Below are 56,624 nucleotides of genomic sequence, written 5' to 3'. Positions count from 1 at the left end.
TTGCTCGAGCGCTTCCAGCAAGAACCCGCAGTACTCGCCGAAGCGCCGTTGGCCAAACTGCGCGAGAAATTCGCCAGCCATAGCGTTGATGACGCCACCATCCTCGAGGTGATTCGCGAAGCGCATGGGCGTACCAAGGAGTTGCTCGATCCGCATACCGCGACGGGCTATCGCGCCGCCGAGCGTGTGCGTACGGATGCCGCGACGCCGATGATCACCCTGGCGACCGCGCATCCGGCCAAGTTCGCCGACGCGGTGCTCCAGGCAGGCTTCGAGGGCGTGCCGCTGCCTGAGCACATGGCCGACTTGCTCGAGCGCGAAGAGCGCTACAGCGTGCTGCCGGCCGAGCTCGAGGCGGTGCAAGCCTTCGTCGCCGAACAGCGCCGCTGATGTTTCAGGGCGTCGTGGTGATCCGCGACGCCCCGGTTTGCCATCCCGCCGTCTCCCGAGGAGTCATCCTTGTCAGTAGCCGAGCATGATCCGCAACGCCTGCTGAATCGCCGTATCCTGTCTCGCCCGCGCGATGAGGATGTCTATCGCCGCGCGCAGTCGGCCGGGCTCAGCGAACTGCAGGCGCGGATACTCGCCGGGCGTCTGCACGACTACACGGACGATATCGCGTCGCTGATCGACCCCAGCCTGCGCTATCTGGCGCATCCCGAGCGTCTGCAGGACGCGCGCCGTGCCGCCGAGCGGATCGCCCTGGCGGTGGCCGAGGGCGAGCATATCGGCATCTTGACCGATTACGACGTCGACGGTATCACCTCGCACGTCGTCATTCTGCGGACCCTGAATGAGTTGTTCGGCGTACCGATGCACAAGCTGCATAGCTTGATCGGGCATCGTATCTTCGATGGCTACGGCATCAGTCTGCCGCTGGTGGAGCGCACCCTGGCGTTGTCGCCACGACCCAGTCTGGTGATCACCGCCGACTGCGGCAGCTCCGACGAGCCGCGTATCGCGCGCCTGCGTGAGGCGGGGCTCGATGTCGTGGTCACCGACCATCACGCCTTGCCGACGGCGGGACCGCCGGCGTCGGCGTATGCCACCGTCAATCCCACGCGCAGCGATTGCGATTACCCGGATCCCACCATCGCCGGTTGTATGGTGGCGTGGCTGACCATGTCACTGACGCGCTCAGTGCTCATCGAGCAGGGCGTGGCTTCGCCCTCGATTCCGAAGCTATCGCCGTGGCTGTCCTACGTGGCACTGGGCACCGTGGCGGATTGCGTCTCGTTGGGCGCGAGCCCCGCCAACCGCGCCGTGGTCAGCCATGGGCTGACGCTGATCAACCGCATGGGCGCTGCCTGCTGGCGGGTCATGGCCGAGCGACTGGGGGACGACAGCGTACCCTTCGATGCTGAGACCCTGGCCTTTCAGATGGGGCCGCGCATCAACGCGCGCTCGCGCCTCGACGATCCCTACGCGGCGCTGCATTTCATGCTCGCCGCCGACGACGCCTCGGCGCGGCGTCATCTCGAAGTGCTGGATACCGATAACCAGTCGCGCAAGGCGATCGAGGCGGACATGGTCGAGAGCGCCCGGGCATTGGCGCTCGACGCGCTGGCCGAGGGGGCGTCGGCCATCGTGGTCTTCCTCGAGGACGGCCATGCCGGCGTGCAGGGCATCGTCGCCTCGCGCCTGGTGCAGGCCTTCGGGCGTCCCACGCTGGTGCTTACACCGGCCGCCGCGCCGGGGATGTTGACCGGGTCGGGACGCTCCATCGAGGGGTTGCATCTGCGCGATGCACTGCAGCGTGCGCATGAACTGGCCCCCGAGGCATTGCCGCGTTTCGGTGGGCATCGGGGCGCGGCGGGTATCGGCGTACCGCGCGAGCGTCTGGCGCAATTTCGCGATGCCTTTCTCGTGGCGGTCGAGGAACAACTCGGTGGCCGCGCACTTTTCCCCTATGTGCTGACCGACGGCGCCTTGACGCCCGAGCAGCTATCGCTGGCGGCGGTGGACGAGCTGGCGCGCCTGGCGCCCTACGGTCGCGAGTTCGACGCGCCGCTGTTCGACGGCGAGTTTCGCATCGAGCAGCTACGCCCGGTGGGCGCCGAGGGCAACCATCTGATGCTCGAGCTCTCGTGCGGCACGGTGAGCCTCAAGGCGATCTGGTTTCGCGCCCTGACACCCGGCGAACTGCCGCCGTTCGGGCTCGGTGACCGACTGCGCTGTGCCTATAAGCTATCGCGCAATCGCTGGCGGGGGCGTGAATCCTTGCAGTTGATGGTCGAGCATGCCGAGCCTGTTTAAGAGGGAAGAGGGAAGAGGGAAGAGGGAAGAGGGAAGAGGCGGGAGCGATTCTGTTTCCCTGGGGTTTCTTCCAGCCGCGTAGCGGCGTTCTTCCTTCTTCAAGACGCGTAGCGTCGTACTGACGTCTTCCCTCTCAGTAATTCGGCCAGACGCCGGGCGTGGCCAGTTCCAGCAAATGGCCGTCGGGGTCGCGGAAGTAGAGGCTTTCACCGCCCTTCGGCCAGTGGGTGCGACCTTCGATGGGAACGTCGTGTGCGGCGAGTTGGTCCTCCCACTCGGCTAGTGCCTCTGGGGTAATGGCCAGCGCCAGATGCACACGCCCGGTGCCGTCGTGGGGCGGTATGGTGCCCATGCCGTGCGGCAGGGTCACGGTTTCCTGGGTACTGCCTTGTTGAAACAGCAGCAACACGCTGCTCGGCCCGGCCTCGTACGCGGTGAAGCGATGATCGGCAGTGAAGGCCGTCAGCTCCATCACGTTCTCGAAGAAGGCCCGGGCACGGGCCATGTCGGTGACGTAGAGGGCGGTTTCGAGAACGCCTTGAATGCGTGGCATATCACTCCCCGTTTACCGCGACGCAATGCCCCCAGCATAGCCATCACACGGCAATGATCTCAACGTGGCGATAGCCAGAACCACCAGACGATGCCGGCGATCAATGCCAGCCCGATCAGGTTGATGAGGAACGTCATGCGGCCTCCTCAGACGTTTTGGCACTGTGTGCCGTGGATTTGAATAGCCTCAAGCGGTTGGCGTTGCTGACCACGGTGACCGAGGACAGCGACATGGCCACGGCGGCGACGATGGGCGAGAGCAGTATTCCCGTCAGCGGATAGAACACCCCGGCGGCGATGGGAATCCCCAGGCCGTTGTAGCCGAAGGCGCCCCACAGGTTCTGTTTGATGTTGCGCAACGTGGCGCGGCTGATCTCGATGGCATCGGCCACGCCGTGTAGCGAGTTGCGCATCAGCGTGATGCCGGCCGATTCGATCGCCACGTCGGTGCCCTGACCGATGGCGAAGCCCACGTCGGCCTGTGCCAGGGCCGGGGCGTCGTTGATGCCGTCGCCGGTCATGCCGACGAGATGCCCGTCGCGTTGCAACTGCGCGACGATCTCGCGCTTGTCCTCCGGCAAAAGTTCGGCTTCGACGCGCGCGATACCCAGCGCCTTCGCCACGGCCTGGGCGGTATGCGCATTATCGCCGGTCAGCATGACCACCTCGATGCCGTCCGCCTGCAAGCGCGCCACGGCGTCGCGGCTATCCTCACGTAGCGGGTCGCTGATGCCGAAGACGCCCAATACCTGTCCATCGGCGGCCAGGTACAGCGGTGTCTGTGCCTTGTCTTCGAGCTCGGCGCCCCAGGCCTGGGCCTGGCCCAGTTCGACATCGCCGTCGCGCATCAACGCGGCATTGCCCAGGCGCAACGACTGGTTGGTGTCGGTGACGGCGGTGACGCCACGCCCGCTGAGCGCCTGAAACTCGTGGAGTTCGGGAAGCGCGGTCTGCGTGGCGCCCTGCTGCTCGGCGTAGTCGCCGAGTGCCTCGGCGAGCGGGTGCTCGGAGCCACGTTCGAGGGCCGCTACCCAGCTCAATGCTGTTTGGGTATCCTCGGTGGCCCACTGGGCGGCGGTCACGCGCGGGCGCCCCTCGGTCAGCGTGCCGGTCTTGTCGACCACCAAGGTCGTCAGCTTGCTGGCGGTCTGCAGCGCATCGCCGTCGCGTACCAGGATGCCGTGCTCGGCGGCCTTGCCGACACCGATCATGGTCGACATCGGTGTCGCCAGCCCCAGGGCACATGGGCAGGCGATGATCAGTACGGTAGTGGCGGTAACCAGCATGTGGACCAACTGCGGCGCGGGGCCGAAGTTGAACCAGACCAAGGCCGTGAGGACGGCGATGATCAACACGCTGGGCACGAAGATGGCAGAAATCCGGTCGGCCAGGGCGCCGATGGGCGGGCGCGAGTTCTGGGCGCTGGCCACTTGCTCGACGATGCGCCCCAGGCGGCTGTCGGCGCCGATACGGGTGGCGATATAGACCAGCGTGCCACGGCCGTTGACCGTGCCCGCACTGACCTCGTCGCCGGGATGCTTGGCGACGGGCTGAGGCTCGCCGGTCAACATCGCTTCGTCGACATGACTGTCGCCTTCCTCGACACGGCCATCCACGGCCAGGCGCTCGCCGGGACGCACGCGAATGCGGTCATCGACGGCGACGTCGTCGAGCGGCACGTCGCGCTCGTCGCCGTCGCGAATCACTCGAGCGGTGGGTGCCTGCAGGTCGAGCAGGCGATTGAGCGCCCGTGAGGTGCGCCCTCGGGCGCGCAACTCCATGGCATTGCCGAGGCTGATCAGGCCGATGATCATCACCGAGGCTTCGAAATAGAGACCGCGCGCGGCGACTGGAATCGCCTCGGGGATCAGCACCACCGTCATCGAATAGAGCCAAGCGGTGCCGGTGCCGACGGCGATCAGGGTATCCATGTTGGCCTGGTGATGACGGAAGGTTTTCCAGGCATTGATGAAGAAGCGACGCCCCGCCGTAGCCATGATGCCCAGCGTGAGCAAACCGATCAGCAGCCAGACCCAGCGCTCCATACCGCTCAGATGTGGATGATGAAACAGCATGCTGCCCATCAGCAGCACCCCGGGAATGAGCCCCAGTGCTGTGTCGCGAAGCCGCTGGCGGTACTCGCGCGCTTCGTTGTGCTCGCGGGTGCGCGACGCCTGGCCGAGATCCTCGATGGGCTCGGCGCCGTAGCCGACCGCTTCGACGGCTTCGACCAATTGCTGGGGACGCGCGTCACCGACGACCTCGGCGGTATGCGAGCCGAAGTTGACGCTGGCCGAGCGCACGCCGGGCGTGGCGTTCAGGGCCTGGGTAACGGTATTGACGCAGCCGGCGCAGGTCATGCCGGACAACGATAGACGAATCGGCGCCCCGTCGGGTCTTGTCTCGGCGTCTTGCCGGTCGCCACTCGAGGCCGTCGAAGGCGTCGTTGACGCGCTGTCGTCGGCGATATTCGTCGTTGTCGGCGGATAGCCGGCCTGCTCGAGCAATGCGCTCAGACGCGCCGCGTCCAGAGATGACTCGACGTCGAGACGCTTATCGGCGGGCTCGCCGGTGACCTCGGCCTGGGCGTCTTCAGCTCGGATCGCCTCGCGCATGCGTTTGACGCAACCCTGGCAGTTCATGCCGGGCACGCTGAAAGAATGGGGAGCCATCGTGCTCATCTTGCGTTCTCCGTTGGCTGCGCTCATGGCGCCTGGCGTGAGAAATCGTCGTCACCCTCCATGGGCAAGCTCTCGATCAGCCGACACAGGCTATGGCCGTCGGGCGTGCCATCCGGCATGTCCCGCCAGGAGGACAAGGCGTGTTCCATGCGCGTTGCCAGGGCCTGCAACTCGCGGATGCGCGCCTGAATCTCCGGCAAGCGTTCGGCCAGCAGGTCGCGCACCATGGGGCACGGGGAGTCGCCGTGATCGGCGTGCTCGAGGATCTCGCGTACCTCGCGAAGGCTGAATCCCAGCGTGCGTGCGCGCTGAATGAAGCGCAGGCGATTGAGGTCGTCGGCATCGTAGAGCTGATAGCCGTTGTCGGGATCGCGCTGCGGATGCAGTAGCCCCTCACGCGTGTAATGGCGCACCGTTTCGCCGGTGACGTCGGTGGCTCGGGCCAGATCGCTGACTTTCATGGCGCCCTCCTGAGTAGTATGGGAAGTCTAAAACCTTTGGGTAACACAAAGGTCAAGATGATCTTGGACTCTTCCTGTGATCTCCAGGCAACAGACTGAAATGCATGAATAAATGAGACTACTCCCCGGAGAGAGGCTAGGTGAGAGACGACTGATAAGACTAAAGGATGAGCGTTTTAAAGATTAAAACAAACGTTCGCTCTTGACTTGCAAACGGCCATCAGCCAAAACGAAGAGGCACGCCATTATTCGGGCAAGGGTAAAAATCTAGACGATTTTCGCCTCCACGTCTCCGCAGAAGAGGACGTTTTCATGCATAACAACATTAACAAGCTCACGCTTGCCGTGACTCTGGCATCCGCCGTGATAGCGTCTGGACAGGCCGCAGCCTCGGGATTTCAGGTTCGTGAACAGAGCGCCAAGGTACTGGGCAACGCCATGGCAGGTGCTGCGGCTGGTGCCGAGGACGTCAGCTACATGACCTACAATCCGGCGGCTATCGGGAATGTCGAGGGCACCCAAGTGGCTGGCGGTATTTCCTATATCGATGCCAGCTTCGAATTGACCGATGCGTCGGCTAGCCCAGCCGGGTCACCTTTGAGCTATGATCGTGGCGGCTCGCGCAAAGGCGGTGAGGAAGCCTGGGTGCCCAGCTTTGCCTTCAAGACGCGCCTGGATGAACGCTTCGACTTGGGGCTTGCGATCTCCGCGCCGTATGGCCTCTCGACGAAGTATGACAAGGAGTGGATCGGCCGCTATCACGCCGTTGAAACCGAGCTCGAGACCATCGATATCCAGCCGACGCTGAACTATCGCGCCACCGATCGTCTCAACTTGGCGGTGGGTCTGCGTGCTCAGTATGCTGACGCTACTCTGTCTAATGCCATCGATCTCGGTGGCAGTTCTGGCAATCCCGCCTTGGTTGGCAATGCCGATGGCATGGCCGAGGTGACCGGCGATGATTGGGGCTACGGCTACACGCTGGGTGCGCTTTTTCAGGCCACCGAGCGGACACGCCTGGGCATCAGCTATCGTTCAGAGGTCGAGCTGACGCTGGACGGTAACGTTGACTACAGCTCCGACAACGCGTTCGGGCAACAAATTCTGGCGAGGGCCCAGCGCATGGGACGCTTTCAGGATGCTGGAGGCAAGGCGGATTTGACCACGCCGGCCAACCTCAACCTTGGTATCTACCACCAATTGACCGACCGGCTCGCCTTGATGGCCAATGCCGAATGGACGGAATGGAGCAGCTTCAAGGAGCTGACCGTCGAATCTGGTGGCCGCGAATTGAGCACTACGACCGAAAACTGGGACGATACCTGGGCCTTCTCGGTCGGGGCCAACTATCAGCTCAATCCGCAGTGGTTGCTGCGCGCTGGCTTAGGAGTCGACGAATCCCCGGTGCCGGACAGCGAGCATCGTACGCCGCGCGTGCCAGATGCCGACCGCCGTTGGGCGACTCTTGGTGCGACTTGGATGCCGACGTCGGAGTTTGGCGTGACGGCGGGATACATGCGCGTGTTCGGTGATGACGGCGATATGGACCAGAACGCAACGCCGACCAACGAGAATGCCAGCCGTGGCGATCTTTCCGGGACCTATGAAGTGGATGCCAACGTCTTCGCGCTCTCGATGGATTATCGTTTTTGAGAGAGAGGTCTTGTACAGCGTCTATAACGACGAACCCCGGCAAATGCCGGGGTTCGTCGTTTCAGGTCCAGCCTAAGGCCATGTCAGTGACAAAGGTGGTGCACGGCCTTCTTTGAACCTCTCACTTGAGAGGTTTCAAGGGGCTCCAGTCCTTGCGGTTGGCCAGAAACTCGGGCCGCGGGCGGTTACCGCAGTACGGGTCGTGCAGCGTGTTCTCGACACTGTTGTAGACGAAGAACAGGTTGCTGCGTGGCCAGCACGACATGTTGAGGTTCGAGCCATGCATGGTATTGCACTCGAACATCACCAACGAGCCGACAGGCCCCTTGGGTGCCTCGATATCGCCCTGGAGCATCAGCTCGCGCAGGCTGGCGTTGTCCGGTACGCCGATTTCCTGACTCTTCAGCGACTCCTTGTAGTTGTTCTCCGGCGTGCGGCCCACGCAGGGAACGAAGTAATTGTGCGAGCCGGGTACCAGCATCAGCGGGCCGTTGAATTCACCGTTTTCGGTGAGAATGATCGAACAGCTCACCGAGCGCATGCGGGGCATGCCGTCTTCGCTGTGCCAGGTTTCGAAATCGGAATGCCAGTCGAAGCCCTTGCCCTTGAAGCCGGGCTTGTAGTTGATCCGCGACTGGTGGATATAGGCATCACCGCCGAGGATCTGCTGGACCATCGCCAGCAGGCGCGGGTCACGGGTCAGGCGGCTGAAACGCTCGGATACCTCGTGGATGCCGAAGATCGAACGAATTTCCTGCTTGCTTGGCTCGAGGATGGTGCCTTCCGAGAGCTTGAGGTCATCGTCGTTCTCGTAGTCGGCCAACTCGTCCAGGAACGCGGCCATCTCGTCTTCGTTGAAGAATCCTTCGAAGGAAAGGAAGCCCTTGCGTTCGAATTCGTCGAGCTCGGCTTCGCTGAGCGGCCCCTTGCGTTGCTCGCCTTCGCTATGCACTACCGGGTCGATGCGCTCGAACATCCCCAGTTTGCGTTCCAGGCGCGTCGGGAACAGATCTTGAGTCTCTTTCATTGCAAACTCCTCCATTAGTCTGCTTTGAAACGGTGTCGCTACCGTTCGCATATAACCGTAGCTGGGCAAGCTAACGTCGACAACACCGTCATATATCCACGCTAGCCATCCTGGCTAGCGTGGATGCCGAGGCTAAGCTCCAATCCTGCGCTTGTATTTAGCATGTGTTAAGGCACGCTCGATTCGACTCACAATCAGAAAATCCGACCGCATGGCCGGATTTTGCTTGGCATCATATTCGCGACTTACTTTTCTCGGACATGTTTTTCGAAAGAGTAAGAGCGTCACGCCGGGAACAACGCTGCTCCCGGCGTGTAGACCAACGTTGGTCAGAAGTTATAGCGCACCAGTAGATCAGTCTCGTCGTTTCCGAGATTGCTGCTGCCATCGGCTTCCACCGAGTCGTCGAACTTGCGCTCCAAGGCGATAATCAGGTTGTCGTCGAGGGTTAGCCAAGCGGCGCCGGCCAGGTAGAAGGCATCACGCGCGTCGGAGTTGGAGTCCTCGAGACGATTGAACCCCGTATAGAGTTGCACTGTTCCTGGCACTTGGTGCTTGACGTTGTACAGTGCCACGCCCTCGTAACCACGTGCTTCGTCGATGATGCCGTCGGCTTCGTCGGTGCCGGTGAAGCTACTGCCACGAACCAGGTTATGGTATTCACCGCCGCTCAGTGCGAAGTACCAATTGCCGGGTGTCCAGCGGGCTGCAAGCAAGCCGGCATCGACATTCTCAGAGGTCTTGCCGTCGCCAGCGGTTTTGCCGTCGATAGCGCTATGGGTATAGGTGGCGCCGAACGACCAGTCATCGCTGGGCTTGTAAACCACTGCACCTTGGCCGGTATAGTCACGTTCGTAGCCCTCCAGGTTGCCTGTGTAGCCGGCGTTGGTGGGCACGTCGTCGCGTGATGTCTGATAAAGCACGCCTACCGTCCAGTCACCGAAGGTGTTCTTGTAGGTGGCGGCATTGTCGGGGCGACCGTTACCCTCGAAGCCGCCATCGCCGGCCGCGCCGTTGAAGCTTCCCTGGGCAGTGGCGCCGTTGTACCAGAACCAGTCGGTCCAGTAGGCGACCATGTCATACCATAGTGAGTATTGCTTGCCGACCAACAGCGTTCCGTAGTCATCGTGGCTGACCCCTGCGTAGAGCATGCGCTTGTAATGGGCGTCGGTGCCATCCTCGAAGAACGGATCGAAGCCCCATTCGGCGCGGGCGACGGATGACCAGCCACCCTGGAAGTTGTGTTCGTGGATCAGTCGGACCCGCGAGCCTGCATTGACCGGATCGTGGTCGTCGTCGACCTCGTCGACAAAGCTACTACCGGCGGCGATACGTCCGCTGAGGGTGAGTTTGTCGCGGGTGGTTTCATACAGGGTGGCGGCAATGGCCTGTTGGGTCGTAAGGGCGGCGGCGATTGCAATGGCCAAACCGGTCAGTTTGCGATTGTTATTCATGAAAAAACCTTGTGAGTCATTGTGTTTCTTGTTGTCCGCAGATAGCGGTTTCATGGCTTTGGCTTACTGGCCGTCGAGATATTCCTCGAGCGACAGTTGCCGATCGCTGTCCTTATCGAGAGTGCCGAAAGTGGACAGTAGGTCGGTATCGGTACGTGCTTCGCTGGGATCGATGGTGCCGTTACCATCGGTATCGAGTTCGTTGAAATGCGCGATCTGCTCAGGTGGTGCGCTCATCTCGAGCTTGCCGCGCTCGAAGCTACCTTCACCATCGCCGGGCGGGGCATAGCCCTGACAACCGGCCAGCACCAGCAGGCTTGCAGTGATCAAACATCCAGTTTTCTTGTGCATCTAAAAGCTCCTTGACGGAGTGTGTTTTGGGGCAAGTGCCCCACCAAACGGCCGCAGGTGCCCTAGGCAGGCGCCGTTAGCGCCTGCAGCCGAAGTCGTTTGTTCTTGGAGTTAATGCGTGCGGTTCAGGCGGCGTCGTCGACGAAGGCGGCCCTCATCAGTTCTTGTGTATAACGCTCGCGCGGCTGGGCGAAAATCTCCTCGGTGGTGCCTTGCTCGACCACCTGACCTTCCTTCATCACCAGCACCGTGTCGGCCAAGGCGCGTACCACCGAGAGATCGTGGCTGATGAACAGGTAGGTCAGGTCATGCTTTTGCTGCAGGTTGCGCAGCAGGTCGATCACCGTGACCTGCACCGAGCGGTCCAGCGCCGAGGTGGGTTCGTCGAGCAGCAGGAATTCCGGCTTGAGCACCAGCGCCCGGGCGATGGCGATACGCTGACGCTGGCCGCCGGAGAACTCGTGGGGATAGCGGTTGCGCATCGCCGGGTCGAGCGCGACTTCCTCGAGCGCCTCGATGACCTGCGCTTCGCGTTGGCGGCGGTTGAATTCCGGATGATGTACGCGCAGCCCCTCGCTGATCACCTCGCCGACGGTCATGCGTGGCGACAGCGAGCCGAAGGGGTCCTGGAAGACCACCTGCATGCGTGAACGCAGCGGGCGCATGCTGCCGGTATCGAGGGCGGCGATATCGCTGCCGTCGAAGCGAATCTCGCCGCGACTCTTGAGGAGTCGCAACAGCGCCCGGCCGAGCGTCGACTTTCCCGAGCCGGACTCGCCGACGATGCCCACGGTCTGGCCGCGACGAATGCTCAGGTCGATGCCGCGTACCGCCTCGAAGTATTCGCTGGCGCGGAACAAGCGCTTCTTGAGCGCGAAGCGCACACGCAGGTCTTTCGCTTCCAGCAGCATCGGCATCGTCGTGTCGACGGGAGCCTTGCGGCCATGCGGGTCGGCATCGATCAGCATGCGTGTGTAAGCGTGTCGGGGATTGCCGAACACTTCGCCGGTGGTGCCTGATTCGACGAGTTCGCCGTGGCGCATCACGCACACCCGGTCGGCGAAGTGGCGGACGATTCCCAGGTCGTGGGTGATGAACAAAATCGCCATGCCGTAGCGCGCCTGCAGGTCCTTGAGAAGCGCCAGGATCTGCGCCTGCACAGTGACGTCGAGCGCGGTGGTCGGTTCGTCGGCGATCAACAGCTCGGGCTCACAGGCCAGCGCCATGGCGATCATCACCCGCTGGCGTTGGCCACCGGAGAGCTCGTAGGGATAGCTGTCGATGCGCCGTGAAGGTTCGGGAATGCCGACTTGCTCGAGCAGTTCGATGACCTTGGGGCGCGCTTGGCGTCCATTGAGGCCGAGGTGCTTTTCCAGCACCTCGGCGATCTGCCGACCGATGCGCTGCAAGGGGTTGAGCGAGGTCATCGGCTCCTGGAAGATCATCGAAATGGCGTTGCCGCGGATGCGGCGCATGCGCTTGGGCGTGGCGCTCAACAGGTCCTCGCCCTTGAAGCGAATGGCACCAGACGTTCGCGCCAGCTCGGGCAACAGCCGCATCGCGGCGGTGGATGACACCGACTTGCCGGAGCCGGACTCGCCGACCAGCGCCAGCGTCTCGCCAGGCTGGATGGAGAAACTGACGTCCTTGACCGCCGAGACGGTGCCGTTGGGCAGTTGGAAGTCGACGCTCAAGTTGTCGATTTCAAGCAGATTGTCAGCCACGGTCACCTCAGCGTGTTTTCGGGTCGAGGGCATCGCGCAGCCCATCGCCCAGGAAGTTGAGACAGAACAGCGTCACGGCGAGAAATAGCGACGGCACCAGCAGCAGCCACGGTGCGCTCTGCATCATGTCGGTCCCTGCGGAGATCAACACGCCCCAACTGGTCAGCGGCTCCTGCACGCCGAGGCCGAGAAACGACAGGAAGCTCTCGAGCAGGATGACCTTGGGCACGGTGAGCGTGACGTAGATGATCACCGGGCCGATGGCGTTGGGGATCAGGTGGCGGGTGACGATCTTGCGATCGCGGACCCCCAGTGCATGGGCGGCTTCGATGAACTCGCGCTGCTTGAGCGCCAGCGTCTGGCCGCGCACGATGCGCGCCATGTCGAGCCACTCGACCGCGCCGATGGCGGCGTAGATCAGGAAGATGTTGCGCCCGAACACCACCATCAACAGGATCACCAGGAACATGAACGGCAGCGAGTACATGATGTCGACGAAGCGCATCATGAGGTTGTCCACACGCCCGCCGACATAGCCGGAAATGGCCCCGTAGAGCACCCCGATCACCAAGCTGACGAAGGTGGCCACCAAGGCCACCGACAGCGATACGCGGCCGCCATAGAGCGTGCGGGTGAGCAGGTCGCGACCGTTGGCGTCGGTACCCAGGAAGTGGCCGTTCTCCAGGGTCGGGGCGACACTGAAGGCATTCCAGTCAACCTCGGCGAGTCCCCAAGGGAGCAGGTAAGGTCCTGCCACGCATACTGCGCTGATGAGGACCAGCAATATCAGGCTGACCATCGCCGCCTTGTTCTGCTTGAGCCGTCGCCAGGCATCTTGTCCGAGACTTTCGCCCGCCACGGGATCGGGTTCGGCCGGCGGGTTGGGACTGCCGGGCGGCAGTTTGTGCCCGCTGTAGGACGTGGTGTCCGTCGTCATGGTCGTTTCTCGCCGGTCAGTCGTCATAACGGATTTGCGGATCGAGTGCGGAATAAAGCAGGTCGACGAGCAGGTTCATCAGCACGATCAGTGCGCCGTAGAACACCACCGTGCCCATCACCAGGGTGTAATCGCGGTTGAGCGCGGCCTGCACGAAGTAGCGGCCGATGCCGGGAATGCCGAAGATCTGCTCGATCACCACCGAGCCGGTGATGATGCCGGCGATTGCCGGACCCAGGTAGGACGTCACGGGGAGCAGCGCCGGGCGGATGGCGTGGCGCCAGATCACCTGGCGCTCGGAAAGCCCCTTGGCACGCGCCGTGCGAATGTAGTGACTGCCCAACACCTCGATCATGCTGGCGCGCATCATGCGTGCGATATAGGCGATCTGCTGGATCGACAGCGCGATCACCGGCAGCACGAGATTGGGCAGGGCGCCGCCGTTCCAGCCGCCGGCGGGGAGCCAGGCAAGCAGGACGCCGAATACCAGCGCCAGGATCGGCGCGATCACGAAGTTGGGCACTGCGATACCTGCCAATGCCGTGCCCATGACCGTGTAATCTACACCTGAGTTGCGCCGCAGGGCCGCGATGATCCCCAGCGGAAGCCCGATCAACAGCGCAAGAAGAATGGCCAGGCCGCCGATCTCGAGACTCACCGGAAAGCCTTGAGCGATCAGCTCGGTGACCGAGAAATCTTTGTACTTGAACGACGGCCCGAAATCCCCCTGCAACAAATTGCCCATGTAGCGCAGGTATTGCTGGGGCAACGGCTCATCGAGGTGATAGGCCGCCTTGAGGTTGGCCTCGATTTCCGGGGGTAATTGGCGCTCGCCGTCGAACGGCCCACCCGGCGCCACGCGCATCAGGAAAAACGAGATCGTGATCACGATCAGCAGGGTGGGAATCGCCATCAGCAGGCGTTTCAGGGTATAGGTCAGCATGGGGCATTCCGTACATCGTCTGCAGACGGGGCGGTATCACAGGGATGGACTGGTCCGCTAGCAAGCCTGCGCGAGGGCGCTGTGACCCCATCCTTGGGCGCTACATTCGTCATCTGACCGCCATGGATGGCGGAAATGCCGGAAAAGTCGGGAACTGTTTTCCGGCCATGACGAATGACCCTCGCTTCGGTTTGCTCTCGGCGTCCACCTTTCACTTGTAGGTTGTGCAAAGGTGTCCTTACTCAGAGAACTGCACCCAACGTGAAGGATGGTCATCCTCGGCGTTGTCCTGCCAGCCGCTGATATCGGGGTTCACCAGGTTGCGCGTCACGTAGTAGAGCAATGGCACCAGGGCGTAGTCGTCGAGGGCGACGTTCTCGGCCTCCTCGAGGAGCGCCTCGCGCTTGTCGAGATCCAGGGTGCTGGCGGCCTGGTCGAGCAGCTTGTCGTACTCGGCGTTGTCGTAGCCGCCGTAGTTGTTGCCGACGCCGCTGCGTAGCAGCGTCAGGAAGTTTTCGGCATCGTTGTAGTCGGCGATCCAGCCGGCGCGAGCGACGTCGAAGTCACCTTCCTGGATGGTCTGGTAGTGGACGGTGGCTTCGGCATTGGTCATTTCGACCTCGACACCCAGCGGTTTCCACATCGCCGCCAGGGCAATGGCGATCTTCTTGTGCTCGTCGGAGGTGTTGTAGCGCAACTGCAGATGCAGCGGGTTGTCGGGGCCGTAGCCGGCGTCTTCGATTAGCTGCTTGGCCTTGGCCAGGCGCTTGGCGTAATCGCCGTCGACGCCGTCCATGCGCTGGACGTCATAATGACTGGTGCCGGGCGGGACCAGCGAGTAGGCGTCCTTGAAGCTGCCGGCCATGATCTGCTCGGAGAGCACCTTGCGGCGCGCGACCAGGTTCAATGCTTCCCGGACACGTTTGTCGGCGGTCGGTCGGCCTTCGCGAGTATTGAGTACGTAGTAGTAGGTCCCCAGCATCGGGCTCAGGTGGGTGGCCTTTGGCAGGTTTTCCTCGAGCCACTGGTAACGGCTCGAGGGGTAATCGCGGATGATATCCAGCTCACCCGCACGAAAGCGCGAGATGGCAGCATTGCGATCTTCGGTATTGAAGTAATTGACGCTGTCGAGGCTGACCTCGCTGGCGTCATAGTATTCGGGGTTTTTCTCGACGGTGATACGTGACTGGGAGATCCATTCCGCCGGCTCGAAGGCACCGTTGGTGACGATGTTGTCCATCTTGACCCACTTCTTGCCGTATTCGTCGACGGCATGCTTGGGCAAGGGATAGGCGGTGTAGTGGGTCAGTAGCTGCAGGAAGAACGGTGTCGGCGACTCGAGGGTGACCTTGAGGGTCTTGCCGCCGTCCAGTGACTCGGCGCCCAACGCCTCGAGCGGCTTGTCGCCGACGTTGACCGTCTCGGCGTTCTTGATCGGGTAGAGCAGATAGGCGTATTTCGAGGCGCTGGCCGGGTCGAGCAGATGTTGCCAGCCGAACACGAAATCCTCTGCGGTGACCGGTTCGCCATCGGACCACTTGGCATCGTCGCGCAGGTGAAAGGTGTAGGCCTTGCCGTCCTCGGAAATCTCCCAATCGGTGGCCATGCCGGGGATGGCCTCGCCCTCGGGGTTTTTCTTGAGCAGGCCTTCGTAGACATCCATCAACACCTGGGATTCCCAGACGCCGCCGGACACCTGCGAGGTGTCGAAGGACGCCAGTTCACCCATGACGCCGATATTCAGTGTCTCGGCCTGGGCCGGTGTTGCCAGGGCTAGAGACGTCAATGACAGAGAAGACAGCGCCATGGCGCCGAGTAGGGTATGCGAGTGTCGAAGCATGTTGTGGGTTCCGTTTGTTGTTGTGCCGGATGCCGTGAAAGGCACCACATCTGTTGGATTACCTTCTCCCCGTCTGGTGAAACGTGTCTATTGCAAATTTCGTATATGCTTTTTCACATATTCGATAGAGCGCTTACGAATGCCGCGTAGCGCGGCATGGGATAGCCGCTCGCGAGTGCATTGGCTACAATGTGTCTCTTTTCTTCACCGTATGCTGGCAAGCACGCCGCTGCGGTGCGAATCAGCGCACCTGCAAAGGATTCCCATGCAAGAGATCAACCCGATCAACCACCTCATCAAGGACCTGTCCGAACGGACAGACGTCCTGAGGGGGTATCTTTGACTATGCCGCAAAGAAAGAACGGCTAGAGGAAGTCTCCCGCGAACTGGAAAACCCGGATGTGTGGAGCGATCCAGACTACGCGCAGAAGCTGGGCAAGGAGCGCGCCACCCTGGAGGCGGTCGTCGAGACCTTCGATACGTTGGAAAAGGGCCTGACGGATCACCAGGAGCTGCTCGAGCTGGCGGTGATGGAGGAAGATGACGCCACCGTCGATGAAGTGAGAAGCGAACTCGAAAAGCTCGAGTCACAGCTCACCAAGCTCGAGTTTCGGCGTATGTTTTCCGGCGAGATGGATACCAACAACGCCTATCTCGACATCCAGGCCGGCTCCGGCGGCACCGAGGCGCAGGACTGGGCCAACATGCTGCTGCGCATGTACTTGCGCTGGTGCGAACATCACGGTTTCAAGACTGATATCATCGAGTTGTCCAGCGGCGATGTGGCGGGCATCAAGTCGTCGACTTTGCACATTCAAGGCGATTACGCCTTCGGCTGGCTGCGTACCGAGACCGGCGTGCATCGCCTGGTGCGCAAGAGTCCGTTCGATTCGGGTGGGCGTCGGCATACCTCGTTCGCCTCGGTGTTCCTGTCGCCGGAAATCGACGACAACTTCGAGATCGAGGTCAATCCGTCCGATCTGCGCGTCGATACCTACCGTTCCAGCGGTGCGGGTGGCCAGCACGTCAACACCACCGACTCGGCGGTGCGTATCACCCACGAACCCACGGGGATCGTGGTGGCATGCCAGGGCCAGCGCAGCCAGCATGCCAACCGCGACTTCGCCATGCGGCAACTCAGGGCGAAGTTGTGGGAGATAGAGATGGACAAGCGCAATGCCGCCAAGCAGGAAGCCGAGGACAACAAGTCGGATATCGGCTGGGGCAGTCAGATCCGCTCCTATGTGCTCGATGACCAGCGCATCAAGGATTTGCGCACGGGGGTGCAATCCAGCAACTGCGAGAAAGTGCTCGACGGCGATCTGGATCAGTTCATCGAGGCGAGCCTGAAACAGGGGCTTTAAGAAAGCCTGAAGAGCGGCACTTCGTGCCTGGAAGCTGTAAGAGGGAAGCAAGATCAAAAGTCAAACTTCAAAAGCCGTTGAGTGATTGTGAAGTGGTGGTTTGATCTTGGCTTCTAGTTTCCAGCTTCCAGCTTCCAGCTTTCTTTTATTCTTCACAGGTAACGACATGGCCAATCAAGACTCCTCTCAACACGACGAGAATCATCTGATCGCGGAGCGTCGCGCCAAGTTGGCGGCACGCCGCGCCCAAGCTGCGGAAGAAGGCGGTAGCGCCTTTCCCAATGATTTTCGTCGCGACAGTCTCGCCGCCGAATTGCAGGCCGAGCTGGGCGACAAGGACAAGGCCGAGCTGGAAACGCTCGACCGTCAGGCGTCGGTCGCCGGGCGCATCATGCGCCAGCGTGGGCCGTTCATCGTCATCCAGGACGTTTCCGACCAGATTCAGCTGTATGTCGACAAGAAAGGCCTGCCCGCCGAGGTGCTGGAAGACATCAAGAGCTGGGATATCGGCGATATCGTCGCGGCGCGCGGGCCGGTGCACAAATCCGGCAAGGGCGATCTGTACGTGATGATGGGCGAGGCGCGTTTGCTGACCAAGAGCCTGCGTCCCCTGCCGGACAAGTTCCACGGCCTGACTGACACCGAGGCGCGCTATCGCCAGCGCTACGTCGACCTGATCATGAACCCCGAGTCGCGGCGCGTCTTCGAGGTGCGTTCGCGGGTGATCAGCGGCATTCGGCGCTTCCTGGTCGAGCGCGGCTTCATGGAAGTCGAAACGCCGATGCTGCAGCAGATCCCCGGCGGTGCCACGGCACGGCCGTTCGTCACGCATCACAACGCGCTGGATATCGACATGTATCTGCGCGTGGCGCCGGAGTTGTATCTCAAGCGGCTGGTGGTTGGCGGCTTCGAGCGGGTGTTCGAGATCAACCGCAATTTCCGTAACGAGGGGCTGTCGACGCGGCATAACCCTGAGTTCACCATGCTCGAATTCTACTGGGCCTATGCCGATTATCGTGATCTGCTCGACCTGACCGAGGCGATGATTCGTGAGGTTGCCCACGAGGTGCTGGGCACCACGACGGTCGAGTATCAGGGCAAGAACTATGATATCGGCGAGCCGTTCCAGCGGCTCACCCTGCGCCAGTCGATTCTGGAATACGGCGATGGTATCGGCGAAGGCGACATCGACACCCTTGAAGGGGCACAGGCAACTTGCGAACGCTTGAAGATCCCGGTCAAGCCGAACTGGGGCCTCGGCAAGCTGCAGACCGAAATCTTCGAGCACGTCGCCGAAGAAAAGCTCGATCAGCCGACGTTCATTACCGAGTATCCGGCCGAAGTCAGCCCGCTGGCGCGGCGCAACGATACCAATCCTCACGTCACCGACCGCTTCGAGTTCTTCGTCGGTGGCCGCGAGATCGCCAACGGCTTCTCCGAGCTCAACGATGCCGAAGACCAGGCCGAGCGCTTCGCCGCCCAGGCGGCCGAGAAGGACGCCGGCGATCTGGAGGCGATGTACTACGATGCCGACTACGTGCGCGCACTGGAGTACGGCATGCCGCCGACGGCGGGTGAGGGCATCGGTATCGACCGCCTGGTGATGCTGCTCACCGATAGCCCGTCGATTCGCGATGTGTTGTTGTTCCCGGCGATGCGCCCGGAATAGCGCTGGGCTTTGCCCAGAGCTGTCAGTGAGAAGCTATAAGCGGAAAGAAAGCTCAAAATCCATGGCTACGGGCTACGAGCTACGAGCTACGAGCTACGGGCTACGGGCTACGGGCTACGAGAATGGGTTGCGAGCTTTCGGCATGACTCGATACTGACTTTCGCGGCTCGCGGCTCGCGGCTCGCGGCTCGCGGCTCGCGGCTCGCGGCTCGCGGCTCGCGGCTCGCGGCTCGCGGCTCGCGGCTCGCGGCGAAGCCGGGCAAGAGTTATTGGTAAGAGGCGCGTCGAGCGCCCATAATGGCTGCGGTCCGAATTCCGCCGACTCCGAGCGGTTCCCAAAAGAGGTGACACCGATGAAGCTGCTCAATCGCTCCGCGCTGAGCGTCAAGCCGACCCAAGCGTTCGTTGACTGGATCAACTCGCTGGAGCCCACCGTCGGTGAGGACGATCTGACCCTCGACGATGTCGAGCGGGAAAGCACCATCTACCTTATCCCGGAAATGGATTCGCCCGAGGTGCTGGCCGCCTACGTGCGTGAGCGCCACCTCGATCTGCTCGAGAACGAGCTGAGCGCTTGGGAAGAAGACGCGCGCCAGTGGCCTGAACCGCTCGACTGGGCGCTGTTCGAGCAGTTCCTCGTCGTCGAGCACAGCTATCTGGCGCTGGATCTCGATGATGAAGTGCCGCTCGAGATATCCGAGATCGATGATGGGCTGCTGCTTGAAACCGAAGAGGATTGACGCGTTCGGTGAGCAGTGTAGAGAACCGGGACGTGGCGCCTATTGAGCCGTTGGTGTGTCGTGAGACGAGAGCGTCGGTGAGAAGCAAAGGCGTGGCGACGTGCTGATGCGGCGTCTTTTCGTGACACGCCCCGGCGACGAAGGCCTGCCCGGTCCCCAGCGCCGCCTGGCGATGCTGGTGATGGTGCTGGGGACGCTGATGTCGGTGCTCGATAATGGCATCGTCAATATCGCCTTGCCCACCCTGGCGCAAGAGCTGGCGGTGAGCGAGTCACGCGCAGTGTGGATCACCAACGTTTATCAATTGGTGTGCGCGGCTCTGTTGCTGGGGTTTGCCGCCTTGAGTCGGCTCATTGGGCGGCGACGCCTGTACTTGGGCGGTCTGGCGTTGTTCGTGCTGGCTTCCTTGTGCTGCGCGCTGTCGCGTAGTTTCGAGTGGCTGGTGGTATCGCGCATGCTGCAAGGCATCGGCGCCGCGGCGATGTTGAGCATCGGCCCCTCCATGTATCGTTTGATTTTCCCTTCGCGCCTGCTGGGCTCGGCAATCGGCATGGGCGCCCTGGTGGTGGCCTTCGGTATCGCCTTCGGTCCATCGCTGGGCGGCATCATTCTGCATTTCGCGAGTTGGCCGTGGCTGTTCGCCATCAACCTGCCGCTGGGGCTTTTGGCCTTGATCCTGGGGATTCGCGCGCTACCCAGCGAGACCATCGAGTCCCGGGGATTCGATTGGCTGGGGGCTTTGCTGTCGGCCGCGATGCTCAGCGGTTTCGTGTTTTCGCTCGATCATATCGGCCACGGTGCGCGCGGCATCAGTGCCTGGCTGCCGTTGGTGCTCAGCGTGCTGTGCCTGGGGCTTTTCGTGTGGCGTCAACGTCGTGCGGATGCACCTTTGGTGCCGTTGCCGATGTTTCGCGCCACGCGTTTCAGCATCGCTGCGATGATCTCGCTGATGGCCTTCGTCGCCCAGGGGATCACCTTCGTGGGGTTGCCGTTCATGTTTCAGACGGTGATGGGGGCGACGCCGATCGAAGCTGCGCTGCTATTCACCCCCTGGCCGCTGGCGCTGATGCTGGTAGGGCCGCTCTCGGGGCGGCTCGCCGACCGTTTCAATCCGACGTTGATCTCGTCGCTCGGTCTGGCGATCTTCCTGCTCGGGATGCTGAGCCTGGTGACCTTGACGGCCGAGTCCGGTGGCGTGTCGATCGCCTGGCGGGCGGTGTTATGCGGGGTCGGCTATGGGCTGTTTCAGGCGCCCAACAATCGCGAGATGATCGGCAGCGTGACATTGGCCTACAGCGCCAACGCCTCGGGCGTCCTGGCCTCTGTACGGACCTTCGGTCAGGCCTTGGGGACCGCCTCAGTGGGGTTGATGCTGGCGTTGTCCTGGGGGTCACTGTCGTATGCGCTATGGCTGGGCTGCGCCAGTGTCGTGGTGGCGTTGGCGCTCAGCGTGTGGCGGATTCCGCTGGCGCGTGCCGAGGCGTGAGCGATGCTTATTCACCAGCGTGGGAAACGTTACAATGACGCGTATCCGACAGAGGAGGAAGGTGTCATGAGTGTTCAGGCACGTATCGAAGAGAAACTGCAATCGCTCGATCCCGAGCATGTGACGGTCGAGAATGAAAGCCACATGCACCATGTGCCACCGGACTCCGAAACGCACTTCAAGGTGACCCTGGTCGCCGAGCGCTTCGCGGGCCTGATGCCGGTCAAGCGTCATCAGCAGGTGTACGCAGTGCTGGCCGACGAGCTGTCCGGTCCGGTGCATGCCCTGGCCCTGCATCTCTACACGCCCGAGGAATGGCGCCAGCGTGGCGAAGCGCGCCCGGATTCTCCCGATTGCCGGGGCGGTGGCGCACACTGACATGGTAGGCGACGTCCAGCGGTTGCAATACCTCGAGGCCATGGGGCTTGGCGCCTGGGCCAGTCGTTATCGGCTGCCCAATGCACTACCCACGCCCGCGTGCGAATGGGAAACGCCCCCCGCCGAAGCGCCGACGAACCATGGTGTGCACTTGCAAGCGCTGCTCGACGATGCAGTGCGGGCGCCGTCGACACCACCTTCGAAGGAGACATCGTCGGGGGCGACGCCATCGCGAGATACTGGCAAGCCGGCCTCGAGTGTGTCGGCGCGCGCATTGCTGCTGGGCGATGCGCCCACCGAGTCGTCTTCGAGGTCGATGCCGGAGGATGCCGCCGAGTCGGCGGCGTCGACCGCTGAGGTTGGCGAGGCCGGGCCCCAAGCGGCGCTGCGCTATGATCTGCAAGTCGCGGCCTTGGAAGGGCGCTGGTTGTTGCTGGTGCCTGAGGCGACGGCGCCCGATCGTACGGCGCTCGAACTGCTGGGCAACCTATTGCGCGTGGCCGGCATCGTTGTGGACGCGGCGCTCGAGTTCCGCAGTTTTCAATGGCCGCTCGTCGACAACGCGCCGGTGACGACGGCGCCCCTGGACGATGCGCGCGACGGCCTGCGTGCCTATCTCGCCGGTCAGGCACGACGTGGCTGGCGTCCCGAGCGACTGTTGGTGTTCGGCCAGGACACGACCCTGAACGCGGTACTGGCCCTCGAGGAAGCGCATAGCGAGACTCTGGGCCTACCTTGTTGGACGCTGCCGTCGCTGGCGACACTCAAGTCATCCGCCGCCGCCAAGCGCGCCTTGTGGCCGCAGCTCGCGGTGTGGCGCGATGCCTGGGCCGGCCACGACGATGCGTCTTGAGCGGCTGACGCCGGCGCATCTGGATGCCGTGGAGGCGCTTGAGGAAGCGGGGCAACTACACCCCTGGAAGCGGGCGATACTGGCGCGGACACTCGCCGACGACACCCTGGAAGTATGGGGCGCGTGGCGTGACGCGACCTTACTGGGGCATGCGGTGCTTGCCTGGCTGCCCTTCGAGGCCGAGCTGCAAGCGATCACCGTGGCACCGCACGCGCGTCGTCAAGGTATGGCAGGCATGTTGCTCGCGCATCTCGTGACGCGCGCCCGGCAGGATGGCGCCGAGCGGCTACTGCTGGAAGTGCGCGAAAGCAACGCGCCCGCCCTGGCGTTGTACCGCCGATACGGTTTCGACGAGGATGGGCGTCGGCGCGGTTACTATCCCCCCGCCGAGGCGAGGGGAGGCGTCCGCGAAGCGGCCATCCTGATGTCGAGGCCGCTCGCGGTGCGAGCGGTCGACTGACGGCGCTTCCCGTCTGTAGTTATCTGTAGTTATCTGTAGTTATCAGTAGTTACTGGTTTTGCGAATTATCGCTGGCGTCGTTTTCGATATCCTGGAACTTGCCTAGCAGTCCGTTAAGACGGCGTTCCCATTCATCACGCTCCTGCTTGAGGCGCGTGTTCTCCTCGCGCAGCTCTTCCGCCTCCATTTTCAGCATCTCGATGGACTCGACAGCGTTCTGCACCTTCTGCTCGAGCTGGTTGAAAAGTTCGAGGCTCATGGACTTCTCCTACACGGTGGATGGGGCGATGCGAGTGGCACGGGCGAATCTTGCCGAGCCGTTGGCGGTTAGCGTACGCGCGCGACGCGCGCGCGACAAGCGTCTCCTGGCCCCGACAGGACGTCAGGCAGCGCGCTGGCGACGATAAAGACGCCCGATGCCATCGCCGGCGCGCACCTCGCGATGCAGTTGCCAGTTAGCGGGCACCCGAGGCTCGCATTCGTGCTCTATTTCCAGATAGATCCACGCTGCCTCATTCAGCCAACCGTGTTCCTCCAAGGCCTGGCAGGCGTCGGCGGCGTGACCCTGGCGGAAGGGGGGGTCGAGGAACACGATATCGCAGGGCGTCGCGGGGCCGGCGAGAAACGCCATGGCGGCTTGGCGATGCACATGGCCATTAGTGTTCAGCGTGGCGATGTTGGTGCTCAGGCTGGCGGCGACATCGCTGTCTGTCTCCACGAAAAGGGCCTGGGCAGCGCCGCGCGAGAGTGCTTCCAGCCCTAGCGCGCCGGTGCCGGCGTACAAGTCGAGAACCTGTGCGCCGGCGAGCTCGAAGGCTAGCCAGTTGAATAGCGTCTCGCGGATGCGGTCCGGCGTGGGGCGTAGCCCGGGGCGCTCGAGCACGGGCAACTGTCGGCGACGGTAGTCGCCGCCGATGAGACGCAAGCGCCCGTTGGTGCGTGACGGCGAGGCGCGACGCGTGCCACGGGCAGGGCGCTTGGCGGAGGAGGAGCGACGTCGATTCATGATCGGCGGATTGTACCGCCATCCGTCGCACAGTGATAGGATGTGGCGATTCAGACACTTCAGGACGCCGAGCGTCATTTCCGCCATGTCGCGGAAAACGTGGCGCGCGTCGTCCGCGTAGACGTAGATCACGCCCATGTTCGGTTTTTTAAAGCGCAAGAAGAAGCAAGAGTCTCCCGCCCAGGACGTCGATGAGTCGCAAGAGGATGCGGCGGCGCTCGACCACGAAGAGGGCGATACTGGCCACGAGGAAGTGACCGACGACGAGGCGCGCCGCGCCGTTGGAACGGTCGACCCCGATTCGGCCGAAGCGACCGAGATTGTCCCCGAACCGTATGAAACCCAGGCCGCGCGCGAAGCCCTGGACGATCCCGAGGTAACGCCCCGCGATGGCGCCATGGGCGATGCCCGGCCGCTCGATCCTAATGCCGAGGCACTCGCCGAGGACGTCGCCCCCGATGGCGAGATGCCGCCAGCGTCTTCCCAGGCGGCTGCCGAATCGGTGACGATTGCCGAGCCCGAGCCCGAGCCCGAGCCCGAGCCCGAGCCCGAGCCCGAGCCCGAGCCCGAGCCCGAGCCCGAGCCCGAGCCCGAGCCCGAGCCCGAGCCCGAGCCCGAGCCCGAGCCCGAGCCCGAGCCCGACACAGCGACGCAGATCGATGAGCCGGCAAGCGTGGCGCAACCACGGGAGCGCCCCAAGAAGAAGAGTTGGTTCGCGCGCATCAAGTCGGGCCTCGGCAAGACACGTGCCAATTTCACCGAGGGGCTGGCGGGGCTGTTTCTGGGCAAGAAACAGATCGACGATGAGTTGATGGAGGATCTCGAGACCCAACTGCTGATGGCGGATGTGGGGATCGAGGCGACCACCGAAATCATCGACCGCCTGACCGAGCGCGTCTCGCGCAAGGAATTGAAGGACCCGCAGGCGCTTTACTCAGCCTTGCAGGAAGAACTCCAGGATCTTCTCGATCCGGTCGCCCAGCCGCTGGCGTTGCCGCCCAAGGGCGAAGGGCCGTTCGTGATTCTGATGGTCGGCGTCAATGGCGTCGGCAAGACCACTACCATCGGCAAGCTGACGCAGCGTTTCCAGAACGAGGGACGCAGTGTGATGCTGGCGGCGGGCGACACCTTCCGCGCGGCGGCTGTGGAGCAGCTCAAGGTATGGGGCGACCGCAATCAGGTGCCGGTCGTCGCGCAGCACACCGGCGCCGATAGCGCTTCGGTCATCTACGATGCGCTCTCCGCCGCCAAGGCGCGCGGTGTCGACGTGTTGATCGCCGATACCGCCGGGCGCCTGCATAACAAGAGCCACCTGATGGAAGAGCTCAAGAAGGTGCGTCGCGTCATGGCCAAGCTCGACGAGCAGGCCCCGCACGAAGTGATGTTGGTGCTGGACGCGGGGACGGGCCAGAACGCCCTGTCCCAGGCCTCCACCTTCAACGAGGCGGTGCCGGTGACCGGCATCACCTTGACCAAGCTCGATGGCACCGCCAAGGGGGGCATCATCTTCGCCCTGGCCAAGCAGTTGGGCACGCCGATCCGTTTCATCGGCGTGGGCGAGACCCTCGACGACTTGCGGCCGTTCGCCGCCGAGGATTTCGTCTCCGCGCTGTTCGAACGCGACACTGGCGGAGACGCGTAGCGGTATGATCGTCTTCGAGCATGTCGGCAAACGTTACGGCGGGCGCTCCGAAGCCCTCGCCGATATCAACTTTCGGGTTGGGCGGGGCGAAATGTTGTTCCTCACCGGGCACTCGGGAGCCGGCAAGAGCTCGTTGCTGCGCTTGATCATGCGCCTGGAAAAGCCCTCACGCGGCCGCGTGCTGGTGGCCGGTCATGATCTCGACCGCTTTCATCTCAGCCAGATTCCCTACTATCGCCGCCAGATCGGGGTGGTCTTCCAGGACCACCAACTATTGTTCGATCGGAGTGTCTTCGCCAACGTGGCGCTGCCGTTGGAGATTCAAGGCGTGGAGCCCCGCGAGTCGGCGCGTCGTGTGCGGGCTGCACTGGACAAGGTTGGGCTGCTGTACCGGGAAACGGCGCTGCCCATCGAGCTCTCCAGCGGTGAGCGCCAACGCATCGGCATCGCTCGGGCGGTGGTCAACAAGCCGTCGTTGCTGCTCGCTGACGAGCCCACTGGTAACCTCGATCCGCAGCTCTCCACCGATATCATGCGATTGTTCGAGGACTTCAACCGTATCGGTACCACGGTGATGGTCGCCAGTCACGACCTGGCGCTGATCACGCGCCTGCGGCACCGGGTCCTGCGCTTGCGCGAAGGCCGATTGGTCGGCGACGAGGAGGCGACATGACCCGACGCACGACGTCTCCGGAAAGCCAGCGTCCCGCGCGGCGTGGCGCCCGAGCCTCGCAGGTAGGACTGGAAAGCCGCACGCGGGCGTGGCTGCGTCATCATCGTGCGATGTGGCTCGATAGCGCCCAGCGACTTGCCAAGCGCCCGCTGAGCAGCCTGTTGACCATGCTGGCGATTGCCATCGCTCTGGTGCTGCCCAGTGGGTTGTGGCTGGCGCTGGACAGTGCTCGGTTGCTGGATGCCGAACTCGACGAAAGCGCGACCGTGACCGTCTATCTCGACACGCGCCTCGATGAGCGTGCGGCGATGGATGTCGCCGCGCGGTTGCGCGATCAGGCGCCGGTGGCGGGAGCGCGGTTGGTGACCGCCGCCGAAGGGCTGGCTGAATTTCAACAGGGCGTGGGGCTCGAGGACGCGCTGGCCTCGCTGGAAGACAACCCGCTGCCTGCAGCGGTGGTGGTCACCCCGGCTGATACCGACCCCGATTCTGTGCGAGTGCTGGCGAGCAATCTCGAAGCGGTCGACGGCGTCGATGAGGCGCGAGTCGATCTCGCCTGGCTGGAGCGCCTGCGGCGTCTGGCCGAGTTGGGTCAGCGTCTGGCCCTGGCGCTGGCGGGACTGTTCGGGCTGGGCGTGCTACTGGTGGTAGGCAATACCATTCGCCTGGCGGTGGAGAGTCGCCGTCAGGAGATCGAGGTGGTGACGCTGATCGGGGCCACCCATGCGTTCGTGCGCCGTCCGTTCCTGTATAGCGGTGCTTGGTACGGCCTGGGCGGTGGCGTGCTGGCGATCGTATTGCTGGTACTGGGCGGCCACTGGTTGTCGGCGCCGGTCACCGCCTTGGCCGAGAGTTACGGGGCGCACTTTACGCTACCGCGATTGGGTCTGAAAGGCTCGGTTTTGCTATGTTTTTGTAGTACACTGCTTGGCTGGCTGGGTGCTTGGTTAGCCGTCGGCCGTCATCTTGCCGACATCAAACCCCGCTAGGCTTGACACGCCTGATGGCATGTATTGAACTTTCGTTCAAGTTAGCCTTCTAATGGGTCATCCGTGCTATCAGGCACATGATTCCTTTGCCGTGCCGCCGTGGATGTTGGATTACGCCACGCACGCAGGGTGAGCAACCGATGGAGACATCTGCATGAGCAACAGTCTTCAGCCCGTGGGTCATCTTTCTCCCGGTCATGACCTGAATGGTTACATTCAGGCCGTCAATCGCATTGCTGTGCTGTCCTCCGACGAGGAACGCGAGCTGGGCTTTCGCCTTTACGAACAAGGCGATCTCGAAGCGGCGCGGCGCCTTGTCATGTCGCATCTGCGTTTCGTGGTGCACATTGCGCGCAGCTATTCCGGCTACGGTCTGCCCCAGGCTGACTTGATCCAGGAAGGCAACGTCGGCTTGATGAAGGCCGTCAAGCGTTTCGACCCGAATCAGGGTGTGCGCCTGGTATCGTTCGCCGTGCACTGGATCAAGGCCGAGATTCACGAATATGTGCTGCGCAACTGGCGCATCGTGAAGATCGCCACCACCAAGGCCCAGCGCAAGCTGTTCTTCAATCTGCGTGGCGCCAAGAAGCGCCTGGCGTGGCTCAATAACGACGAAGTCGATGCCATTGCCAAGGATCTCGACGTCAAGCCGCAGGTGGTGCGTGAGATGGAAGGCCGTCTCTCGGCGTTCGATGCCGGCTACGATGCCTCGCCTTCCGAAGATGAAGATCAGGGCTATCAGGCGCCGGTTCATTACCTCGACGACGAGCGCTACGATCCTGCCGCGCAGCTCGAAGCGGCGGACTGGGAGGAAGACTCCTCGCATCGCCTGCAGACGGCGCTGGGTAAGCTCGATGAACGTTCGCAGGATATCCTGAAGCGTCGTTGGCTTTCCGAGTCCAAGGCTACGCTGCATGAGCTGGCCGATGCGTACGGCGTCTCCGCCGAGCGTATTCGTCAGCTCGAGAAAAATGCCATGAAGAAGATCAAGCAACAGCTCGGCGACGGCTTCGCCGCCTGAGTTCGAGCGCTAACGCGCCAAGGTCAATGCGACGGGACCCACGCGCGAAAGCAGCAATGCCCGGCCATGCGCCGGGCATTGTCGTCTGTGGCGTCTACACGTGGGCGGGATGCGGTGTGGCGACCAGCAGGCGGGCGGAGAGCATCTGCCACTGATCTTCCCAGTGCTCGGTGGGAAGACGCCGGAAGTCGCTGCGCACATATTGCGTGATGCGCCCATCGGCCGCAGCCAGCAGCAGGTTGGCGGTGGCCGAGACCTGTAGCGTGGTGCGCAAGCCTTCGTGAATCTCGGCTTCGCGCAGGATCTGCTTGAGCTGGGTTTCCAGGCGGTCGAAGAGCTGCGTCATGCGTACGCGCAAGCGCGCGGTTTCGCCAGTCAAGGCATCGCCGACGAGCAACCGGCACAGGCCGGGGTTCTTTTCGGCGAAGCCCAGCAGCAGTGTCAGGATATGATGACAACGCGCCTGTGCCTGCGGCTCCTCATCGAGGATGCGGCGAATGCGCTCGAATAGCGTCTCCTCGATGAATTCGATCAGCCCTTCGAACATCCGTGCCTTGCTGGGGAAATGCCGATAGAGGGCGGCTTCGCTGACGCCGACCTGGCGGGCCAGGGCGGCGGTCGTGATCCGCTTGCCGCTGTCCTCCTGCAACATTAGCGCCAGCGCCTGGAGGATCTGCTCCCGGCGACTTTGCTTGGGTGTTTCCTGCGTCATCGATTTTCTTCTGTTGGAATCGTGTTAGCCCATCCTAATGGGCTGCCGGGATGCCGACAAATCGTCGCGCATCGCGGCGCACCGTCCCGGGTGCGAGGGGAATTGTCAGTCCGTGGCGCCTTCGTCGCTGTCGATGTCGGTGATCAGCGTGCCGACCCCGGCGTTGGTGAATATCTCCAGTAGCGTGGCGTGCGGTACGCGGCCATCGATGATATGCGAACTGGCCACGCCGCCTTTGACGGCATCCAGTGCGCAGCGAATCTTGGGCAGCATGCCGCCATGGATGGTGCCATCGCCGATCAGCGCGTCCACCTGAGCGGTGGTAAGCCCTGTCATGACCTCGCCCTCGGTATTCATCAGCCCGGCGACATTGGTCAGCAGCATCAGCTTCTCGGCGTTCAGCGCCTCGGCGACCTTGCCGGCGACCAGGTCGGCGTTGATGTTGTAGCTATGGCCCTCGGCGTCGACGCCGATCGGCGCGATCACGGGGATGAAATCGCGCGCGGTGAGCATCTCGATGAGGTCTGTGGCGATGTGCTCGACCTCGCCGACATGGCCGATATCGATGATCTCCGGCGCCGTCATCTCCGGGGTCTGGTGTTCGACGCGCAACTGGCGTGCGGTGATCTGCGCGCCGTCCTTGCCGGTCAGGCCGATGGCCTTGCCGCCGCTGCGATTGATCAGGTTGACGATGCTCTTGTTGACCAGCCCGCCGAGCACCATCTCGACCACGTCCATGGTTTCGGCATCGGTGACGCGCATGCCGCCGACGAAGCGCGATTCGATGTTCAGCCGCTCGAGCAGCTCGCCGATCTGCGGGCCGCCGCCGTGCACCACCACCGGATTGATGCCGACTTCCTTCATCAGCACCATGTCGCGGGCGAAGGAGTCGATCAGCGTGTCCTCGGTCATGGCGTTGCCGCCGTACTTCACCACCACGGTCTTGCCGGAGAAACGCTGGATGTAGGGCAGCGCCTCCGACAGGATCTCGACCACCAGACGCGGGTCGCGTGCGTGTTCACTCATGAATGTTGTCTCCTTGAAAGCGGCCGGTGTTAAGGCACCGGCCGCCGAGTCTCAGAAGGGGAGATCGGCCTCGGGGGCGACCTGCTTGAGGGCATCGCGGAATTGGCCCTGAATGCGCGCCAGCGCTTCTTCGTTCTTGCCTTCGAAGCGCAGCACCAGCATCGGCGTGGTGTTGGACGCGCGACACAGGCCCCAGCCGTCGGCATAGTCGACGCGGATGCCGTCGAGAGTGGTCTTCACGCCATCTTCGCCGAAGTCGCCTTCCCGGGCGAGCTTGTCGACGATGGCGAACTTGTTCTCGTCGCTGACCTTGGCGTTGAGCTCCGGCGTGCTGAGGTCCTGCGGGAAGCGTTCGAAGAAGGCGTCGGCGTCCAGCCCTTGTGTCGAACGTTGCCGGGACAGAATCTCCAGCAGACGGGCGGCACCGTAGAGGCCGTCGTCGAAGCCGTACCAGCGTTCCTTGAAGAAGATATGGCCGCTCATCTCGCCAGCCAGCGCCGCGCCGGTTTCCTTCATGCGCGCCTTGATCAGCGAGTGCCCGGTACGCCACATCTCCGGTGTGCCGCCGGCCTTCTCGACCACTTGGGCCAGGTTGCCGGTGCATTTGACGTCGAAAATGATGCGTGCGCCGGGACTACGCTGGAGTAGATCCTCGGCGAAGGCCATCATCAGGCGGTCGGGATAGATCACCTCGCCCTTGGGCGTGACCACGCCGAGGCGGTCGCCGTCACCATCGAAGGCCAGGCCGATATCCGCGCCGGTGTCCTTGACGGTGCGGATCAAGTCCTCGAGGTTTTCCAGCTTGCCGGGGTCCGGGTGATGGTTGGGGAAATCGCCGTCGATCTCGGCGAACAGCGGCGTCATCTCGGCGCCCAGGCGCTCGATCAGTTGCGGGCCGAGCTCACCGGCCACGCCGTTGCCGCAGTCGACCACGGCCTTGATCTGCCCGCTCAGACGGATATCGCCGAGGATGCGCTCGAGATACGCCTCGCGCACATCCATCTCGCGCAGACTACCTTCACCTTCGCCGAGCGCACCGTCCTGGATACGCTGATAAAGTGCGGTGATAGCGTCGCCGGAGAGCGTTTCGCCGCCGAGCACGATCTTGAAGCCGTTGTAGTCAGGCGGGTTATGGCTGCCTGTGACCATGACGCCGGAGCTCGTGCCTTCCAGCGTGTGGGTGGCGAAGTAGAGCACCGGCGTGGGCACCATGCCGATGTCGATGACATCGCGTCCCGCGCCGCGCAGGCCGCGGATCAGGGCCGCTTGAAGACGTTTGCCCGAGTGGCGGCCGTCGCGAGCGACGACCACGGTAGCTTCGTCGCGGCTGGCGGCTTCGGCACCGATGGCACGCCCGATCAGCTCGACGCCTTCCTCGGTCAGGTTGTCGTCGACGATGCCGCGAATGTCATAGGCGCGGAAGATGGCCGCGCTGATGGAGGTGTTGGGAGCTTGTTGGCTCATGGTGAATCCCTTCGAGTCGATGGCCATATGGCCGTGAACATCGGGCAACCGTCAGCGTCGCCCGCCCGAACTCAATGGCGGCCGGAGTGGCCGAAGCCCCCTCCGGCGCGCTCGCTGGTGGCAAAGTCCTCGACGATGTCGAGCTTGGCCTGTACCACGGGCACAAGCACATATTGTGCCAGGCGTTCGCCCGGTTCCAGAACGAACGTCGTGTCACCGCGATTCCAGACCGAGATCATCAGCTCGCCCTGATAATCGGAGTCGATCAGGCCGACGAGATTGCCCAGCACGATGCCGTGTTTATGCCCCAGGCCGGAGCGCGGCAGGATCATGCCGGCAAGGCCCGGGTCGCCGATGTGCACGGCAAGGCCGGTGCGCACCAGCTCGCAGTCGCCCGGCGCTAAAGTCAGCGGGCCATCGAGCAGGGCGCGCAGGTCCATGCCGGCGCTGCCGGTGGTGGCGTAACCGGGGAGCGGGAAGTCGTGGACGCGTTCGTCCAGAATCTTCACCGACAAGGTCGTGTCGGAAGACAACGAGGCATCTGACATGGGAATGGGTCCGTCAGTCGTGCGCCGTGGAGGCGCGGTGAGCGTAAAGCATCAATACCCGGTCGACGATGGCGTCGGCCAGGGTGGTCTTGGGCTGCGGCGGCAGCGTTTGGCTGTCGGTGTCATCGCCGTCACGCCACAGCAACAGGGCAGCGTTGTCGTCGGCGCCGAAGCCGAGCCCGGCCTGGGAGACATCGTTGGCGACGATCATATCCATGCCCTTGCGGGTCAGCTTGTCGTGCGCATAGCGTTCCACGTCACGGGTCTCGGCGGCAAAACCTATCATCAGCGGGCGCGGTGAACGCGCGGCGATCTCGGCCACGATATCGGGGTTCTTGACCAGGGTGAGCGTCATCGTCTCGCTGGCGTCGGTCTTCTTGAGCTTGTGTTCGGCGACGTGCTCGGCGCGATAGTCGGCGACCGCTGCACAGCCGATGAAGATATCGCTCTCGGCGGCGGCGTGCTCGGTGGCGGCGAGCATCTCGCTGGCCGATGTCACATCGATGCGTTCGACATTTGGGGGCGTCGCCAGGGTGACAGGACCGCTGATCAAGCGCACGCGGGCGCCACGTCGGGCCCAGGCAGCGGCCAGGGCATAGCCCATCTTCCCGGAACTGTGGTTGGAGAGATAACGTACCGGATCGAGCGCTTCATGGGTCGGGCCGGCGGTGATCGTTATCCGCAGCGCTTCGGCATCGCGCACCGCCGGCGCCTCCGCGAGCTCGGCGATCAGCGCTTCCGGTTCGCGCATGCGGCCGAGCCCGACATCGCCACATGCCTGCTCGCCACCATCGGGGCCCAGCAGGCGCCACCCCAGAGTGTGCAACGTCGCGACATTGGCTTGGGTCGCCGGATGGCGCCACATGGCCTGGTTCATCGCCGGCGCCATGACGCACTCCGCCTCGCTGGCCAAGCACAGCGTGGTGAGCAGGTCGTCGGCATGGCCATGCGCCAGGCGCGCCATGAGATCGGCGGTGGCCGGCGCGACGAAAATCAACTCCGCCCAGCGCGCCAGCTCGATATGGCCCATGCCGGCTTCTGCCTCGGGGTCGAGCAGTGACGTGCGAACCTGCTCCCCGGTGAGGGCCTGAAGCGTCAGTGGCGTAATGAAAGCCTGCGCGCCCTCGGTCATGATCACACGCACCTCGCAGCCCGCCTTTTTCAACAGGCGAGCGAGTTGAGCGCTTTTGTAAGCGGCGATACCGGCGCTGATGCCGAGTAACACGCGCTTGCCGAAGAGTGTTGGCATGACGGGAATCCTGACCGTTTTGCAGGCCCTCCACCTTACCACACCGTGCCTCGGCTTTGCGTAGCGGGCGCCGCTTTAAGCGCATAGCTGTTTGACGGCGATCTCTATTCCCCGTAATTCTGCCAACCCCTTGAGACGGCCTATCAGTGGATAGCCGGGGCGTGTCGCGCGAGATAGATCATCCAGTAGGTGATGGCCATGATCGGGGCGTAGCGGCAGGCGTGGCCCGCCGTTACGCTCGCGCCGACGTTCCTCTTCGAACAGGGCCCTCACGACGCCGACCATGTCGACATCGCCATCGAGGTGCGCCGCTTCGTGGAAGGTCCGCGTATCTTCCTCGCGCCGGGTCGCACGCAGATGGGCGAAGTAGATGCGCTCGGCGAAGCGCTCACCCATCGCGACCAGGTCGATTGCCTCACTGACGCCGTAGGAGCCGGTGCAGAAGGTCATGCCATTGGCAGGACTGAGGGCGGCGTCGAAGATCCATTGAACGTCGTCGGGCGTCGAAACCACGCGTGGTAGTCCGAACAGTGAGCGGGGTGGATCGTCGGGATGGATCGCCAGGCGGATGCCGACCTCTTCGGCCACCGGTACGATGGCGCGCAGGAAGCGGCCCAGGTTGTCGCGCAGCCGGGCAGCGTCGATCTCGGCGTAGCCGGCGATTACCTCGCGAAAGCGTGCCAGGGTGTAATGCTCCTCGGCACCGGGCAACCCGGCGATGACGGTGTCGATCAGCCGGCTACGAGCGGCCTCGTCGAGGGTGTCGAGATAGCGGTTGGCGGCGTCGCGTTCAGCGGCATCGTAGTCGCGTTCGGCGCCGGGACGCTCAAGCAGGTACAGGTCGAAGGCGGCGAAGGCGGTCTGGTCGAAGCGCAGCGCCGTGCCGCCGGTGGGTAGCGGCCAGGCCAGGTCGGTGCGCGTCCAGTCGAGCACCGGCATGAAGTTGTAGCAGACCACGTCTATACCGCAGGCGGCCAGGTTACGCAGCGTCTGCTGATAGTTGGTGATATAGGCATCGCAGTCGCCGCTGGCCTTCTTGATGTCCTCGTGGACCGGCACGCTTTCGACCACCGACCAGGTGAGTCCGGCGGCCTCGATCAAGCGCTTGCGCTCGGCAATCGCCTCGTGAGGCCAGGCTTCACCGTTGGGAATCTCGTGCAGGGCGGTGACGATACCGGTGGCTCCAGTCTGGCGGATGTCGTCGAGGGTGATCGGGTCGTCGGGACCGAACCAGCGCCAGGTGTGTTCCATGGTCGTATCCTATCGTGTCGGGGCGTCGAGTGCGGCCAGGGCCGCTGTGACGCCGCTGCCATTCAGTGTGTGGTAGGCATCGAGTACTGCGCTGCGAAAACGGGCATCCTCGGCCAGTTCTCGCGGGAAAATAGCGTCGAGGGCGAGAAAGGCGGCGATCAGTGACTCGGGCTTGTCGTGTTCGACATGCAACGCGGCGAAGGTCTCGGCCATCGGATCGTCGACCGGGTGGTGAGCGTCGGCCAGGTCGCGACCGGCGGTATAGCGGATCCATGCCGCCACGCCGAGTGCGGCGCAGCGAATATCCGCATCATCGACGAGACGTTGCCGGGTGCCGCTCAGCCAGCGCTGGGGCAGCTTCTGCGAGCCGTCCATGGCGATCTGCTGCAGGCGATGGTGCAGGCTGTCGTTGGTGAAGCGGGCCAGCAGGCTATCAGCGTAAGCGTCGAGGTCGGTGCCTTCGGGTATATTCAGCGTCGGCGCGGCCTCGTCACGCATGTAGCGGCGCAGCAGGCCGATGAATTCCTCGCGGCCGATGGCGTCGGCCACTGTCTCGATCCCCGCCAGCACGCCGAGGTAGGCGAGCAGCGAATGACTGCCGTTGAGCATGCGCAGCTTCATGGTCTCGAAGGGCGCGACGTCGGCGACCATCTCGACGCCTTCATGCTCCCAGTCAGGACGTCCCTGGGGAAAGTCATCCTCGATCACCCATTGGCTGAAAGCCTCGCAGGTTACCGCCGCTGGGTCGTCGATGCCCTGCGCGCGCAGGCGCTCGAAATCAGCCTCGCTCATTGCCGGGACGATGCGGTCGACCATACTGCAGGGGAAGGCGACGTGTTCGGTGATCCATGCGGCGAGCTCCTCATCGCGTTGGCGCGCCAGCTCGATCACCGCGCGGCGAGTGCGTTTGCCATTATCGGGCATGTTATCGCAGCACAGCACCGTGAATGCCGGAGTATCGGCCGTGAATCGTCTAGCCAGCGCTTCGACCAGCATGCCCGGTGCGGTCTGCGGCTGCGTGGGAGTGGCGATATCGTGACAAATCGGCTCTGCGTCGAGCAGCAGCCGGCCGTCCGCCGGATCGAGGTAATAGCCCTTCTCGGTCACGGTCAGTGTGACGATGCGCACGGTGGGCTCGCTCATGCGGGTCAACAAGGTCTCGAGATCCTCACCGCCGGGACCGGTATAGAATGTTTCGCGAATCGCCGTGATCTCGCGCAGGGTGAGGGTTTCGCTGTCGGCGTATTCGGCGACGTGATAGCGCTGATCGCGTTCGCGCATCAGCTCGACGAGCTGGCGATTGGAACGCAGATTGGCGCTGGCAATGCCCCACGGGCCGCCATCGTGGCGGGCCAGGTTGCGCTCCAGGTAGGCCGCTTGGTGGGCGCGATGAAAAGCACCAAGGCCGAGATGGACGATGCCCACCGTGGCCGGTGCATACGTGCTGAGTATCGGTGTCGGCGTCATGATCGATCAGTCTCCCATTAGCAGGTTGGGTAGCCACAGCGAAAGGGCTGGCACGTAGGACACCAGTAGCAGTACCACCAGGTTGCAGATCAGGAACGGTACGATGGCCCGTGCCACGCGCAGCATCGGCAGCTTGCCGATACCCGCGACAACGAAAAGGCAGACTCCAAGGGGGGGGGTGGTCAGTCCGATCATCAGGTTAAGCACCGCCATCAGCCCGAAATGGACCGGGTCCATGCCCACCCCGGTGGCCACGCCCAACAGCGCCGGGAACAGAATGATCAGCGCGGCGATGGTCTCCATGAAGGTGCCTACGACCAGCAGGATCAGGTTGAGAATCAGGATCACCACGATGGGGTTCTCGCTGAAGCCAAGGATCTGGTCGGCGATCATCTGCGGGATCTGCTGGCTGGTGAGGATCCAGCCGAACAGGTTGGCTAGGCCCACCAGCAGCATCAGCGAGCCGGAGGTCAATACGGTGTCGACGACGATTTGCGGCAGGTTGCGCCAGGTAATGCCTTTGTAGACGAACATGCCGATGACCAAGGCATATAGGCTGGCGACGATAGACGCCTCGGTGGGAGTGAAGACGCCACCGATGATCCCGTAGAGGATGATGAATGTCATCAGCAGCGCCCAGAACGCGCTGCGGCCTTCCTTGACCAGTTCCCTGAAGGTCGCCCGTCGCTCCTTGGGATAACCACGCTTCACCGCCAGGATGTACACGGTGATCATCATCGCCAGGCCCAGCAACAGTCCCGGAATGGCGCCGGCCAGAAACATCCGGCCGACCGAGACGCCGGATAGCGAGCCGGCGATGATCATCGGTACGCTAGGGGGAATGATCGGCCCCACTGTCGATGAGGCGGCGGTCACTGCGGCGGCGAAGGGCTTGTCGTAGCCGGCGCGGGACATGCCGGGGATCATCACTGAACCGATACTTGCCGCATCGGCCACGGCGGTGCCGGAGATACCGCCGAAGATCATTGAGCCGCCCACGTTGGCCAGCCCCAGACCACCGCGGATATGACCCATCAAGGCGTTCGCGAAACGCACGATATGATCGGTAATGTTGCCGACGTTCATCAGGTTGCCGGCTAGCACGAAACCGGGAATGCACAGCAACACGAAGGTGTCGATACCACCGTACATGCGCTGCGGGACGATGGTCAGCGAGATGTCCGATAGCAGCAGGTAAGAAAGTGAAGCGATGCCCAGCGAGAAGGCGATGGGGATGCCTACCAGCAGCAGAACAATAAATACGCAGAACAGGACGGCGACTTCCATCATGGCGTCTCCCTGGCATGGGTCGATCCGCCGTGAGCGATGGCCACCCCGGCCTCGATCAAGCCGATCGCCGCATACAGGGCGGACAAGCCGAACAGGGCGACGGTCGAGAAGAAGATATAGTGCATGTGGACCTCTAGAGTCGGCGAGGTCTGGAAGGCACCTACCTGGGCGAATTGCATGGCGTGGGGGATCATCCACGCTGAGAAGACACCCACGACCAAACAACATAGTGCTCGGTAGACCAGCTGGCTGCGTCGGCCTAACAGATGCTGGAAAAGTTCTACGTTGACATGGCGGTTGCGGCGCAGGACGAGCCCGGATGACAGCGCCACCATGTAGATGAACAGATAGCGCGATAGCTCCTCGGTCCAGGCTGGGGAACTAGGCAGCGCCACTCGGGAGACGATTTGCAGGATCACCACCGCGGCGATGGCTATCAGCGCCAGCGATGCGAGTAGAGCGAACAGGCGGTCGAGCCCGCTGACCAACCGCCCCCAGATACCGCCGAGGGGGGGAATCTCAGCGATGTCGTGCAGCGGATCGCTCGATATGGAATCGGAATCGCTCATCAGGGATATTCCTCGGCGAGTCGGTAGAGTGCCGGGGCCGTCATGTCCGGCCCGGCCCCGGGATGAGGTGCATGGCCGGATTAGAGGTCCTGAATCTCCTCGTAGAGTGTCTGCTGTTCGTCGTTCAGCGATTCCTTGACGGCCGGCTCGGCCGCGTCGGCAAAGGCTTGTTGATCGACTTCGACGAACTCCATGCCTGCCTCTTCGAGCGCGTTGCGCAGACGTTTCTGGTCCTCGGAGAAGAGTTTCGCCTCATAGGACTGCATCTGCTGAGCCGCATCGAGGACCACCTCCTGCAGGTCCTCCGGCATTGACTCAAGCTTGTTCTTGCCGATCACCACGTAGATCCAGCTACGCACGTGATCGGTCACGTTCACGTAGTCCTGAACCTCATTGAAGCTGGCGCTTTCGATCAGTGACAGTGGGTTCTCCTGACCATCGATGGTGCCCTGCTGCAGCGATGTGAACACCTCGCTGAAGGCCATCGGCGTGGGCTTGGCGCCAAGCGCCTGCCAGGTATCGACGAACAGAGGCACGTTGGGTACGCGCAAACGCAAGCCATCAAGGTCAGAGGGCTTCTTTATCGGCCGGTTGGAAGTCAGTTCACGCGTGCCGCGTTCGAACCAGGCGACCGGTACCAGGCCGGTTTTCTCCTCGACCTGTTGTTCGATCTGCTTGCCGATATCGCCCTCGACCGCCTTGTGCAGGTGCTCGGAGTCGCGGAAGGCGTAGGGCACGGCCATCATCGCCGCCTTGGGGGCCCAGTTCTGCAGGCTTTCTCCGGTGATGGTCATATCAGCGGTGCCGAGTTGAATGCTGTTGATGACTTCCATCTCGGTGCCCAACTGCTCGTTGGGAAATATCTGTACCTCGATGCGGCCGTCGGACTCTTCTTCGACGACTTGTTTGAAGCGCTCGGCGGCTTTGTTCCAGATGTTTTCTTCGTTGGCCAGGTGGCCGAACTTGAGGGTGTAATCCGCAGCTGTGGCGAACGGGGCGGCGAGTATGCTTGAGCCGATAACGGCGCTGACGAGTAGCTGTTTGAGCATGACGTTCACTCCTGACTCTGTTTGATGGCTGTTGTTGTTGAGCGTTGAGTAGTGGTTTGCATTCGGTCATTGGCGAGTGCGAGGGCCGAATCGCTTAGCGCTTCAGGCATCGAGCTCGATGAGTACCTTGCACACGCGTTCCGGGTGGTGATCGATCATGTGGATCGCTTCACCCATCTCAGCGAAGGGCAGCCGGTGGCTGACCAGCGCCATGGCATCGAGCCGCCCGCTGGCGAGCATCTCGATAACTTCGGGAAACTTGCGGTTGTTGAGTCGTGAGCCGACGATGCTCAGCTCCTTCTTGATTACCTCGAGCTGGACTAAGTCGCTGGGCGTCGTGTTGAAACCCAGTAAGCCAATACGCCCGGCTGGCGAGGCGATTCGCGCGAGCTGTGGGAACAGCGCCGGCACGCAGGCGGCGTCGGCGATCAACGGAACGCCTTCGCCGCCGGTGCGCTCAGTCATCACCGCCTCGAGGTCTTCTCGTTGACCATTGACGGTGTGGCTGGCGCCCAGCGAGTGGGCCACTTCCAGGCGATCGTCGATGACATCGCTGACGGTAATATTGGTTAGCCCCTTGGCCCGGGCAACCTGGAGAATCGTCAGGCCGATCACGCCAGCACCGAGGATCAGCAGAGCATCGCCGTCGTGAGACTGCATGCGGTCGAGGACGTTACAGGCGATGGTGTAGGGTTCGACCAGAGCGGCCTGGTCGAGGCCGACGTGCTCGGGGATATGATGGACATTGCCTGCCGGTACGCTGACGCGCTGCTCGAAACCACCGTCGCGGTGCACACCGATCACTTCGAGGCGGCTGCAGACGTTGGGGCGGCCGATGCGGCACGGGTAGCACTCGCCGCAGTTGATCACCGGGTCGATGCAGACTCGGTCACCTGCCGCAATGCCTGTGACGCTTTCTCCGACCGCTTCGACGACCCCGGCGAACTCATGCCCGGTAATGCGCGGGAAACGCACGAAGGCGTTGTCGCCGTGAATGATGTGCATGTCGGAGCCGCAGATACCGGCGAAGGCGGGGCCGACCAGCACCTCGTCGGCGCCGACTCGAGGGTCCTCGACGTCCACGATGCCGAAATCGTGGGGGGCGCGAACTTCAAAGGCTTTCATGAATGACTCCTGATTCGTGTTACGCAAGGCGAATGACCTACCAGTGCCATAGCGTGCCGTCTTCGAGACGGTTGACCGGCAGGCTGGCACGTTCGTAGGGGTACTTCGCGGCGAGCTCTTCATCGATATCGACGCCGTGTCCCGGGGACTCGCCCACCAGGAAATGGCCGTCCTCGAAGCGATAGTCGTGGGGGAAAACCGCGTCAGTCTCGGTGGTATGCGGCATGTGTTCCTGGATACCGAAGTTGGGTACCCAGGTGTCGAAGTGAATCGCCGCGCCGAGACATATCGGCGACAGGTCGGTGGGGCCGTGGAAACCGGTGCGCACGTGATAAAGCGCGGCCAGATCGGCAACGCGGCGCAGCGCGGTGATGCCGCCGCCATGAGTGAGCGGCATGCGGATATAGTCGATCCATTGGTTCTGGATCATCTCGCGGCAGTCGTGGATCGAGTTGAATACTTCGCCGATTGCCAGCGGCGTGGTGGTGTGTTCACGAATCAGGCGTAGCCCCTCCTGATTCTCGGCCGCTACGCAGTCCTCCAGCCAGAACAGGTGGTAGGGTTCGACGGCCTTGCCTAGCCGCGCAGCCTCGATCGGTGTCAGGCGATGATGAACGTCGTGCAAGACATGCAGGTCGTCGCCGAATCGCTCGCGCACGGCGGCGAACAGCTTGGGCACATGGTTGAGGTACTTCTCGGTGCTCCAGACGTGTTCGGCGGGTAGCGAAGAGTCGGCCGGCTCGTAACGCTCGCCAGGGTTCTTGGCCACGCCATAGGTGGTCTTGATCCCCGGGACACCTGATTGGACGCGTACCGCGCGGTAACCCATCTCCACATGGCGGGCGACCTCTTCCAGGCAGTCATCGATCTCCTGGCCGGTGCAGTGGGCGTAGGTCATTACCCGCTCGCGGCTTTTGCCGCCGAGCAGTTGATAGAGCGGCATGCCGGCGGCCTTGGCCTTGATGTCCCAGAGGGCCATGTCGACGGCGGCGATGGCGGTCATGGTCACCGGGCCGCGCCGCCAGTAAGCGCCGCGATAAAGGTATTGCCAGGTGTCTTCGATACGGCTGGCGTCGCGGCCGATCAGCGCCGGTACCACATGCTCGTCGAGATAGGCCGTCACCGCCATCTCGCGGCCGTTGAGGGTGGCGTCGCCGATCCCGTAAATGTCGGTGTCGGTGATTATCTTGAGCGTTACGAAATTTCGGCCGGGGCTGGTGACGATGGTATAGGCGTCGCGAATCTTCATGCACTGGCTCCAGAAGGCAGCGTAGTTCGACGACCACCGGTCGAGGTGGCCTCGAAGAGCTCGGGGAAACGCTCGACCAGGGCCGGCAGCGAGCTGAGTATTTCGCGCAGGTGTTCCCGTACGGCTTGTTCGGCGGCGTCGGCATCGCGCGCGATAATACTGTCGAGAATACGGGTGTGCTGGTCGATCAACTTGGTGATGGGTGTGGCATCCGGCACGCTCAGATAGCGCACTCGGTCGAGCTGTGCCTTGACCTCCTGAGTCACGCGCCAGGCGGCGTCGTGCCCCGTCTCTAGTGCCAGCGTGCGATGGAACGCCTCGTCGAGACGGTAGAAGCGGTCGTGGTCCTGCGGCTCGATGCAGCGTTGCTGGCGGTCGATGAGTTCGTGCAGTTCATCACGTACCCCCGAGGCGAGTCCCTGTTCGGCGGCGTCCCGTGCGACGGCGATCTCGATAGCTTCACGAACGAAGCGTGCTTCCATGACATCGGCTTGAGAAATGTGCACGACATAGGTGCCGCGCTGGGGGCGCACCTCGATCAAACCGGCCTCTGAGAGGCGGATAAAAGCTTCACGTACGGGTTGCCGGCTGACCGCGAAGGTCTCGGCGATCTCTTTCTCCGACAGCGCCTGGCCGGGCGCCAACGTCATGCGAATGATCGATTGGCGCAGGACCGCATAGAGGCGTTGACGGACATTACCGTCGGGCTGTTCGTCCCAGAGCGCGAGCAGTGATGGCGTCATGTGAAGATCCTGAATCGATGCGTTGTATGACTAGTATGGTAGTTGGCTTAGCCAATCATGCGATGCAACTTTGGTTGAGGATGGCCGGCGTGCGATAGTGTCAATTTATGAGATATTTCTGATATTATGCTTGAGTATGCCGTGACATCCGCAATCTGAGGGGAACTGGCGATGGGAATCCGCGATTGGCCGGAAGGCGAGCGCCCGCGTGAAAAGTTGCTTACCCTGGGAGCGCCGGTGCTGTCGGATGCGGAGTTGCTGGCGATCTTCCTGCGTGTGGGCGTGAAGGGGCGCTCGGCGGTAGATCTTGCGCGTGATCTGCTGGTCGCTTTTGGCGGTCTGCGGCCATTGTTGGAGGCGGATCAAGCGCGCTTTTGCGCGGAGCATGGCCTGGGCGAGGCCAAGTATGTGCAGCTTCAGGCCTCGTTGGAACTTTCTCGGCGGCATTTGGGGAGCTTGCTGGAGCGTGGCGGTGCCCTGACGTCGCCGGCTTTGGTGCGCCAGTTCTTGACGTCGCAGTTGCGCCACTTGCCCCACGAGTCATTCGCGGCGTTGTTTCTGGATACGCAGCACCGCGTGATTCGCTTCGAGACGCTTTCGGAAGGCACGCTCGACAGTGCCTCCGTGTATCCGCGCGAGGTGTCGCGCCGGGCGCTGGCGCTCAATGCGGGGGCGTTGATCTTTGCCCATAATCACCCTTCGGGCGTGGCGGAGCCGAGCGATGCCGATCGGCGAATCACCCAGCGACTCAAGGAGGCGCTGGGGCTTTTCGATATCCGTGTGCTGGACCATTTCGTCGTCGGCGATGGTGAGGTAATATCGTTTGCCGAACGCGGATGGCTTTAAGGCCGTGCCCGCGATGCCAGGTTGGCCGTCCGTCGAGCCTCCGCGAGCTTGCGGCACGGCTTGACGTCTGGTATAAAGTACGCCCTTTGAATCAGGGCAGAAGGCGGTAGCCTGCCATTCCCGGTTTGCCCGACAGGTTTTGAACAACTCGCCAGTGGTTGGAGGCTTCCATGTCCCAAGTATGTCAGGTTACCGGCAAGCGCCCGGTGACTGGTAACAATGTTTCTCACTCCCAGCGGAAAACCCGCCGTCGCTTCTTGCCGAACTTGCACACCCATCGTTTCTGGGTGGAAGGCGAAAAGCGCTTCGTCAAGCTGCGCGTTTCCTCCAAGGGCATGCGCATCATCGACAAGAAAGGCATTGAAGAAGTGCTCAGCGATATCCGCAAGCGTGGTGACCGCGTCTAAACAGCGCGTCCAAACAGGGAGTAACGAGTCATGCGTGATAAGATCAAGATGGTGTCCAGCGCCGGAACCGGCCATTTCTACACCACCGACAAGAACAAGCGGAACACGCCGGATAAGCTCGAAATGAAAAAATTCGACCCGGTCGTCCGCAAGCACGTGATGTACAAGGAAGCCAAGATCAAGTGATCTTGGTCCTCCTTCGCCGCAGGTGACGTTCACCTGTCAGAAAAACCCGGGTCGCTCCGGGTTTTTTTATGCCAGCAAGAAAGGTAGCGGGAGGCTAGCATGCCCGAACTCCCCGAAGTCGAGACGACGCGTCGCGGTATTGCGCCCTATATAGAAGGGCGGGAGATTCGCGAGGTCATCGTGCGTCAGCCACGTCTGCGCACGCCGGTGCCGGACGATCTGGCGGATACGCTCGTCGGTCAGCGAATCGGTACGCTAGGGCGGCGTGCCAAGTATCTGCTCATGCCTATCGGCGAGCGTACCCTGCTATGGCATCTGGGAATGTCCGGGAGCCTGCGCGTGGCGCGTCTCGGTGATATGCCCAGAAAGCACGATCATGTCGACCTGGTCGTGGAGGATGGCGCGATTCTGCGTTATCACGACCCACGTCGTTTCGGCTTCGTCGATTGGCTGCAGGGCTCGCTGCTCGAGGATCCGCGCCTGGCACGCCTGGGCCCCGAACCGTTGTCGCCGGATTTCGACGGTGAGCGTCTCTACCGGCTTTCACGCAAGCGGCGCATTGCCGTCAAGCCGTTCCTGATGAACAACGCCGTGGTGGTGGGTGTCGGCAACATCTACGCCAGTGAAGCGTTGTTCCTGGCGGGGATCGACCCCCGGCGCGCGGCGGGGCGTATCTCCCGCGAGCGCTATGAGCGTCTGGCCGAGGCGGCACGCGAGGTGCTGGCGGCGGCGATCACGCAGGGCGGCACGACGCTGCGCGACTTCGTCAGCGGCACCGGCGAGCCCGGTTATTTCGCTCAGCGCCTCAATGTCTATGGGCGGCAAGAAGCGCCCTGCAGGCGTTGCGGCGAGCCGTTACGCTTGGCTACGCTGGGTCAGCGGGCCAGCGTTTTTTGTCCCCACTGTCAGCGCTGAGCGCTTCGCGCTGCGCGATGTCTTCGCCAAGAGGTTTTCCGTGACCGAACGTCTACGCCTAAAGAAAAACGCCGATCGGCGTCTCAAGGCGGGCCATTTATGGCTCTATTCCAACGAGATCGATATCGCGGTCACGCCGCTGAAGGATTTCGAGCCAGGCGCCCAGGCGGTCATCGAGGCCGCCAATGGCAAGCCGATGGGCATCGCCTATGTCAATCCGCACTCGCTGATCTGCGCGCGTATCGTCTCGCGGGATGTCGATGTGCGTCTCGACCGTTCGCTGCTGGTCCACCGCTTCAAACAGGCGTTGAGCCTGCGCGCGCGTTTGTTCGCCAAGCCCTTCTATCGCCTGGTGCATGGCGAGGGCGACTTGCTGCCGGGGCTCGTCGTCGATCGCTTCGATGACGTGCTGGTCGTGCAGCTCAATACGGTGGGCATGGACCGGCTGCGCGATGAGGTCGTCGCTGCGCTCGAGAAGGTGCTGGCGCCGCGCGCCATCGTGTTCAAGAACGATTCCTCCGGACGTCGTCAGGAACAACTCGGCGACGAGGTCGAGGTGGCCTATGGCGAGCTGCCCGATCAGGTGCTGCTCGAGGAGAATGGCGTGCGTTTCGTGGCGCCGGTACTCGACGGCCAGAAGACCGGTTGGTTCTTCGACCATCGCCCCAACCGGGCGTGGCTCAATGGTCTGGTCGCCGGCAAGCGGGTGCTGGATGTGTTCAGCTATGTCGGTGGCTGGGGCGTTCAGGCGGCGGCGCACGGTGCCAGCGAAGTGCTGTGCGTGGACAGCTCCGCCCAGGCCCTGGAGCGCGTGGCCGAGAACGCCGCGCTCAACGGCCTGACCGAGCAAGTGGCCGTCGGCGAGGGCGAAGCCTTCGAGGCATTGGCAGCCCTCAAGGCGGAGGGCGAGCAGTTCGACGTGATCGTGCTCGATCCGCCGGCTTTCATCAAGAAGCGCAAGGATATTCCCAACGGCGAACGCGCCTACGCGCGGCTCAACCGTGAGGCGATCCGGCTGCTGGGACGCGATGGTATGCTACTCTCGGCATCGTGCTCGATGCACTTGGCGCCGGAGCGCTTGATGGAGTGCGTGCGTGGTGCTGTGCGCCATCAGGATCGTCATGGGCAGGTCATCTATCAGGGCCACCAGGGGGCGGATCATCCCGTGCATCCCGCGATTCCCGAAACCGCCTACCTCAAGGCATTGGGGGTGCGGGTTTTCCGCAACTGAACATGACGTTGGAGAGCGTTCGCGTCTTTCGTCACCCCAACGCGCTGCTGGTCAACCACGTGCATAACGTGCTGGCCAGCGCCGGGTTGACGCCCGTGCTGCGTAATATGACCCTCGGCGGTGGCGCCGGTGAGTTACCGCCCGGTGAATGCGAGCCGGAGGTCTGGGTGCCGGTAGGCCATCGTCAACGCGCCGAGGCATTGGTCGATGAAGCCCTCAATGGACCCGCTGAGGGCCTCTCAGCGTGGCGTTGCCCTGCCTGTGGTGAATCGCTGGAAGGCGTCTTCGATACCTGCTGGCAGTGTGGTCAGGCACGTCCTCTCTGAGGCGAGCATGGCATGCTTGGCGCAAATCGTTCGGCGATGGGCGCTGTCGGCGTAAAGTTTTCTCTATAAGCGTGGCTTTATAGCGCGTCATCCCGTTTTGTCTCCTGCCTCCCTCCGATTCCTGTGCGTGTGCTGTAATGGATAGACGTTGAGCCTATTTTGTAGACATCCTCTGAAGTGGAGGCGCCATGAAAATCGCCATACCCAAGGAAATCAAGAATCATGAGTATCGTGTTGCCTTGACGCCAAGCGTGGTGCGCGAGCTGGTGGCACGCGGTCATCGCGTGGCGGTGCAGACATCGGCGGGTGAGGGGGCCGGCTTCCCCGATGCCGAGTATGAGGCGGCGGGGGCGCGTATCGAGCAGGATCTTGACGCGCTATGGGATAACGCCGAGCTGATCGTCAAGGTAAAGGAGCCTCAGCCAGAGGAGGTCAAGCGCCTCAAACCGAGCCATACGCTGTTCACCTATCTGCACTTGGCGGCCGAGGAGTCGCTGACGCGGGGGCTGATGGACAGCGAAGCTACCTGCATCGCCTATGAGACGATCACCGATGACCAGGGTGCATTGCCGCTTCTCGCGCCGATGAGCCGTGTCGCCGGCCGCATGGCCATCCAGGCTGGTGCGCATAGCCTGGAAAAGGCGCAGGGCGGTGCCGGTATTCTGATCCCGGGGGTACCCGGCGTGGCACCGGCCAAGGTGACGGTGATCGGCGGTGGCGTGGTCGGTGAAAACGCCGCGCGCATGGCGCTGGGCCTGGGCGCGGAAGTCACCGTGCTCGACAAGTCGCTGGAGCGGCTGGAAGTGCTCGACCATCGTTATCAAGGCCGGCTGAACACCGTGTATTCGACGGCAGATGCGCTGGAAACGGCGGCTCGCGAGTCGGATATCATCGTCGGTGCGGTGCTGGTGCCGGGGGCGCAGGCGCCCAAGCTGATCACCCGCAAGATGCTCGGTGACATGCGTCCGGGCAGTGTGCTGGTGGACGTGGCCATCGATCAGGGCGGCTGCTTCGAGACCAGTCGCGCGACGACCCATGCCGACCCCACCTATGTGGTGGATGACGTGGTGCATTACTGCGTTGCCAACATGCCGGGTGCCGTGGCGCGCACTTCCACTCAAGCATTGACCAACGCCACCTTGCCGTTCGTGCTGGCATTGGCCGACAAGGGATGGCAAGGCGCCCTGGCGGAGGATCCTCACTTCCTCGCGGGGCTCAACGTACATGCTGGGCGCATCACGCATCCGGCGGTGGCCCAGGCATTCGGTCTGGACGCGGTCGACCCCAAGAGCCTGATGGCATAGCAATGGACCACGACGTTCCGGCCGGGCCCGGTCGCCTTGGCCGGGACGTCGTTGTACACTGGGCGGATTCTCACATTTCGTTGCGATCAGCCCAATTTCATGACCAAGACACGCGTCCTGACCGGCATTACCACCACCGGCACCCCGCATCTCGGCAATTATGTCGGGGCCATCAAACCGGCCATCGAGGCCAGCCAGCGTCCCGATGTTGATTCCTTCTACTTCCTCGCGGACCTGCATGCGTTGATCAAGTGCCAGGACCCCCGGCGCGTGCAGCAGTCGCGCCTGGAAATCGCCGCCACCTGGCTGGCGCTGGGCCTGGATACCGACAACGCTGTGTTCTACCGCCAGTCGGACATTCCCGAAATCCCTGAGTTGACCTGGATGCTGTCCTGCGTCTGCGCCAAGGGGCTGATGAACCGCGCTCATGCCTACAAGGCGGCGGTGGCCGAGAACGAAGAGCTGGGCCATCAGGATATGGATAAAGGCGTGAGCATGGGGTTGTTCGGTTACCCGGTGCTGATGGCGGCGGACATCCTGATGTTCAACGCCAATAAGGTGCCGGTGGGGCGCGATCAGATCCAGCATATCGAGATGGCGCGCGACATGGGGGGACGCTTCAATCATCTCTACAAGGGCCAGTATTTCACGCTGCCCGAGGCGGTGGTCGACGACAAGGTGGAAGTGCTCAACGGGCTCGACGGCCGCAAGATGTCCAAGAGTTACAACAACACCATCCCGCTGTTCGTTTCCGAGAAGAAGCTCCAGAAGCTAGTACGCAAGATCAAGACCAACTCCCTGGAGCCCGGCGAGCCCAAGGACCCCGATAGCTGCACGCTGTTCCAGATCTTCTCGGCGTTTGCCACTGCGGAAGAAACCGCCACCATGCGGGCCGACTACGAGAACGGTATCGGTTGGGGTGAAGCCAAGGATCGGGTCTTCGAATACCTCAACGCGCACCTGCGCGAACCCCGCGAGCGCTATAACGCCTTGCTCGAGGATCCCGGGCATATCGAGAACGTGCTCAAGCAGGGCGCCGACAAGGCGCGTGCCGAGGCGCAGCCGCTCATGGAGCGTGTGCGTGAGGTCGCTGGCCTGGGACGTTTCGTGTAACGCCTCATCTGTCACTTTTATCGGTGCGCTTTTGCGCGCTCTGCCAAGCCCCGTGTCTCGCGACACGGGGCTTGTGTTTTTATATTGCCAAACGCTATAGCGAAAATGTGTTTTATGAATTTTTAAAAGGGCGGGTTAGGCACTAAGCTAGATAGCAATTTCCATTCGAACGATAATAGGAGGTTGCGATGCCTGACGCATCCAGCGTTTCATCCGCTTCGCCGACGCCGCGTCGCGGCGTACCGCCGTTGGCATTGGCGGCGGCGATAGTCTTGCTCCTGGGCGCTCTGGCCGTGGGAACGGCCTTTGAGGCGACCACGGGGTTGCTCATGATCGTGGGGGGCGCCCTGGGCATGGTGCTCTATCATGCCGCTTTCGGCTTTACCTCCGCGTGGCGTGTATTCATCACTGAGCGTCGTGGGCGAGGTCTGCGCGCGCAGATGGTCATGCTGGCTCTCGCGGTCGTGCTGTTCTTCCCGGCGCTTGGCGCAGGGACTCTTTTCGGTACGCCGGTCTCGGGTTATATCGCGCCCATCGGGGTCTCTGTCCTGGTCGGTGCGTTCCTGTTCGGGCTCGGCATGCAGCTCGGCGGTGGTTGTGCTTCGGGCACCTTGTTCACAGTGGGCGGCGGTAATGCGCGCATGGTGATCACTCTGGTGTTCTTCATCATCGGCTCCCTGGTCGGCACGGCGCATTTTGCCTGGTGGCAGACGTGGCCGGCGTTCCAGCCGACGTCGTTGCATGGCTTGTTCGGCGTGGGCGGCGGCATCGTCGTGAGTCTGGTGTTGTTCGCCGCGATCGCCGCGCTGACGGTGGCCATGGAGAGGCGCCGGCACGGTCAGCTCGAACGGGCGCCGCAGGTCGAGGCCGGTCGTTCGCGTTGGCTGCAAGGTCCCTGGCCGCTATTGGCCGGTGCGATAGGGCTGGCAGTGCTCAATTTCATCACGCTGGCGCTCGCCGGGCGTCCATGGGGTATTACCTCGGCGTTCGCTCTATGGGGCGCCAAGGGCTTCGAGGCGCTAGGCGGCGACGTCAGCGGCTGGGGCTATTGGCAGGCGGCTGGCAATGAGGCGGCCTTGAACGCCAATGTCTGGAGCGATATCACCACGGTCATGAACGTGGGCATCATCCTGGGGGCGATGGCCGCCGCAGCGCTGGCAGGCCGTTTTGCGCCGAAATTCAGCATTCCGCTACGTTCCGTGTTGGCGTCAGCCATCGGCGGATTTCTGTTGGGCTATGGAGCGCGCCTGGCATTTGGCTGCAATATCGGCGCCTATTTCGGCGGAATCGCCTCAGGCAGCTTACATGGCTGGCTGTGGCTGGTCGCGGCGTTTGCCGGCAACATGCTGGGCGTGCGGCTACGCCCGTGGTTTTTCTCGGGCCCGGCACGCCCGGTGGCGCGCAGTGGCTGATCGGTGATCGGCAAGCGCGAATGATGCACGGCGCCCTTCAGGGCGCCGTGCATCATTGTGGCATGCGCGAGTGGCAAGGTGGCATGCGCGAGTGGCAAGGTGGCGTGCGCGAGTGGCAAGGTGGCGTGTATAGTAAAGCCCGAGCCGTGCGGAGCCTCAGGGCTTCGAGTTCCGTCACCTGCGTGAGGCAAACGATGAGCGAAACATCCAAGCGTCCCCTTTATATTCCTTATGCTGGCCCCTCACTGCTGGAGATGCCGCTACTCAACAAGGGCAGCGCCTTCACCAGCGAAGAGCGTGTCGAATTCAACCTGGTGGGCTTGCTGCCGCAGAATGTCGAGAGCATCGAAGAGCAGCTCGAGCGCGCGTATCACCAGTACACTCTGTGTCAGAACAACCTCGACAAGCACATTTACCTGCGGGCGATTCAGGACGACAACGAGACGCTGTTCTTCCGTCTGCTGGAAGAGCATCTCGAGGAAATGCTGCCGATCATCTATACCCCCACGGTGGGCGAGGCATGCGAAGAGTTCTCCAATATTTACCGCAATCACCGCGGGCTCTTCATCTCGTATCCCGATCGCCACCGCATGGACGATATCCTGCGTAGCGCCACGAAGGACAAGGTGCGTGTGATCGTGGCCACCGACGGCGAGCGTATTCTGGGGCTGGGCGATCAAGGCATCGGCGGTATGGGCATTCCCATCGGCAAGCTGTCGCTGTATACCGCCTGCGGTGGCATTAGCCCGGCCTACACGCTGCCCATCGTGCTCGATGTGGGCACCAACAATCAGAAGCTTCTCGACGATCCCATGTACATGGGCTGGCGCCATAAGCGGGTCAGTCAGGAAGAGTACGACGAGTTCATCGGCATGTTCATGGAGGCGCTGCAACGGCGTTGGCCCAACGTGCTGTTGCAGTTCGAGGACTTCGCCCAGACCAACGCCATGCCGCTGCTCGAGCGTTATCGCGACCAGCTGTGCTGCTTCAACGACGACATCCAGGGCACGGCGGCGGTGTGCGTGGGGACGTTGCTGGCGGCGTGCAAGACCAAGGGTGAGGCGCTCAAGGACCAGACCATCGCATTTCTCGGGGCCGGCTCTGCAGGCTGCGGTATCGCCGAGCAGATCGTCGTGGCGATGACGATGGAAGGCCTGAGCGAGGCCGAGGCGCGCCGTCGCGTTTATATGGTCGACCGTTTCGGGCTATTGACCAGCGATATGGACGGGCTCTACGACTTCCAGCAGCGCCTGGCGCATGAGCCTGCCACCTTGAGCGACTGGGACTCCCAGAGTCGTGATCTCCTCGACGTGGTGCGCAATGCCAAGCCCAGCGTATTGATCGGAGTCTCCGGGCAAAGCGGGCTGTTCACCGAAGAGGTGATCAAGACGTTGCACGCGGGCTGTGCACAGCCGCTGGTGATGCCGCTTTCCAATCCGACGTCCAAGGTCGAAGCCGTTCCTCAGGACATTCTCGAATGGACCCGGGGCGAGGCGCTGATAGCCACGGGCAGCCCCTTCCCGCCGGTACGCGTCGGCGAGCGCGACGTCGCGATCGCCCAATGCAACAATGCCTATATATTCCCTGGCATCGGCCTGGGCGTGGTGGCAAGCAATGCGTCTCGCGTCACCGACAAGATGCTGATGGCGGCCTCCAATGCCTTGGCGCAGGGCGCGCCCATCGTCAAGACCGGCAAGGGCGCGCTGTTGCCCTCGTTGGGTGATATCCGCGAGATCAGCAAGGACATCGCCTTCGCCGTCGCCAAGCAGGCCCAGGAGGAAAACGTCGCGCTGTCTTCCAGTGACGACGCGCTGCGGGACGCCATCGAGCGCCACTTCTGGTATCCGCGTTATCGCGCCTACCGGCGCCGCGCCTTCTAAACGCCCGCCTCTCGATTACCCATACAAAACACCCCGCCGGCATTGCCGACGGGGTGTTTCTTTATGCTGCTGGATAGCGCTAGCTCAGCGCGGAATGACTACAGCATGCTACGCAGCACGTAGTGCAGGATGCCGCCGTGACGGTAGTATTCCATCTCGTTGGCGGTATCGATGCGGCATAGCGCCTCGATCTTCTTCTCGCCTTTACTCGATGCGATGGTCACCTGGACCTTGGCGCCGGGCTCGATATTGGCGATGCCCTCGATGGAAATCGTTTCGTCACCGGTCATGCCCAGTGAATTGCGGTCTTCGCCCTCGGGGAACTGCAACGGCAGCACGCCCATACCGATCAAGTTGGAGCGGTGGATGCGCTCGTAGGATTCGGCAAGGACGGCGCGTACGCCCAGCAGGCGAGTACCCTTGGCCGCCCAGTCACGGCTGGAACCGGTGCCGTATTCCTTGCCGGCCACGATAACCAGCGGCGAATCGTTCTCGGCGTATTTCATCGCCGCGTCGTAGATCGCCATCTGCTCGCCGCTGGGCACGTGGCGGGTATAGCCGCCGACGACGCCGTCGAGCATCTCGTTTTTGATGCGTACGTTGGCGAAGGTACCGCGCATCATCACTTGGTGATTGCCGCGCCGCGAGCCGTAGGAGTTGAAGTCAGCGGGCTTGACGCCGTTTTCCTGCAGGTAACGGCCGGCAGGGCTATCCGGTTTTATCGCGCCGGCGGGCGAGATATGGTCGGTGGTCACCGAGTCGCCGAACATGGCCAACACGTTGGCACCCTTGACGTCTTCCAGCGGCGCGGGCTCCTTGCCCATGCCTTCGAAGAACGGCGGATGCTGGATGTAGGTGGATTTGTCGTTCCACGCATAGACATCGCTTTCCGGCACATCGAGCGACTTCCAGATCTCGTCGCCCTCGAAGACCTCGCTGTACTCCTTGCGATACATCTCGGTCCGGACCTGCTCGACGGCTTCGGCGATCTCTGCCTGGCTCGGCCAGACATCCTTGAGGTACACCGGGTTGCCGTCATTGTCATTGCCCAGCGGTTCCTTGGAAAGGTCGATGCGCATGTTGCCGGCCAGGGCATAGGCCACGACCAGGGGCGGTGACGCCAGCCAGTTGGTGGGGACCAGCGGATGGATGCGGCCTTCGAAGTTGCGGTTGCCGGAGAGCACCGAGGCCACCGTCAGATCGCCCTCTTCGATGGCTTTCTCGATCGGCGCGTGCAAGGGCCCGGAGTTACCGATGCAGGTGGTGCAGCCATAGCCGACCAGGTTGAAACCGAGTGTGTTGAGGTCGTCCTGGGTGCCGCTGGCGCTGAGGTAGTCGGTGACCACCTTGGAGCCTGGTGCCAGTGACGTCTTGACCCAGGGCTTGGTGGTAAGGCCTTTCTCGACGGCCTTGCGCGCCAGCAGCCCGGCGGCCAGCATTACGCTGGGGTTGGAGGTGTTGGTGCACGAGGTGATCGCGGCGATGACCACAGCGCCTGGGTTGAGCTTGAAGTTCTCGCCATCGACTTCGCAATTCTGGCTGTCTTCGTGCTCCAGGCTCTCGTCGGTACCCACGGCGGTCTGGCCGCCTTCGGACAGCCACTTGCCTTGCTCGGTGGATGCGGCGTCCGGCTTGCGATCGCTCAGGATCTTCTCGAAGGTGGACTTCATGTCGGTCAGGGCGACACGGTCCTGCGGACGCTTGGGTCCGGCGAGGCTGGACTCGACTTCGTTCATGTCGAGGTGCAGCACATCGCTGAAGATCGGTTCGGTGCCAGGCTCGCGCCATAGCCCCTGCGCCTTGGTATATGCCTCGACGAGTTCGATCTGATGTTCGTCGCGGCCGGTGAGGCGCATGTAGTTGAGGGTTTCCTCGTCGACCGGGAAGAACCCGCAGGTGGCACCGTATTCGGGGGCCATGTTGCCGATGGTGGCGCGATCCGCCAGTGGCAGGTCCTTGAGGCCATCGCCGTAGAACTCGACGAATTTACCCACCACGCCTTTCTCGCGCAGCATCTGAGTGACTGTCAGCACCAGGTCGGTGGCGGTGATGCCTTCGCGCAGCTTGCCGGTAAGCTTGAAGCCGATGACTTCGGGGATCAGCATCGAGACCGGCTGGCCAAGCATCGCGGCCTCGGCCTCGATACCGCCCACGCCCCAGCCGAGTACGCCCAGGCCGTTGATCATAGTGGTGTGGGAGTCGGTGCCCACCAGCGTGTCCGGATAGGCGAACGTCTTGCCGTTTTCTTCCTTCGTCCATACCGTCTTGCCGAGATACTCCAGATTGACCTGGTGGCAGATCCCGGTACCCGGTGGCACGACGCGGAAGTTATCGAACGCCTGTTGGCCCCAGCGCAGGAATTCGTAACGTTCGCGGTTACGCTCCATTTCGATGGCGACATTGTCCTTGAACGACGTCGGATCGCCGTAGTGATCGACCATCACCGAGTGGTCGATGACCAGATCGACGGGGGAAAGCGGGTTGATGCGCTCGGCAGGTTCGCCGAGACGCTTGACGGCGTCGCGCATGGCGGCCAGGTCCACGACCCCGGGAACGCCGGTGAAGTCCTGCATCAGCACGCGTGCCGGGCGATAGCCGATCTCGCGAGTGGAGCGTCCTTCCTTCTGCCAATCGACGAGTGCTTGCATGTCGTCGGGGGAGACGCTCTCATCGTCGCCGTAGCGCAGCTGATTCTCGAGCAACACCTTGAGTGTCATGGGCAGGCGCGAGACGTCGCCGAACGCCTGGGCAGCCTTGTCCAGACTGTAATAGTGGTAGGTACGGTCGCCGACATCGAGTGTCGATAACGTATTCTTTGGAGCTTCGGACATGGAGCCCTCCTCCTCATCAATGCTGGACGATTTTTTCATGGCGAACGTGGAACCAAGTCGTGCCTGGAAATGCCGGAGAGGCCAGCGGACTATCCGACGGCTCGGTTCGCCGCGAGTCAGGTTCCTTCGACAATGTCTACAATATCATCGATAGCGTAGACATGGTCATGATAAGCCTTTATTTCAAGCGCGCCCATGTCACCAAGGTGGCAGGTGCAGGTGGATGTGGAGTGGTGCCTGAAGCGTGGCACGCCAATCTTGTGCGAGAATCTCGATGCACTGGCTTGAAAGAGGGCGAGGACGACCCGACATCAATCGGTGAAGCGCCGTACTCTTAAGCGCCGTACTCTGAAGAGGCCAGGAAGTCGGTATGAACGAAGAGATGTTGTTTCCCTGGCCGGCGACATGTCCTTATTGCGATGCGTCTTTCGAGATGCTGATCGATAGCAGTGTGGGTAGCCATGCTACTTGGGAAGACTGCCCCCAGTGTTGCGCGCCGATTCAAGTGCGCGTGTCGGTATCGCCATTCAGTGGCGAGCTTGAGGACGTCATGCTGGGGCAAGACGACGACGTATTTTGAGTGCTTCCCTATGGCGGCATCGCTATGGCGAGAACGCCATGGCAGCCCGATAGGAAGTGACTATGTTGCCTATTGGGGCAATCAAATTGGCATATGGTAAAGCCGTCTTTATCCTTGGGGCGTTTTTATCACAGTCATCCACTCGACTTTTCAGGAGAAAAGCATGAGCGTATTGGTTGGACGTCAGGTACCCGATTTTGAAGCGGCAGCGGTTCTGGGCGATGGCACCATCGTCGACGACTTCAAGCTGTCCGAAACCAACGGCAAGATGCGTGTCGTCTTTTTCTGGCCGTTGGACTTCACCTTCGTCTGCCCGTCCGAAATCATCGCCCACGACAACCGTCTCGCGCAGTTCCGCGATCTCGGCGTTGAAGTGATCGGGGTGTCCATCGACTCTCAGTTCACTCACCACGCATGGCGCAAGACCTCTCCCGAGAAGGGCGGCATCGGTGAAGTCGGCTTCCCGATGGTGGCTGACGTCAAGCACGAGATCACGCAAGCCTTCGGTATCGAGCATCCGGAAGCCGGCGTCGCCCTGCGCGCGTCCTTCCTGATCGACGAAGACGGCGTCGTCCAGCATCAGACCATCAACAACCTGCCGCTGGGTCGCAACGTCGATGAGATGCTGCGCATGGTCAAGGCCCTCCAGTTCCACCAGAAGAATGGCGAAGTCTGCCCCGCTGGTTGGGAAGAAGGTCAGGAAGGCATGAAAGACACCGCCGAAGGCGTCGCCAAGTATCTGGGCACGCACTCCGACGAACTGTAAGCGTTAGTGCGTTTGCAACGAAGGGCGGTCACTCGGCCGCCCTTTGCCGTGTCGACAAGCGTTTACAGCGAATGGTGTGTGGCCTGCGCGTGATGCGTGCATGCCACACAGCATTTTTTGGTCCAACTGCCGGCCAGCGTATTCCGTAAGCGAGGTTTCCCCATGAGCGACGTGCGTCACGAACGACTGATCATTCTCGGTTCCGGCCCTGCCGGTTACACGGCGGCCGTCTATGCGGCCCGCGCCAATCTCAAGCCGCTGCTGATCACCGGCATGCAGGCCGGCGGTCAGTTGACCACCACCACCGATGTGGATAACTGGCCGGGTGACGCCGAAGGCGTGCAGGGGCCGGAACTGATGGAACGCATGCGCAGCCATGCCGAACGTTTCGATACCGAGGTACTGTTCGACCATATCAACGAGGTCGAGCTGCGTGAGCGTCCGTTCGTGCTCAAGGGCGAAAACGGCACCTATACCTGCGATTCGTTGATCATCTCCACCGGTGCCAGCGCGCGTTACCTGGGGCTGCCGTCGGAAGAGAAGTTCATGGGCCAGGGCGTGTCTGCCTGCGCCACCTGCGATGGCTTCTTCTATCGCGGTCAGGAAGTCGTGGTCGTCGGCGGTGGCAACACTGCCGTCGAGGAAGCGCTGTATCTGTCCAACATCGCGACCAAGGTCACGTTGGTGCACCGCCGCGATAGCCTGCGCGCCGAGAAGATCCTGCAGGACAAGCTGTTCGACAAGGTCGAGAATGGCAACATGGAAATCGTCTGGAACCACACCCTCGAGGAAGTGCTGGGTGATAACACCGGCGTCACCGGAGTGCGGTTGATCTCCACCGTCGATGGTGCCTCGCGTGAAATTCAGGCCCCGGGGCTGTTCGTCGCCATCGGCCACTCACCGAATACCGGTATCTTCGAAGGCC

Annotated in this window: 53 protein-coding genes (2 of these 53 cut by a window edge); 27 read left to right on the top strand and 26 right to left on the bottom strand. The window is 62.6% G+C overall.

Features of this window, described 5'->3' with window-relative positions; translation table 11 throughout:
• Both thrC and L1073_RS10560 read left to right on the top strand, forming a co-directional pair.
• Nucleotides 1–390: the final stretch of a threonine synthase gene (thrC, locus tag L1073_RS10565; RefSeq protein ID WP_246899123.1), read on the top strand. Its footprint begins 999 nt before the window's first position; the window shows 390 of its 1,389 coding nt (coding positions 1,000–1,389); the start codon falls outside the window, past its left edge; the stop codon is at nt 388–390.
• Nucleotides 391–459: 69 nt separating this feature from the next.
• On the top strand, nt 460–2,256 hold the full coding sequence (locus L1073_RS10560; RefSeq protein WP_246899122.1) for a single-stranded-DNA-specific exonuclease RecJ: 1,797 nt from the start codon (nt 460–462) through the stop codon (nt 2,254–2,256).
• A 133-nt stretch (nt 2,257–2,389) separates the two neighbouring features.
• On the opposite strand, the gene L1073_RS10555 is transcribed toward L1073_RS10560, so the two are convergent.
• The 3 genes from L1073_RS10555 to L1073_RS10545 all read right to left on the bottom strand — a co-directional run bounded on the left by L1073_RS10555 (nt 2,390) and on the right by L1073_RS10545 (nt 5,950).
• Nucleotides 2,390–2,809, bottom strand: coding sequence for a VOC family protein (locus L1073_RS10555; RefSeq protein WP_246899120.1), 420 nt, complete (start codon nt 2,807–2,809; stop codon nt 2,390–2,392).
• A gap of 133 nt (nt 2,810–2,942) precedes the next feature.
• Nucleotides 2,943–5,489, bottom strand: coding sequence for a heavy metal translocating P-type ATPase (locus L1073_RS10550; RefSeq protein ID WP_246899118.1), 2,547 nt, complete (start codon nt 5,487–5,489; stop codon nt 2,943–2,945).
• A gap of 23 nt (nt 5,490–5,512) precedes the next feature.
• Nucleotides 5,513–5,950: a MerR family transcriptional regulator gene (locus tag L1073_RS10545; protein ID WP_246899116.1), complete on the bottom strand. Its 438-nt coding sequence runs from the start codon at nt 5,948–5,950 to the stop codon at nt 5,513–5,515.
• Between the two features lie 312 nt (nt 5,951–6,262).
• Here L1073_RS10545 and L1073_RS10540 point away from each other — a divergent pair, with 312 nt between their 5' ends.
• A complete protein-coding gene (locus L1073_RS10540; RefSeq protein ID WP_246899114.1) occupies nt 6,263–7,603 on the top strand; it encodes an OmpP1/FadL family transporter in 1,341 nt (446 codons plus the stop codon).
• Between the two features lie 121 nt (nt 7,604–7,724).
• Here L1073_RS10540 and thpD read toward each other — a convergent pair whose 3' ends face one another.
• The 7 genes from thpD to L1073_RS10505 form a co-directional block, all read right to left on the bottom strand.
• Nucleotides 7,725–8,630, bottom strand: coding sequence for an ectoine hydroxylase (gene thpD / locus L1073_RS10535; RefSeq protein WP_246899112.1), 906 nt, complete (start codon nt 8,628–8,630; stop codon nt 7,725–7,727).
• A gap of 329 nt (nt 8,631–8,959) precedes the next feature.
• On the bottom strand, nt 8,960–10,084 hold the full coding sequence (locus tag L1073_RS10530; RefSeq protein WP_246899111.1) for a porin: 1,125 nt from the start codon (nt 10,082–10,084) through the stop codon (nt 8,960–8,962).
• A 63-nt stretch (nt 10,085–10,147) separates the two neighbouring features.
• Nucleotides 10,148–10,435, bottom strand: a complete 288-nt coding sequence (locus tag L1073_RS10525) for an EF-hand domain-containing protein (protein WP_246899109.1) — start codon at nt 10,433–10,435, stop codon at nt 10,148–10,150.
• 125 nt (nt 10,436–10,560) lie between these two features.
• A complete protein-coding gene (locus L1073_RS10520) occupies nt 10,561–12,159 on the bottom strand; it encodes an ABC transporter ATP-binding protein (RefSeq protein ID WP_246899107.1) in 1,599 nt (532 codons plus the stop codon).
• A gap of 7 nt (nt 12,160–12,166) precedes the next feature.
• Nucleotides 12,167–13,096 carry an ABC transporter permease subunit gene (locus tag L1073_RS10515; protein WP_246899106.1) on the bottom strand — a complete coding sequence of 310 codons (930 nt, stop codon included), beginning with the start codon at nt 13,094–13,096 and terminating at the stop codon, nt 12,167–12,169.
• A 16-nt stretch (nt 13,097–13,112) separates the two neighbouring features.
• On the bottom strand, nt 13,113–14,039 hold the full coding sequence (gene oppB, locus L1073_RS10510; protein ID WP_246899104.1) for an oligopeptide ABC transporter permease OppB: 927 nt from the start codon (nt 14,037–14,039) through the stop codon (nt 13,113–13,115).
• A gap of 238 nt (nt 14,040–14,277) precedes the next feature.
• Nucleotides 14,278–15,879, bottom strand: coding sequence for a peptide ABC transporter substrate-binding protein (locus L1073_RS10505; protein ID WP_246899102.1), 1,602 nt, complete (start codon nt 15,877–15,879; stop codon nt 14,278–14,280).
• A 265-nt stretch (nt 15,880–16,144) separates the two neighbouring features.
• Here L1073_RS10505 and prfB point away from each other — a divergent pair.
• The 7 genes from prfB to rimI all read left to right on the top strand — a co-directional run bounded on the left by prfB (nt 16,145) and on the right by rimI (nt 22,829).
• A protein-coding gene (gene prfB / locus L1073_RS10500; RefSeq protein ID WP_246899101.1) for a peptide chain release factor 2 occupies nt 16,145–17,243 on the top strand; the annotation gives its coding sequence in 2 pieces (ribosomal slippage) (nt 16,145–16,219 and nt 16,221–17,243; 1,098 coding nt in all).
• A 166-nt stretch (nt 17,244–17,409) separates the two neighbouring features.
• A complete protein-coding gene (gene lysS / locus L1073_RS10495) occupies nt 17,410–18,912 on the top strand; it encodes a lysine--tRNA ligase (RefSeq protein ID WP_246899099.1) in 1,503 nt (500 codons plus the stop codon).
• 353 nt (nt 18,913–19,265) lie between these two features.
• A complete protein-coding gene (locus L1073_RS10490) occupies nt 19,266–19,652 on the top strand; it encodes a hypothetical protein (RefSeq protein WP_246899097.1) in 387 nt (128 codons plus the stop codon).
• Nucleotides 19,653–19,758: 106 nt separating this feature from the next.
• A complete protein-coding gene (locus L1073_RS10485) occupies nt 19,759–21,138 on the top strand; it encodes an MFS transporter (protein ID WP_246899184.1) in 1,380 nt (459 codons plus the stop codon).
• 66 nt (nt 21,139–21,204) lie between these two features.
• Nucleotides 21,205–21,516, top strand: coding sequence for a BolA family protein (locus tag L1073_RS10480; RefSeq protein ID WP_246899095.1), 312 nt, complete (start codon nt 21,205–21,207; stop codon nt 21,514–21,516).
• Nucleotides 21,464–22,369, top strand: coding sequence for a hypothetical protein (locus tag L1073_RS10475; protein ID WP_246899093.1), 906 nt, complete (start codon nt 21,464–21,466; stop codon nt 22,367–22,369). The genes L1073_RS10480 and L1073_RS10475 overlap by 53 nt, the downstream gene beginning before the upstream one ends.
• The gene (gene rimI / locus L1073_RS10470) at nt 22,338–22,829 is read left to right on the top strand and encodes a ribosomal protein S18-alanine N-acetyltransferase (protein WP_246899092.1); all 492 of its coding nucleotides are present in this window, start codon (nt 22,338–22,340) and stop codon (nt 22,827–22,829) included. Before L1073_RS10475 ends, rimI begins: the two co-directional genes overlap by 32 nt.
• Before the next feature lie 49 nt (nt 22,830–22,878).
• Here the strand turns inward: rimI and L1073_RS10465 are convergent, their stop codons facing one another.
• The gene (locus L1073_RS10465) at nt 22,879–23,088 is read right to left on the bottom strand and encodes a cell division protein ZapB (RefSeq protein WP_246899090.1); all 210 of its coding nucleotides are present in this window, start codon (nt 23,086–23,088) and stop codon (nt 22,879–22,881) included.
• A gap of 123 nt (nt 23,089–23,211) precedes the next feature.
• Nucleotides 23,212–23,835: a 16S rRNA (guanine(966)-N(2))-methyltransferase RsmD gene (rsmD, locus tag L1073_RS10460; protein ID WP_246899183.1), complete on the bottom strand. Its 624-nt coding sequence runs from the start codon at nt 23,833–23,835 to the stop codon at nt 23,212–23,214.
• 136 nt (nt 23,836–23,971) lie between these two features.
• Between rsmD and ftsY the strand changes: the two genes are divergently transcribed.
• The 4 genes from ftsY to rpoH all read left to right on the top strand — a co-directional run bounded on the left by ftsY (nt 23,972) and on the right by rpoH (nt 28,160).
• Nucleotides 23,972–25,477, top strand: coding sequence for a signal recognition particle-docking protein FtsY (ftsY, locus tag L1073_RS10455; RefSeq protein WP_246899089.1), 1,506 nt, complete (start codon nt 23,972–23,974; stop codon nt 25,475–25,477).
• Nucleotides 25,478–25,481: 4 nt separating this feature from the next.
• Nucleotides 25,482–26,150 carry a cell division ATP-binding protein FtsE gene (gene ftsE, locus L1073_RS10450; protein WP_246899087.1) on the top strand — a complete coding sequence of 223 codons (669 nt, stop codon included), beginning with the start codon at nt 25,482–25,484 and terminating at the stop codon, nt 26,148–26,150.
• Nucleotides 26,147–27,139, top strand: a complete 993-nt coding sequence (ftsX, locus tag L1073_RS10445) for a permease-like cell division protein FtsX (protein WP_246899085.1) — start codon at nt 26,147–26,149, stop codon at nt 27,137–27,139. The genes ftsE and ftsX overlap by 4 nt, the downstream gene beginning before the upstream one ends.
• Before the next feature lie 154 nt (nt 27,140–27,293).
• On the top strand, nt 27,294–28,160 hold the full coding sequence (gene rpoH, locus L1073_RS10440; RefSeq protein ID WP_246899083.1) for an RNA polymerase sigma factor RpoH: 867 nt from the start codon (nt 27,294–27,296) through the stop codon (nt 28,158–28,160).
• A gap of 94 nt (nt 28,161–28,254) precedes the next feature.
• Here the strand turns inward: rpoH and slmA are convergent, their stop codons facing one another.
• The 13 genes from slmA to L1073_RS10375 form a co-directional block, all read right to left on the bottom strand.
• Complete coding sequence (slmA, locus tag L1073_RS10435; protein ID WP_246899081.1) at nt 28,255–28,872, bottom strand: nucleoid occlusion factor SlmA; 618 nt, start codon at nt 28,870–28,872, stop codon at nt 28,255–28,257.
• A 105-nt stretch (nt 28,873–28,977) separates the two neighbouring features.
• Nucleotides 28,978–29,898, bottom strand: a complete 921-nt coding sequence (gene argB / locus L1073_RS10430; RefSeq protein WP_246899080.1) for an acetylglutamate kinase — start codon at nt 29,896–29,898, stop codon at nt 28,978–28,980.
• Between the two features lie 51 nt (nt 29,899–29,949).
• On the bottom strand, nt 29,950–31,362 hold the full coding sequence (locus L1073_RS10425) for a phosphomannomutase/phosphoglucomutase (RefSeq protein ID WP_246899078.1): 1,413 nt from the start codon (nt 31,360–31,362) through the stop codon (nt 29,950–29,952).
• A 71-nt stretch (nt 31,363–31,433) separates the two neighbouring features.
• The gene (gene dut, locus L1073_RS10420; protein WP_246899076.1) at nt 31,434–31,910 is read right to left on the bottom strand and encodes a dUTP diphosphatase; all 477 of its coding nucleotides are present in this window, start codon (nt 31,908–31,910) and stop codon (nt 31,434–31,436) included.
• Nucleotides 31,911–31,923: 13 nt separating this feature from the next.
• Complete coding sequence (coaBC, locus tag L1073_RS10415; RefSeq protein ID WP_246899074.1) at nt 31,924–33,159, bottom strand: bifunctional phosphopantothenoylcysteine decarboxylase/phosphopantothenate--cysteine ligase CoaBC; 1,236 nt, start codon at nt 33,157–33,159, stop codon at nt 31,924–31,926.
• 75 nt (nt 33,160–33,234) lie between these two features.
• Nucleotides 33,235–34,410, bottom strand: a complete 1,176-nt coding sequence (gene uxuA, locus L1073_RS10410) for a mannonate dehydratase (protein WP_246899072.1) — start codon at nt 34,408–34,410, stop codon at nt 33,235–33,237.
• A gap of 9 nt (nt 34,411–34,419) precedes the next feature.
• The gene (locus L1073_RS10405) at nt 34,420–35,877 is read right to left on the bottom strand and encodes a mannitol dehydrogenase family protein (RefSeq protein WP_246899070.1); all 1,458 of its coding nucleotides are present in this window, start codon (nt 35,875–35,877) and stop codon (nt 34,420–34,422) included.
• 6 nt (nt 35,878–35,883) lie between these two features.
• Nucleotides 35,884–37,164 carry a TRAP transporter large permease gene (locus tag L1073_RS10400; protein WP_246899181.1) on the bottom strand — a complete coding sequence of 427 codons (1,281 nt, stop codon included), beginning with the start codon at nt 37,162–37,164 and terminating at the stop codon, nt 35,884–35,886.
• On the bottom strand, nt 37,164–37,736 hold the full coding sequence (locus L1073_RS10395; protein WP_246899068.1) for a TRAP transporter small permease: 573 nt from the start codon (nt 37,734–37,736) through the stop codon (nt 37,164–37,166). Before L1073_RS10395 ends, L1073_RS10400 begins: the two co-directional genes overlap by 1 nt.
• Nucleotides 37,737–37,816: 80 nt before the next feature.
• The gene (locus tag L1073_RS10390) at nt 37,817–38,785 is read right to left on the bottom strand and encodes a TRAP transporter substrate-binding protein (RefSeq protein ID WP_246899066.1); all 969 of its coding nucleotides are present in this window, start codon (nt 38,783–38,785) and stop codon (nt 37,817–37,819) included.
• Nucleotides 38,786–38,887: 102 nt separating this feature from the next.
• Nucleotides 38,888–39,910, bottom strand: a complete 1,023-nt coding sequence (locus L1073_RS10385) for a zinc-binding alcohol dehydrogenase family protein (RefSeq protein WP_246899064.1) — start codon at nt 39,908–39,910, stop codon at nt 38,888–38,890.
• Nucleotides 39,911–39,947: 37 nt separating this feature from the next.
• A complete protein-coding gene (gene manD / locus L1073_RS10380; RefSeq protein ID WP_246899062.1) occupies nt 39,948–41,159 on the bottom strand; it encodes a D-mannonate dehydratase ManD in 1,212 nt (403 codons plus the stop codon).
• The gene (locus L1073_RS10375) at nt 41,156–41,902 is read right to left on the bottom strand and encodes a GntR family transcriptional regulator (RefSeq protein ID WP_246899059.1); all 747 of its coding nucleotides are present in this window, start codon (nt 41,900–41,902) and stop codon (nt 41,156–41,158) included. The genes manD and L1073_RS10375 overlap by 4 nt, the downstream gene beginning before the upstream one ends.
• A 171-nt stretch (nt 41,903–42,073) precedes the next feature.
• Here L1073_RS10375 and radC point away from each other — a divergent pair, with 171 nt between their 5' ends.
• The 10 genes from radC (at nt 42,074) to L1073_RS10325 (ending at nt 51,522) form a co-directional block, all read left to right on the top strand.
• Entirely contained in the window at nt 42,074–42,748 is a 675-nt protein-coding gene (gene radC, locus L1073_RS10370) for a RadC family protein (protein ID WP_246899058.1), read from the top strand.
• A gap of 170 nt (nt 42,749–42,918) precedes the next feature.
• On the top strand, nt 42,919–43,155 hold the full coding sequence (gene rpmB / locus L1073_RS10365; protein WP_246899057.1) for a 50S ribosomal protein L28: 237 nt from the start codon (nt 42,919–42,921) through the stop codon (nt 43,153–43,155).
• A gap of 30 nt (nt 43,156–43,185) precedes the next feature.
• The gene (rpmG, locus tag L1073_RS10360; RefSeq protein ID WP_011508261.1) at nt 43,186–43,341 is read left to right on the top strand and encodes a 50S ribosomal protein L33; all 156 of its coding nucleotides are present in this window, start codon (nt 43,186–43,188) and stop codon (nt 43,339–43,341) included.
• 99 nt (nt 43,342–43,440) lie between these two features.
• Nucleotides 43,441–44,256: a bifunctional DNA-formamidopyrimidine glycosylase/DNA-(apurinic or apyrimidinic site) lyase gene (gene mutM, locus L1073_RS10355; protein WP_246899056.1), complete on the top strand. Its 816-nt coding sequence runs from the start codon at nt 43,441–43,443 to the stop codon at nt 44,254–44,256.
• Between the two features lie 40 nt (nt 44,257–44,296).
• The gene (locus L1073_RS10350) at nt 44,297–45,487 is read left to right on the top strand and encodes a class I SAM-dependent rRNA methyltransferase (RefSeq protein ID WP_246899054.1); all 1,191 of its coding nucleotides are present in this window, start codon (nt 44,297–44,299) and stop codon (nt 45,485–45,487) included.
• Between the two features lie 2 nt (nt 45,488–45,489).
• Nucleotides 45,490–45,813, top strand: a complete 324-nt coding sequence (locus L1073_RS10345; RefSeq protein WP_246899053.1) for a putative signal transducing protein — start codon at nt 45,490–45,492, stop codon at nt 45,811–45,813.
• A gap of 188 nt (nt 45,814–46,001) precedes the next feature.
• Nucleotides 46,002–47,117, top strand: a complete 1,116-nt coding sequence (ald, locus tag L1073_RS10340) for an alanine dehydrogenase (RefSeq protein WP_246899051.1) — start codon at nt 46,002–46,004, stop codon at nt 47,115–47,117.
• Nucleotides 47,118–47,216: 99 nt separating this feature from the next.
• On the top strand, nt 47,217–48,230 hold the full coding sequence (locus L1073_RS10335) for a tryptophan--tRNA ligase (protein WP_246899049.1): 1,014 nt from the start codon (nt 47,217–47,219) through the stop codon (nt 48,228–48,230).
• 188 nt (nt 48,231–48,418) lie between these two features.
• A complete protein-coding gene (locus L1073_RS10330) occupies nt 48,419–49,642 on the top strand; it encodes a YeeE/YedE family protein (RefSeq protein WP_246899047.1) in 1,224 nt (407 codons plus the stop codon).
• Nucleotides 49,643–49,836: 194 nt separating this feature from the next.
• Nucleotides 49,837–51,522 carry an NAD-dependent malic enzyme gene (locus L1073_RS10325; protein ID WP_246899045.1) on the top strand — a complete coding sequence of 562 codons (1,686 nt, stop codon included), beginning with the start codon at nt 49,837–49,839 and terminating at the stop codon, nt 51,520–51,522.
• A 98-nt stretch (nt 51,523–51,620) separates the two neighbouring features.
• Here the strand turns inward: L1073_RS10325 and acnA are convergent, their stop codons facing one another.
• Nucleotides 51,621–54,353 carry an aconitate hydratase AcnA gene (gene acnA, locus L1073_RS10320; RefSeq protein WP_246899044.1) on the bottom strand — a complete coding sequence of 911 codons (2,733 nt, stop codon included), beginning with the start codon at nt 54,351–54,353 and terminating at the stop codon, nt 51,621–51,623.
• Nucleotides 54,354–54,723: 370 nt separating this feature from the next.
• Between acnA and L1073_RS10315 the strand changes: the two genes are divergently transcribed.
• The 3 genes from L1073_RS10315 to trxB form a co-directional block, all read left to right on the top strand.
• Nucleotides 54,724–54,933: a zinc ribbon domain-containing protein gene (locus L1073_RS10315; protein WP_246899042.1), complete on the top strand. Its 210-nt coding sequence runs from the start codon at nt 54,724–54,726 to the stop codon at nt 54,931–54,933.
• Nucleotides 54,934–55,096: 163 nt separating this feature from the next.
• The gene (locus tag L1073_RS10310; RefSeq protein ID WP_246899040.1) at nt 55,097–55,699 is read left to right on the top strand and encodes a peroxiredoxin; all 603 of its coding nucleotides are present in this window, start codon (nt 55,097–55,099) and stop codon (nt 55,697–55,699) included.
• 162 nt (nt 55,700–55,861) lie between these two features.
• Nucleotides 55,862–56,624, top strand: the 5' portion of a protein-coding gene (trxB, locus tag L1073_RS10305) for a thioredoxin-disulfide reductase (protein ID WP_246899039.1). It continues 191 nt past the right edge of the window; only the first 763 of its 954 coding nucleotides appear in the window; it begins with the start codon at nt 55,862–55,864; its stop codon lies off the right edge, out of view.

Source organism: Chromohalobacter nigrandesensis (assembly GCF_023061285.1).
GTDB classification, from domain to species: Bacteria; Pseudomonadota; Gammaproteobacteria; order Pseudomonadales; family Halomonadaceae; genus Chromohalobacter; species Chromohalobacter nigrandesensis.
Note: the sequence above shows the minus strand (reverse complement) of the source record. Positions and strands in the feature narration are given on the sequence as shown.

What these genes read in the sequence shown, in the direction of transcription:
- L1073_RS10345 (WP_246899053.1), top strand. Translation starts at nt 45,490, where the DNA reads ATGACGTTGGAGAGCGTTCGCGTCTTTCGTCACCCCAACGCGCTGCTG.
- radC (WP_246899058.1), top strand. Translation starts at nt 42,074, where the DNA reads ATGGGAATCCGCGATTGGCCGGAAGGCGAGCGCCCGCGTGAAAAGTTG.
- L1073_RS10400 (WP_246899181.1), bottom strand. Translation starts at nt 37,164, where the DNA reads ATGGAAGTCGCCGTCCTGTTCTGCGTATTTATTGTTCTGCTGCTGGTA.
- slmA (WP_246899081.1), bottom strand. Translation starts at nt 28,872, where the DNA reads ATGACGCAGGAAACACCCAAGCAAAGTCGCCGGGAGCAGATCCTCCAG.
- argB (WP_246899080.1), bottom strand. Translation starts at nt 29,898, where the DNA reads ATGAGTGAACACGCACGCGACCCGCGTCTGGTGGTCGAGATCCTGTCG.
- L1073_RS10425 (WP_246899078.1), bottom strand. Translation starts at nt 31,362, where the DNA reads ATGAGCCAACAAGCTCCCAACACCTCCATCAGCGCGGCCATCTTCCGC.
- L1073_RS10505 (WP_246899102.1), bottom strand. Translation starts at nt 15,879, where the DNA reads ATGCTTCGACACTCGCATACCCTACTCGGCGCCATGGCGCTGTCTTCT.
- L1073_RS10315 (WP_246899042.1), top strand. Translation starts at nt 54,724, where the DNA reads ATGAACGAAGAGATGTTGTTTCCCTGGCCGGCGACATGTCCTTATTGC.
- L1073_RS10525 (WP_246899109.1), bottom strand. Translation starts at nt 10,435, where the DNA reads ATGCACAAGAAAACTGGATGTTTGATCACTGCAAGCCTGCTGGTGCTG.
- L1073_RS10540 (WP_246899114.1), top strand. Translation starts at nt 6,263, where the DNA reads ATGCATAACAACATTAACAAGCTCACGCTTGCCGTGACTCTGGCATCC.
- ftsE (WP_246899087.1), top strand. Translation starts at nt 25,482, where the DNA reads ATGATCGTCTTCGAGCATGTCGGCAAACGTTACGGCGGGCGCTCCGAA.
- L1073_RS10330 (WP_246899047.1), top strand. Translation starts at nt 48,419, where the DNA reads ATGCCTGACGCATCCAGCGTTTCATCCGCTTCGCCGACGCCGCGTCGC.
- L1073_RS10530 (WP_246899111.1), bottom strand. Translation starts at nt 10,084, where the DNA reads ATGAATAACAATCGCAAACTGACCGGTTTGGCCATTGCAATCGCCGCC.
- lysS (WP_246899099.1), top strand. Translation starts at nt 17,410, where the DNA reads ATGGCCAATCAAGACTCCTCTCAACACGACGAGAATCATCTGATCGCG.
- dut (WP_246899076.1), bottom strand. Translation starts at nt 31,910, where the DNA reads ATGTCAGATGCCTCGTTGTCTTCCGACACGACCTTGTCGGTGAAGATT.
- acnA (WP_246899044.1), bottom strand. Translation starts at nt 54,353, where the DNA reads ATGTCCGAAGCTCCAAAGAATACGTTATCGACACTCGATGTCGGCGAC.
- ftsY (WP_246899089.1), top strand. Translation starts at nt 23,972, where the DNA reads ATGTTCGGTTTTTTAAAGCGCAAGAAGAAGCAAGAGTCTCCCGCCCAG.
- L1073_RS10485 (WP_246899184.1), top strand. Translation starts at nt 19,759, where the DNA reads ATGCGGCGTCTTTTCGTGACACGCCCCGGCGACGAAGGCCTGCCCGGT.
- ftsX (WP_246899085.1), top strand. Translation starts at nt 26,147, where the DNA reads ATGACCCGACGCACGACGTCTCCGGAAAGCCAGCGTCCCGCGCGGCGT.
- L1073_RS10325 (WP_246899045.1), top strand. Translation starts at nt 49,837, where the DNA reads ATGAGCGAAACATCCAAGCGTCCCCTTTATATTCCTTATGCTGGCCCC.
- L1073_RS10545 (WP_246899116.1), bottom strand. Translation starts at nt 5,950, where the DNA reads ATGAAAGTCAGCGATCTGGCCCGAGCCACCGACGTCACCGGCGAAACG.
- oppB (WP_246899104.1), bottom strand. Translation starts at nt 14,039, where the DNA reads ATGCTGACCTATACCCTGAAACGCCTGCTGATGGCGATTCCCACCCTG.
- rpmG (WP_011508261.1), top strand. Translation starts at nt 43,186, where the DNA reads ATGCGTGATAAGATCAAGATGGTGTCCAGCGCCGGAACCGGCCATTTC.
- L1073_RS10385 (WP_246899064.1), bottom strand. Translation starts at nt 39,910, where the DNA reads ATGAAAGCCTTTGAAGTTCGCGCCCCCCACGATTTCGGCATCGTGGAC.
- mutM (WP_246899056.1), top strand. Translation starts at nt 43,441, where the DNA reads ATGCCCGAACTCCCCGAAGTCGAGACGACGCGTCGCGGTATTGCGCCC.
- rsmD (WP_246899183.1), bottom strand. Translation starts at nt 23,835, where the DNA reads ATGAATCGACGTCGCTCCTCCTCCGCCAAGCGCCCTGCCCGTGGCACG.
- L1073_RS10550 (WP_246899118.1), bottom strand. Translation starts at nt 5,489, where the DNA reads ATGAGCACGATGGCTCCCCATTCTTTCAGCGTGCCCGGCATGAACTGC.
- L1073_RS10480 (WP_246899095.1), top strand. Translation starts at nt 21,205, where the DNA reads ATGAGTGTTCAGGCACGTATCGAAGAGAAACTGCAATCGCTCGATCCC.
- L1073_RS10390 (WP_246899066.1), bottom strand. Translation starts at nt 38,785, where the DNA reads ATGCTCAAACAGCTACTCGTCAGCGCCGTTATCGGCTCAAGCATACTC.
- thpD (WP_246899112.1), bottom strand. Translation starts at nt 8,630, where the DNA reads ATGAAAGAGACTCAAGATCTGTTCCCGACGCGCCTGGAACGCAAACTG.
- L1073_RS10490 (WP_246899097.1), top strand. Translation starts at nt 19,266, where the DNA reads ATGAAGCTGCTCAATCGCTCCGCGCTGAGCGTCAAGCCGACCCAAGCG.
- rimI (WP_246899092.1), top strand. Translation starts at nt 22,338, where the DNA reads ATGCCTGGGCCGGCCACGACGATGCGTCTTGAGCGGCTGACGCCGGCG.
- L1073_RS10515 (WP_246899106.1), bottom strand. Translation starts at nt 13,096, where the DNA reads ATGACGACGGACACCACGTCCTACAGCGGGCACAAACTGCCGCCCGGC.
- L1073_RS10395 (WP_246899068.1), bottom strand. Translation starts at nt 37,736, where the DNA reads ATGAGCGATTCCGATTCCATATCGAGCGATCCGCTGCACGACATCGCT.
- manD (WP_246899062.1), bottom strand. Translation starts at nt 41,159, where the DNA reads ATGAAGATTCGCGACGCCTATACCATCGTCACCAGCCCCGGCCGAAAT.
- L1073_RS10335 (WP_246899049.1), top strand. Translation starts at nt 47,217, where the DNA reads ATGACCAAGACACGCGTCCTGACCGGCATTACCACCACCGGCACCCCG.
- uxuA (WP_246899072.1), bottom strand. Translation starts at nt 34,410, where the DNA reads ATGGAACACACCTGGCGCTGGTTCGGTCCCGACGACCCGATCACCCTC.
- L1073_RS10310 (WP_246899040.1), top strand. Translation starts at nt 55,097, where the DNA reads ATGAGCGTATTGGTTGGACGTCAGGTACCCGATTTTGAAGCGGCAGCG.
- rpoH (WP_246899083.1), top strand. Translation starts at nt 27,294, where the DNA reads ATGAGCAACAGTCTTCAGCCCGTGGGTCATCTTTCTCCCGGTCATGAC.
- L1073_RS10465 (WP_246899090.1), bottom strand. Translation starts at nt 23,088, where the DNA reads ATGAGCCTCGAACTTTTCAACCAGCTCGAGCAGAAGGTGCAGAACGCT.
- L1073_RS10555 (WP_246899120.1), bottom strand. Translation starts at nt 2,809, where the DNA reads ATGCCACGCATTCAAGGCGTTCTCGAAACCGCCCTCTACGTCACCGAC.
- coaBC (WP_246899074.1), bottom strand. Translation starts at nt 33,159, where the DNA reads ATGCCAACACTCTTCGGCAAGCGCGTGTTACTCGGCATCAGCGCCGGT.
- rpmB (WP_246899057.1), top strand. Translation starts at nt 42,919, where the DNA reads ATGTCCCAAGTATGTCAGGTTACCGGCAAGCGCCCGGTGACTGGTAAC.
- L1073_RS10405 (WP_246899070.1), bottom strand. Translation starts at nt 35,877, where the DNA reads ATGACGCCGACACCGATACTCAGCACGTATGCACCGGCCACGGTGGGC.
- ald (WP_246899051.1), top strand. Translation starts at nt 46,002, where the DNA reads ATGAAAATCGCCATACCCAAGGAAATCAAGAATCATGAGTATCGTGTT.
- L1073_RS10375 (WP_246899059.1), bottom strand. Translation starts at nt 41,902, where the DNA reads ATGACGCCATCACTGCTCGCGCTCTGGGACGAACAGCCCGACGGTAAT.